The sequence below is a fragment of the Arsenicicoccus dermatophilus genome (genome assembly GCF_022568795.1).
Taxonomy (GTDB): domain Bacteria; phylum Actinomycetota; class Actinomycetes; order Actinomycetales; family Dermatophilaceae; genus Arsenicicoccus; species Arsenicicoccus dermatophilus.
The window spans coordinates 2,789,223-2,844,986 of sequence record NZ_JAKZHU010000001.1 but is presented as its reverse complement, the minus strand read 5'-3'; the positions used below and the strand labels follow the sequence as shown (position 1 = coordinate 2,844,986).

The 55,764-nt window shown below is 74.4% G+C and carries 49 protein-coding genes, 1 tRNA gene and 3 pseudogenes (2 of these 53 running past the window's edge); 29 read left to right on the top strand and 24 right to left on the bottom strand.

Translation table 11 applies throughout. The features are described from left to right. Positions 1-979, top strand: partial view of a CobW family GTP-binding protein gene (locus MM438_RS13215; protein ID WP_241453146.1) — the 3' portion only. It extends 122 nt beyond the left edge of the window; 979 of the gene's 1,101 nt are visible here — the last part of the coding sequence; its start codon lies off the left edge, out of view; its stop codon occupies positions 977-979. Positions 980-1,078: 99 nt separating this feature from the next. Here MM438_RS13215 and MM438_RS13210 read toward each other — a convergent pair whose 3' ends face one another. The 8 genes and pseudogenes from MM438_RS13210 to MM438_RS13175 form a co-directional block, all read right to left on the bottom strand. Next, positions 1,079-1,468, bottom strand: coding sequence for a Fur family transcriptional regulator (locus MM438_RS13210; RefSeq protein WP_241453144.1), 390 nt, complete (start codon positions 1,466-1,468; stop codon positions 1,079-1,081). Positions 1,469-1,525: 57 nt separating this feature from the next. Beyond that, positions 1,526-2,515 (bottom strand): metal ABC transporter permease, encoded by a 990-nt coding sequence (locus tag MM438_RS13205; RefSeq protein ID WP_241453141.1) that lies wholly within the window; start codon positions 2,513-2,515, stop codon positions 1,526-1,528. Beyond that, positions 2,508-3,368, bottom strand: coding sequence for a metal ABC transporter ATP-binding protein (locus MM438_RS13200; RefSeq protein WP_241453140.1), 861 nt, complete (start codon positions 3,366-3,368; stop codon positions 2,508-2,510). Before MM438_RS13200 ends, MM438_RS13205 begins: the two co-directional genes overlap by 8 nt. Then, entirely contained in the window at positions 3,365-4,369 is a 1,005-nt protein-coding gene (locus MM438_RS13195; protein ID WP_241453138.1) for a metal ABC transporter substrate-binding protein, read from the bottom strand. Before MM438_RS13195 ends, MM438_RS13200 begins: the two co-directional genes overlap by 4 nt. Before the next feature lie 83 nt (positions 4,370-4,452). Then, positions 4,453-4,818 carry an MFS transporter gene (locus MM438_RS13190; protein WP_241453136.1) on the bottom strand — a complete coding sequence of 122 codons (366 nt, stop codon included), beginning with the start codon at positions 4,816-4,818 and terminating at the stop codon, positions 4,453-4,455. Between the two features lie 92 nt (positions 4,819-4,910). Next, a pseudogene (locus tag MM438_RS13185) lies at positions 4,911-5,525 on the bottom strand (MFS transporter); the annotation flags it as partial. Positions 5,526-5,613: 88 nt separating this feature from the next. Next, positions 5,614-5,968 (bottom strand): annotated as a pseudogene (locus MM438_RS13180) (sodium:solute symporter family transporter); the annotation flags it as partial. 154 nt (positions 5,969-6,122) lie between these two features. After that, positions 6,123-7,001 carry a glycosyltransferase family 2 protein gene (locus tag MM438_RS13175; protein WP_241453134.1) on the bottom strand — a complete coding sequence of 293 codons (879 nt, stop codon included), beginning with the start codon at positions 6,999-7,001 and terminating at the stop codon, positions 6,123-6,125. 946 nt (positions 7,002-7,947) lie between these two features. Between MM438_RS13175 and MM438_RS13170 the strand changes: the two genes are divergently transcribed. The 5 genes from MM438_RS13170 (at position 7,948) to MM438_RS13150 (ending at position 12,050) form a co-directional block, all read left to right on the top strand. Continuing rightward, positions 7,948-8,274, top strand: a complete 327-nt coding sequence (locus MM438_RS13170; protein WP_241453132.1) for a hypothetical protein — start codon at positions 7,948-7,950, stop codon at positions 8,272-8,274. 458 nt (positions 8,275-8,732) lie between these two features. Continuing rightward, positions 8,733-9,455, top strand: a complete 723-nt coding sequence (locus MM438_RS13165; RefSeq protein WP_241453131.1) for a CpaE-like family protein — start codon at positions 8,733-8,735, stop codon at positions 9,453-9,455. Beyond that, positions 9,452-10,756 (top strand): TadA family conjugal transfer-associated ATPase, encoded by a 1,305-nt coding sequence (locus MM438_RS13160; RefSeq protein ID WP_241453127.1) that lies wholly within the window; start codon positions 9,452-9,454, stop codon positions 10,754-10,756. The genes MM438_RS13165 and MM438_RS13160 overlap by 4 nt, the downstream gene beginning before the upstream one ends. Further along, complete coding sequence (locus MM438_RS13155) at positions 10,753-11,481, top strand: hypothetical protein (RefSeq protein WP_241453125.1); 729 nt, start codon at positions 10,753-10,755, stop codon at positions 11,479-11,481. The genes MM438_RS13160 and MM438_RS13155 overlap by 4 nt, the downstream gene beginning before the upstream one ends. Further along, the gene (locus MM438_RS13150; protein WP_241453123.1) at positions 11,478-12,050 is read left to right on the top strand and encodes a type II secretion system F family protein; all 573 of its coding nucleotides are present in this window, start codon (positions 11,478-11,480) and stop codon (positions 12,048-12,050) included. Before MM438_RS13155 ends, MM438_RS13150 begins: the two co-directional genes overlap by 4 nt. 113 nt (positions 12,051-12,163) lie before the next feature. On the opposite strand, the gene MM438_RS13145 is transcribed toward MM438_RS13150, so the two are convergent. The 4 genes from MM438_RS13145 to MM438_RS13130 form a co-directional block, all read right to left on the bottom strand. Then, positions 12,164-13,294 carry a GGDEF domain-containing protein gene (locus tag MM438_RS13145; protein ID WP_241453120.1) on the bottom strand — a complete coding sequence of 377 codons (1,131 nt, stop codon included), beginning with the start codon at positions 13,292-13,294 and terminating at the stop codon, positions 12,164-12,166. A gap of 153 nt (positions 13,295-13,447) precedes the next feature. Continuing rightward, on the bottom strand, positions 13,448-15,244 hold the full coding sequence (locus MM438_RS13140; protein ID WP_241453119.1) for a GGDEF domain-containing protein: 1,797 nt from the start codon (positions 15,242-15,244) through the stop codon (positions 13,448-13,450). Next, complete coding sequence (locus MM438_RS13135; protein WP_241453117.1) at positions 15,241-15,633, bottom strand: hypothetical protein; 393 nt, start codon at positions 15,631-15,633, stop codon at positions 15,241-15,243. The genes MM438_RS13140 and MM438_RS13135 overlap by 4 nt, the downstream gene beginning before the upstream one ends. Further along, complete coding sequence (locus MM438_RS13130) at positions 15,612-16,229, bottom strand: hypothetical protein (protein WP_241453116.1); 618 nt, start codon at positions 16,227-16,229, stop codon at positions 15,612-15,614. The genes MM438_RS13135 and MM438_RS13130 overlap by 22 nt, the downstream gene beginning before the upstream one ends. A 263-nt stretch (positions 16,230-16,492) precedes the next feature. On the opposite strand from MM438_RS13130, the gene MM438_RS13125 reads away from it, so the two are divergent. The 4 genes and pseudogenes from MM438_RS13125 to MM438_RS16970 all read left to right on the top strand — a co-directional run. Then, entirely contained in the window at positions 16,493-16,792 is a 300-nt protein-coding gene (locus tag MM438_RS13125; protein ID WP_241453114.1) for a hypothetical protein, read from the top strand. A gap of 125 nt (positions 16,793-16,917) precedes the next feature. Beyond that, complete coding sequence (locus MM438_RS13120; protein ID WP_241453111.1) at positions 16,918-17,151, top strand: DUF4244 domain-containing protein; 234 nt, start codon at positions 16,918-16,920, stop codon at positions 17,149-17,151. A 4-nt stretch (positions 17,152-17,155) separates the two neighbouring features. Next, the gene (locus MM438_RS13115; RefSeq protein ID WP_241453523.1) at positions 17,156-17,488 is read left to right on the top strand and encodes a TadE family type IV pilus minor pilin; all 333 of its coding nucleotides are present in this window, start codon (positions 17,156-17,158) and stop codon (positions 17,486-17,488) included. Next, positions 17,481-17,819 (top strand): annotated as a pseudogene (locus MM438_RS16970) (Rv3654c family TadE-like protein); the annotation flags it as partial. The gene MM438_RS13115 and the pseudogene MM438_RS16970, both read left to right, overlap by 8 nt. A gap of 234 nt (positions 17,820-18,053) precedes the next feature. On the opposite strand, the gene MM438_RS13110 reads toward MM438_RS16970, so the two are convergent. Next, positions 18,054-18,398 carry a hypothetical protein gene (locus tag MM438_RS13110; protein ID WP_241453109.1) on the bottom strand — a complete coding sequence of 115 codons (345 nt, stop codon included), beginning with the start codon at positions 18,396-18,398 and terminating at the stop codon, positions 18,054-18,056. An 85-nt stretch (positions 18,399-18,483) separates the two neighbouring features. Then, positions 18,484-20,886, bottom strand: coding sequence for a DEAD/DEAH box helicase (locus tag MM438_RS13105; protein WP_241453108.1), 2,403 nt, complete (start codon positions 20,884-20,886; stop codon positions 18,484-18,486). Positions 20,887-21,075: 189 nt separating this feature from the next. On the opposite strand from MM438_RS13105, the gene MM438_RS13100 reads away from it, so the two are divergent. The 4 genes from MM438_RS13100 (at position 21,076) to MM438_RS13085 (ending at position 26,947) form a co-directional block, all read left to right on the top strand. Next, entirely contained in the window at positions 21,076-21,477 is a 402-nt protein-coding gene (locus MM438_RS13100; protein ID WP_241453107.1) for an anti-sigma factor antagonist, read from the top strand. A gap of 64 nt (positions 21,478-21,541) precedes the next feature. Next, on the top strand, positions 21,542-23,143 hold the full coding sequence (locus MM438_RS13095) for a N5-glutamine methyltransferase family protein (protein ID WP_241453106.1): 1,602 nt from the start codon (positions 21,542-21,544) through the stop codon (positions 23,141-23,143). A 173-nt stretch (positions 23,144-23,316) separates the two neighbouring features. Then, the gene (gene topA / locus MM438_RS13090) at positions 23,317-26,190 is read left to right on the top strand and encodes a type I DNA topoisomerase (protein WP_338155553.1); all 2,874 of its coding nucleotides are present in this window, start codon (positions 23,317-23,319) and stop codon (positions 26,188-26,190) included. A 157-nt stretch (positions 26,191-26,347) separates the two neighbouring features. Then, a complete protein-coding gene (locus MM438_RS13085) occupies positions 26,348-26,947 on the top strand; it encodes a hypothetical protein (RefSeq protein ID WP_241453100.1) in 600 nt (199 codons plus the stop codon). Between the two features lie 278 nt (positions 26,948-27,225). Here the strand turns inward: MM438_RS13085 and MM438_RS13080 are convergent, their stop codons facing one another. The 4 genes from MM438_RS13080 to MM438_RS13065 are packed head-to-tail and all read right to left on the bottom strand — an operon-like array spanning position 27,226 to position 30,664. Next, positions 27,226-28,407, bottom strand: a complete 1,182-nt coding sequence (locus MM438_RS13080) for a trans-sulfuration enzyme family protein (protein ID WP_241453098.1) — start codon at positions 28,405-28,407, stop codon at positions 27,226-27,228. A gap of 58 nt (positions 28,408-28,465) precedes the next feature. Next, a complete protein-coding gene (locus tag MM438_RS13075; protein WP_241453506.1) occupies positions 28,466-29,260 on the bottom strand; it encodes a DUF6297 family protein in 795 nt (264 codons plus the stop codon). Beyond that, positions 29,167-30,042, bottom strand: a complete 876-nt coding sequence (locus MM438_RS16820) for a DUF6297 family protein (RefSeq protein ID WP_241453097.1) — start codon at positions 30,040-30,042, stop codon at positions 29,167-29,169. The genes MM438_RS13075 and MM438_RS16820 overlap by 94 nt, the downstream gene beginning before the upstream one ends. Next, the gene (locus MM438_RS13065) at positions 30,032-30,664 is read right to left on the bottom strand and encodes an ABC transporter ATP-binding protein (protein ID WP_241453096.1); all 633 of its coding nucleotides are present in this window, start codon (positions 30,662-30,664) and stop codon (positions 30,032-30,034) included. The genes MM438_RS16820 and MM438_RS13065 overlap by 11 nt, the downstream gene beginning before the upstream one ends. 105 nt (positions 30,665-30,769) lie before the next feature. On the opposite strand from MM438_RS13065, the gene MM438_RS16815 reads away from it, so the two are divergent. From MM438_RS16815 to MM438_RS13050, 3 genes are all read left to right on the top strand, one after another. After that, on the top strand, positions 30,770-31,540 hold the full coding sequence (locus MM438_RS16815; protein ID WP_241453095.1) for a MerR family transcriptional regulator: 771 nt from the start codon (positions 30,770-30,772) through the stop codon (positions 31,538-31,540). A 140-nt stretch (positions 31,541-31,680) separates the two neighbouring features. Continuing rightward, positions 31,681-32,523 carry a hypothetical protein gene (locus MM438_RS13055; protein ID WP_241453094.1) on the top strand — a complete coding sequence of 281 codons (843 nt, stop codon included), beginning with the start codon at positions 31,681-31,683 and terminating at the stop codon, positions 32,521-32,523. A gap of 81 nt (positions 32,524-32,604) precedes the next feature. Beyond that, a complete protein-coding gene (locus MM438_RS13050; protein WP_241453519.1) occupies positions 32,605-33,459 on the top strand; it encodes a hypothetical protein in 855 nt (284 codons plus the stop codon). Positions 33,460-33,589: 130 nt separating this feature from the next. Here the strand turns inward: MM438_RS13050 and MM438_RS13045 are convergent, their stop codons facing one another. Both MM438_RS13045 and MM438_RS13040 read right to left on the bottom strand, forming a co-directional pair. After that, a complete protein-coding gene (locus MM438_RS13045; protein WP_241453093.1) occupies positions 33,590-34,705 on the bottom strand; it encodes a YihY/virulence factor BrkB family protein in 1,116 nt (371 codons plus the stop codon). Between the two features lie 164 nt (positions 34,706-34,869). Further along, on the bottom strand, positions 34,870-36,735 hold the full coding sequence (locus tag MM438_RS13040; protein WP_241453092.1) for a putative bifunctional diguanylate cyclase/phosphodiesterase: 1,866 nt from the start codon (positions 36,733-36,735) through the stop codon (positions 34,870-34,872). 168 nt (positions 36,736-36,903) lie between these two features. Here MM438_RS13040 and tmk point away from each other — a divergent pair, with 168 nt between their 5' ends. The 4 genes from tmk to MM438_RS13020 all read left to right on the top strand — a co-directional run bounded on the left by tmk (position 36,904) and on the right by MM438_RS13020 (position 40,594). Further along, positions 36,904-37,599, top strand: coding sequence for a dTMP kinase (tmk, locus tag MM438_RS13035; protein WP_407568189.1), 696 nt, complete (start codon positions 36,904-36,906; stop codon positions 37,597-37,599). Positions 37,600-37,676: 77 nt separating this feature from the next. Then, a complete protein-coding gene (locus MM438_RS13030; protein ID WP_241453503.1) occupies positions 37,677-38,810 on the top strand; it encodes a DNA polymerase III subunit delta' in 1,134 nt (377 codons plus the stop codon). Between the two features lie 114 nt (positions 38,811-38,924). Continuing rightward, positions 38,925-40,460 carry an alpha/beta hydrolase gene (locus MM438_RS13025; protein ID WP_241453091.1) on the top strand — a complete coding sequence of 512 codons (1,536 nt, stop codon included), beginning with the start codon at positions 38,925-38,927 and terminating at the stop codon, positions 40,458-40,460. A gap of 60 nt (positions 40,461-40,520) precedes the next feature. Beyond that, positions 40,521-40,594 (top strand) — tRNA-Thr (locus MM438_RS13020). 998 nt (positions 40,595-41,592) lie between these two features. Here MM438_RS13020 and MM438_RS13015 read toward each other — a convergent pair. The 3 genes from MM438_RS13015 to MM438_RS13005 form a co-directional block, all read right to left on the bottom strand. Next, complete coding sequence (locus MM438_RS13015) at positions 41,593-42,975, bottom strand: thioredoxin family protein (protein WP_241453089.1); 1,383 nt, start codon at positions 42,973-42,975, stop codon at positions 41,593-41,595. A gap of 329 nt (positions 42,976-43,304) precedes the next feature. Then, the gene (locus MM438_RS13010) at positions 43,305-43,943 is read right to left on the bottom strand and encodes a response regulator (protein ID WP_241453087.1); all 639 of its coding nucleotides are present in this window, start codon (positions 43,941-43,943) and stop codon (positions 43,305-43,307) included. Beyond that, entirely contained in the window at positions 43,940-45,265 is a 1,326-nt protein-coding gene (locus tag MM438_RS13005) for a sensor histidine kinase (protein WP_241453086.1), read from the bottom strand. The genes MM438_RS13010 and MM438_RS13005 overlap by 4 nt, the downstream gene beginning before the upstream one ends. 129 nt (positions 45,266-45,394) lie before the next feature. Between MM438_RS13005 and MM438_RS13000 the strand changes: the two genes are divergently transcribed. The 6 genes from MM438_RS13000 (at position 45,395) to MM438_RS12970 (ending at position 53,323) form a co-directional block, all read left to right on the top strand. Further along, entirely contained in the window at positions 45,395-46,501 is a 1,107-nt protein-coding gene (locus MM438_RS13000; RefSeq protein WP_241453085.1) for an ABC transporter permease, read from the top strand. Between the two features lies 1 nt (position 46,502). Continuing rightward, positions 46,503-47,264, top strand: a complete 762-nt coding sequence (locus MM438_RS12995; RefSeq protein WP_241453084.1) for an ABC transporter ATP-binding protein — start codon at positions 46,503-46,505, stop codon at positions 47,262-47,264. Between the two features lie 73 nt (positions 47,265-47,337). Further along, complete coding sequence (locus MM438_RS16810) at positions 47,338-48,819, top strand: GGDEF domain-containing protein (RefSeq protein WP_241453083.1); 1,482 nt, start codon at positions 47,338-47,340, stop codon at positions 48,817-48,819. Then, the gene (locus tag MM438_RS12985) at positions 48,816-50,195 is read left to right on the top strand and encodes a GGDEF domain-containing protein (RefSeq protein WP_241453082.1); all 1,380 of its coding nucleotides are present in this window, start codon (positions 48,816-48,818) and stop codon (positions 50,193-50,195) included. The genes MM438_RS16810 and MM438_RS12985 overlap by 4 nt, the downstream gene beginning before the upstream one ends. A gap of 115 nt (positions 50,196-50,310) precedes the next feature. Further along, on the top strand, positions 50,311-51,516 hold the full coding sequence (locus MM438_RS12980; protein ID WP_241453081.1) for an alpha/beta hydrolase: 1,206 nt from the start codon (positions 50,311-50,313) through the stop codon (positions 51,514-51,516). 700 nt (positions 51,517-52,216) lie between these two features. Continuing rightward, entirely contained in the window at positions 52,217-53,323 is a 1,107-nt protein-coding gene (locus MM438_RS12970) for a C40 family peptidase (RefSeq protein ID WP_241453080.1), read from the top strand. 120 nt (positions 53,324-53,443) lie between these two features. Here MM438_RS12970 and MM438_RS12965 read toward each other — a convergent pair whose 3' ends face one another. Next, complete coding sequence (locus MM438_RS12965; RefSeq protein WP_241453078.1) at positions 53,444-53,965, bottom strand: inorganic diphosphatase; 522 nt, start codon at positions 53,963-53,965, stop codon at positions 53,444-53,446. Positions 53,966-54,116: 151 nt separating this feature from the next. Here MM438_RS12965 and MM438_RS12960 point away from each other — a divergent pair, with 151 nt between their 5' ends. Together MM438_RS12960 and MM438_RS12955 are read left to right on the top strand one after the other, a co-directional pair. Further along, the gene (locus MM438_RS12960; protein WP_241453075.1) at positions 54,117-55,526 is read left to right on the top strand and encodes a D-alanyl-D-alanine carboxypeptidase/D-alanyl-D-alanine-endopeptidase; all 1,410 of its coding nucleotides are present in this window, start codon (positions 54,117-54,119) and stop codon (positions 55,524-55,526) included. Between the two features lie 103 nt (positions 55,527-55,629). Beyond that, positions 55,630-55,764, top strand: the beginning of a protein-coding gene (locus MM438_RS12955) for a zinc-dependent metalloprotease (RefSeq protein ID WP_241453074.1). Its footprint extends 963 nt past the window's final position; 135 of the gene's 1,098 nt are visible here — the first part of the coding sequence; the start codon lies at positions 55,630-55,632; its stop codon lies off the right edge, out of view.

Here is a 55,764-nt window from a genome sequence, read left to right as displayed (position 1 = left end):
CGGACAGGTGCGGTGGTCCGTCAGCGACCTCACCGGCGTGGTCGAGGAGGACGGCCAGGACGTCGCCCACCCCTGCCTGTCCTGCTCGATGCGGGAGGCGATCCTGCCGACCCTGGTGCGCCTGGCCGAGACCGGACGCTGGACCACGCTCGTGGTCGCGCTGCCCGTCGCCGCCGAGCCGCTGCCCATGGCGCTCGGCATCGCCGAGGCCCACCTCGACGACGGCGGCCGCGTCGCCGACCACCTCGACCTGCGCGGCGTCGTCACGGTCGTCAGCTGCCCGGAGCTGTGCGCCGGGGTCTTCGACGACCCGCTGCTCGCCGAGCTCGGCCTCGCGATGACCGAGGACGACCGGCGGGCCTACGGCGAGACCCTCGTCCAGCAGCTCGAGCTCGCCGACGCGATCGTCGTGGCTCAGGAGTCCTTCGACGACTCCGACACCGCGCTGCTCGACCACCTGCGTCGCCCGGACAGCAGCGTGACCTTCGGGCTGTCCGCGCTGTCCGGGGCCGCCGTGGTCGAGCGCGGCTGGTCGGTCACGCGGGCCCGGGAGTTCGTGGACCCGCGGCGGCGCCGGGCCACCGGGGCCGCGCCGGCGGGTGGGCTGCGCACGCTCGAGCTGTCGACCTGGCGGCCCTTCCACCCGGGTCGGCTGCTGGACCGGCTCGAGCAGCTCGGCGGGGGAGAGGTGCGCGGTCGGGGAGCCTTCTGGCTGCCCGGGCGGCCGGGCACCGCGATCGCGTGGGAGGCCAGCGGCGGCCAGCTCTCGATCGGCTCGATCGGCGGCTGGGAGGGGTGCGAGCGGGCGACCCGCCTGGTCGTGACCACCGACGACGAGACCGCCGTCGAGGTGACCCGCGCCTTCGAGGAGAGCGTGATGACCGACGCCGAGATGGTGACGGCGCGCGAGCGCTGGCTCGGGCGGCGGGACGGCTTCGAGGAGTGGCTCGGCGAGGAGGGCACCGCCGAGGTCGCCTGACGCCCCGCAGCTCCCGCCACTGGTGGCACGTGGCCGCGACACGCCGCGCGGATCCCACCACGTGCCCCCAGCGGTGCGACGGAGGGGGGCGGGGGCGGCTCAGTGGCGGTCGCAGGTGCCGAAGACCTCGAGGGTGTGCGACACGTCGCGGAAGCCGTGCTCGCGGGCGACCGCGTCGGCCCACGACTCCACCGCCGGGCCCTCGACCTCGACGGTGCGCCCGCACTCGCGGCAGACCAGGTGGTGGTGGTGCTCGTCGGACGTGCACAGGCGGTAGCGCGCCTCGCCGTCGTCGATGCGCAGCATGTCCACGCGCTCGTCTTCGACCATGGCGTTCAGCGCGCGATAGACCGTGGCGAGCCCGACCGTGCTCCCGTCGGCGCGCATCCGGGCGTGCAGCGCCTGGGCGGAGACGAAGTCGTCGGTCTCGCGCAGCACCTGCTCGACGGCGGCGCGCTGCTTGGTGGAGCGTCGTTCGGTCTCGGTCATGGGCGTGGGCTCCTCAAGGCTGTCACGGGGCCGGCGGCCTCGGCGCCGCCCTCCTCGTCATACGTGCTGCTCGTGCTGGTGGTCCGGGTGGTGCTCGTCGTAGTGGTCCCCGTGGGGGGAGTGCAGGTGCCCATCATGCAGGTAGTCCGTGTGATCGCCGTGCGGGACCGCCTCGTGACCGCATCCGGGGCCGTGCTCGTGCTCGTGGGTCTCGGCCCACCGGTGGCCGCGGGCCCGGACCCAGCGGGCGACGGCCGACCCGACCGCGAGCAGCACGAAGGCCGCCAGCACCATCAGCACGATGGTCCCGCCCGAGGGGGTGTTGAGCTGGTATGACGCGACGACGCCGCCGGTGGCGCACAGCACCCCGAGCGCCACGGCGACCACCCGCGTGGTGCGGAACGAGCGGGCGACCTGCTGGGCGGCGGCGTTGGGCAGGATCATCAGCGCCGAGATGAGGAGCAGCCCGACGACCCGCATCGCCACGACGACGGTGACGGCCGTGAGGATCCCGAGGACGAGGTTGAGCGCGAGGACGGGCAGGCCGGCGGCGCGGGACCACTCCTCGTCGGCGGCGACGGCGAACAGGCGCGGCCGCAGCAGCCAGGTCAGCAGCACGACGACGACGGCGAGCACGGCGAAGACGACCAGGTCCTCCTCGCTCGTCGTGGTGATCGCGCCGAACAGATAGCTGGTGAGGCTGGCCCCGCCCTTGCCGGCCGCGCCGGGCATGAGGACGACGCCGAGCGCGATCCCGCCGTAGAACATCACCGCGAGCGCCACGTCCCCGCTGGCCCGGCCGTAGCGCTGGATCAGCTCGATGACGACGGCGCACGCCACGGCGGCGACCAGGGCGGTGGCGACCGGTTGCTGCCCGGTGATCAGGCCGACGGAGACCCCCGCCAGTGCGACGTGGCCCATCCCGTCGCCGACCAGCGACAGCCGGCGCTGCACCAGGAAGGTCCCCACCATGGGGGCGGCGGCCCCCACGAGCAGCGCGGCGAGCAGGGCCCGCCGCATGAAGTCGAAGCTCCACAGCTCAAGCACGGGGGTCCTCCTCGAGGCGGGTGGTGCCGGGGCGCCGGGTGGCGGCCGGTCGCACCTGGACCCAGCCTGCCGCCGGTCGCGCGTCGGGGTCGGGGTCGTGGTGGTGATGGTCCCCGAGGGTCCAGGGGTCGGCCCCCGCGCTGGCGAGGAACTGCGGCAGCGTCCCGTCGAAGGCGATCTGCCCGCCGCGCAGGTAGACGACCCGGTCGAGCAGATCCTCCAGGGCGTCGACCTCGTGCGTGACGATGAGCAGGCCGACGCCGCGGTCACGCAGCCGGTGCAGGACGGTGGCGAGCAGCCGCTGGTTGGCGGTGTCCACGCCTGCGGTCGGCTCGTCCATGACCAGGGCGTCCGGCTCGCCGGCCAGCGCCCGGGCGATGAGGACCCGGCGCTGCTGGCCGCCGGACAGCGTGGCGACGTCGTGCCGGGCGAACTCGGTCAGCCCCACGAGCTCGAGCGACTCGGCGATCACCTGGCGGTCGCGTCGCCCGAGCCGGGCCAGCAGGCCCTGGTGGGGCAGGCGTCCGGCGGCGACGACCTCGGTGACCGTCGCCGAGACGGTGGTGGAGAGGGTATGCCGTTGCGGCACGTAGCCCAGGCGGTGGCGCTGGCGGAAGCGGGCGAGGGGTGCGCCGAAGAGCTCGACCTCGCCGCCGAGGTGGTCGTTGAGGCCGAGGAGCCCCTTGACCAGCGTGGACTTGCCGCAGCCGTTGGGGCCGAGCAGGGCGAGCGCCTCGCCGGGCCGCACGACCAGGTCGGCGTCGACGACGACCGCGCGGTCGGCATACCCGAAGGTTGCCGACCGCAGCGTGATGAGGGGGGCGTCGGACGCGCCGACGCGGGGAGAGGTCACTGGCAGGACTGGCCCTTCTGGAGGGTGGCGAGGTTGGCCGCCATCACCTCAAGGTAGTCCTTGCCGGCGGAGGTGTCGGTGATTCCCTCGATCGGGTCGAGGACGGCGACCGTGGCGCCGGTCTCCTTGGCGACGGTCTCGGCGGTGGCCTTGGAGACCAGGGTCTCGGCATAGATCGTGGAGATCTTGTTGGCCTTGGCGAAGGCCGCGACCTTGGCGAGCTTGGCGGGGTCGGGCTCCTCCTCGGGGGAGATGCCGGAGATCGGGACCTGGGTGAGACCGTAGCGCTCGGCGAGGTAGCCGAAGGCGGCGTGGCTGGTGACGAGCTGCTTGGTGGTGCAGGTCTTCAGGTGGGTGGCGAAGTCCTTGTCAAGGGCGGTGAGGCGCTCCTTGAACGACGCGAGGTTCTTGTCGTAGTCCGCCTTGTGGGCGGGGTCGGCCGTGGCGAGGCGGGCGGCGATGGCGTCGGCGACCGCGGCGTAGCGCTGCGGGTCGAGCCAAAAGTGCGGGTCCTGGGCGCCGTGGTCGTGCTCGTGCTCGTGCTCCTCCGGGGTCGCGCCGGCCGAGGATGCCCCGTGCTCCTCGTGCTCCTCGCCCTCGTCGGGGGCCTTGAGGGTGAGGTTCGCAGCGGTGGCGACGTCGAAGGCCTTGTCGCCCAGCGGCTTGACCGCGTCGTCGACGGCGGGCTGCAGGCCCTTCTCGTAGACCGCGAGCTGGGCCTTGCTGACCGTGGCGACGTCCTGCGGCTTGAGCTCGAGCTCGTGCGGCTCCTCGCCGGGCTTGGTCAGGTTGGTGACGTCGACGTGGTCGCCGCCGATCTGCCGGACGGCGAACTCGAGCGGGTAGAAGCTCGCGACCACGCCGACCTTGCCGCCTGCACCCGCCCCAGCGCTGCTCGGACCCCCTCCGGCAGTGCTGGTGCTCGTCGCGGACCCTCCGCCACCGCAGGCGGTGAGCGCAAGGGTGGACAGGGTGCAGGCGACAAGGAGGCGATGGTTCATGTACCAAGCGTGACCCGAAATGACAATCATTGTCAATCTCTCGCGAGATGTCCGGCAAATCGCCGCGGTTCGCCGTGGCGAGGTCAGGGGCCGGTGGTCGCGGCCAGGACCGGCACCCGCCGCAACCACAGCGCGAGCGCCAGCGCCACGAGCACCAGACCACCCGTCCACGCCACCACCAGGGGCCAGCCGCCCGCGCTCCACGCCACCCCGGCGACCGTCCCGCACACCGACGACCCCAGGTAGTACGCGAACAGGTAGAGCGAGGTGGCCTGCGCCGTCCCACGGCCCACCCGCACCGCCCGCTCGGCCACCCACCCCGACGCCACCCCGTGCGCGGCGAAGAAGCCCACCGACACCACCGACAGCCCGACGACCACCAACCACAGCGGTGTCGCCAGGGTGATCGCGAGCCCGGCCCCGAAGACCACCAGCGCGACCAGGACCACGAGCCGGGCGCCAGCCGAAAGCCCATGGCGTTGAACGCCGACATGAACGCACCCATCGAGCAGAAACCCATCGAGCAGAAGGCGATGCCGTAGAGCGCGAGCAGCGCCGGGTCGGTCGCCATCCGGCGGGTCATCGCGAGCAGCTCGCCGAGCGGCAGCGGGGCCGGCGTGAACCGGCGAGACGGCGGCAGCAGCACCCGCACCGCCACCGCGCACCCGAGCGACATCAGCCCCACCGCCGCGATCGCCCGGCGCCAGCCGGCGAGGTCCGCGATGCCGCCGGTGACGAAGCGACCGGCCATCCCGCCGAGGGCCGTCCCGCCGATGTAGAGCCCGGCCGCCCGGGACGCGGCCGACGGGTCGACCTCCTCGCGCAGGTAGGCCACGGCGACGCCGGGCAGTCCCGCCACCGCGACCCCGAGGAGCACCCGCAGGGCCAGCAGCAGGTGCCAGCCGGGCGCGAGCGCGGTCGCTACCGTGACCAGGGAGGACGCCAGCAGCGAGGCGTGCATGACGCGGGTGCGCCCGAGGGTCTCCGACGAGGGACCCACGGCGAGCATCGAGGCGCCGAGGGAGAGCGTCGTGGCGGACACGGACAGCGCCGACCGGGCGGGGCTCAGCCCGAAGGCGCGGGCCAGCTCGGGCAGGAGCGGCTGCGTGGTGTAGATCGTGGCGAAGGTCGCCAGACCCCCGAGGAACAGCGCCACCGTGATGCGGCGGTAGCCCGCGCTGCCCGGCCGGTGCCCCTGCGGTCGCTCCACCGCCTCACCCTAGTGCGACAGATCAGTGCTGGACGGCCCCGGCGGTGATCGTCAGGCCGGCGACCACGGCCAGGATCGTGGCGAGCGCGATGGCCGCGATGACGCCCAGCAGCACCGAGCCGCCGAGGTGATGGGCGATCAGGGGTGCCGCGAAGCTCTCCTTGCCGGGAGCCGCCTTGATCGCGTCGGGGCCCACGAGCGCCGCCGCGCCGAGGTCGATGACCAGGGTGAACAGGTAGAACAGCCCGATCGCCCACTCCACCGACGTGCGCCTCCTGGGAGGAGGGGACGGTGTGGAAGCGCATCAGCACGTGCGGCAGGCCGGCGGCGCCGAGGGCCAGCGCCGTCGACAGCGAGATGAAGTCGATCTTGGGGGTGGTCGTCCTGCCTACTTCCCAGCACTGTGCGGCGCGCGGGACGGGCACGGCGAGGGCTGCTCGCCGGTGAGGGGCCGAGCGGTCCGCCGGTCGCGGTGAGTGGTCCCGACCTGTCCGTATGCCGGGAAGAGGCCCCTGATCACCCGGCGGGGACGTCGAGACCCGCTCAGAGGTCGACGATCCGCTCCGGAGTGATCCGCCCGCGAGCGGCGTCGAAGGCCGCCAGGCCCATCCCCCGCAAGCGTTCGCGTCGGTCCACCCGCTCAGGACCGACGATGCTGCCGACGAGCGTCCTGAGGAGGGGGCGACCGACCAGGTGGGTGGCCTCCCGGGTCGTGAGGCTGCCCTTCTGCCGCAGGTAGAGGAAGTTGGCGACCTGGCTGTAGCCGACCCGCCGATGCTGCGTGCGACCACCGTTGTCGTTGCCCTGGTGGACGATCACGGCCTCCATGGTCTGCACGAGCCGTCCGCGGCGCAGGAGCCGCCGGGAGAAGTCGAGATCTTCGAGCCAGGAGTACAGCGGAAGGCGCTCGTCGAAGGGGACGGCCCGGACCGCGGCGGCCCGCACCACCATGTTGGTCCCGTAGAGCCGGTCGATGTCGGTCAGCGTGGTGCCGGGGTCGGCCCAGCTGCTCTCCAGGGCGGCGGAGATCTCCTCGCCGGTGAGCGAGCGTCGTTCGACCACTCCGTCGCGGGCGACCCGCCCGGTCAGGCCGATCACGTCGGGATTGGTCTCCAGGACGGCCACGGCTCGCTCGAGGTAGTCGCTGCGGGGAACGCTGTCGTCGTCGAGGAAGACCACGACGTCCACGTCGTCCGGCAAGGCGCGGACGGCGGCATTGCGCTGGGCCGAGGCCCCGCGGGCGCCGTCGGCCACGACGATCGGTCGGCCTGCGAGGTGGTCGAGGTCGGGGGGGAGCATGTCGGCCAGCGGAGGTGCCACCACGATGGCTGCGGCGGGGCGGCTCTGGCCCCCGAGGGCGTGCAGGACCCGGCGGAGGGCATCGGGGCGATTCACGGTGGGGACGACGACACCGATGGTCATGTCTGCAACCTGTTCCGTGGGGGCCGTGCAGGCCGAGGTGTGAGGCTCCGGGGTTTCGGCATCAGTGCCTGGTGGGGGGCTCGTTCCAGGACCGGAAGGAACACTACGGGCGTCCTGGGACGGTTCCCAGTCGTGCGGGCACGAAACGTTTCTCCGCCGTCAGCCCGTGGAACGGTCGACGGCGACGTTCTCGGGGGTGTGCAGCCGCACCATGGTCCACGCGGCGGGGGCAGCCAGCAGAGAGCACCCTCCCAGACGAGCAGGGCGCGCAGGTGCTGGGCGGCGCGGGCGGCACCCGCAGCGCGGACCAGGCGACGGCGGCCGGCAGGGCAGCGGCGAGCGCGATCAGCACCGTGGTGCGGTCGGGCCCCGCCGGCATGACCAGATCGTATGGCGATGGACTGCGGCTCTCTAGGCTGTCGCGGGTGAGCAACGATGTCGCCCGGTCGGTCCTGCCCCTCCTCGCCCTGGACGGGGTGCGTGAGGCGGTCGACGCCGCCCGCGAGGCGTGCACGCAGCTGCGTTGGCACCAGGCGTTGCGCCGCCGCATCCCGGAGGCGGCGACGGAGTCGCGGGTGCGCGGGGCGCGGGACACGGCCTTCCTCGACGGGATCCAGCTGCCGGTGGAGACGGTGCGCGACCTGTCCCGCGGCGCGGTGACCTGGCACGAGGACCCGCTGCCGGACGAGCTGGTGATGCGGGGGGCGATCCAGGCGACGGCGGAGGCGGAGCACCTGAGGTCGGTGCTGGCGGCGGCGCCGCGGCAGGCGGTGGCCCGGCTGCACACGGCCGCCGCGTCGCCCCTGGTGGCCGCCGAGGCCCTGGGCCGGCCCCGGCGGACGGGGAGGAGTGCCTCGAGCTGGTCGAGGTCGGTCCCGCCGCGGACCCGGCCGCCCTGCCGGCCCGGCTGGACGGGGTCGTCGCGCTGCTGGCCGCCCTGGGGGAGGTGCCCGCCGGCGTGGTGGCGGCGCTGGTGCACGCGGAGGTCGCGGCGGCCCGCCCGTTCACCTATGGCAACGCCATGGTCGCGCGCGCCCTGGAGAGGGTCGTGGTGCAGGCGGCCGGGCTCGACCCGACCGGGGTGGCCGTCCCCGAGAGCGGCCACCGGTCGCTGGGGCAGACGGCGTATGTCGGGGCGCTGGCGGCCTATGCCACCGGGACGCCGGACGGGGTGCGGCTGTGGCTGCTGCACTGCTGCGACGCCATGGTCCGCGCCGCCGCCGCGGGCGGTCGCATCGCTGACGCTGTGCTCGCTGGCCGCACCGGTGAGTGACCGATGGCCAGCCCGTCTGGCCTAGACCGAGGTGTCACGTGGCAGATTGGATCGATCGCCTTGTTCAATCTTCAAGTTGTTGATCCAAATGGGTGACATTTCGGGGGGTTATGACCCCTATGACTAGTCATCGTCCCGGAGGAGGCCCATGATGGTCGTACGCGCTCCCTGCGGGTCGAGCGCAGTGCCTGGGCTCTTCCCCCCAGAGCCTAGGCACGGCGGCCCCAGTCACCCCCCCCCCCGGCTGGGGTCGCCCTGTATCCGCAGCCGGACGGCCCCGCGAGGTAGCCACCTCGCGGGGCCGTCCGGCTGTCCGCCCGCAGGTGGCGCGGGGGTGAGCCTGACCGGAACCCGCGGCGGGCAGCTGCTGTCCACAGGCTGCCGCGGTCCGGGCCCGGCCGTCCACAGGACCTCGCCGGCCCCTGGCTCCGGCGCCCGAGCCCCGGGAGGGTGGCCCCATGATCTCGATCGCGGTGCAGGGAGCGAGCGGTGGCCTGGGCGCCAGCTCGCTGGTGGCGGCCGTCGCCGTGCGCGGAGCGCAGAGCGGCCGGCAGGTCGTGTGCGTCGACCATGTCAGCAGCGGCGGCGGGCTCGACGTCGTCATGGGCATCGAGCAGCGTCCCGGGCTGCGGTGGCCGGACTTGCGCCGGGCCCGGGGGCACATCGACGGCGCGGAGCTGGTCGAGGCCCTGCCCTCCCGGCGCGGGGTGCACGTCCTGGCCGCCGATCGGGCGCACCCGCATCCCGTGGCCGGCGCAGCCGTGCGCGCGGTGCGGGACGCCCTGGCCGACGCCGCCGACCTGGTGCTCCACGACCTGCCCGACCCCGCCGCCGCGTCGTGGCCCGGAGCTGTCACGGGGCACGACCTGGTGGTGCTGCTCGCCGGCAGCCTGCCGCACCAGGTGTCGGCCGCAGCGGCCCGTCACGCCCTGCTGCGCGAGGTCGGATCGCCTGGCGGCGCCGACGGCCGGACGGTGCTGGTGGTGCGCGGTCGCTCCACGGACGACGCGTGGGCGCTCGCCGGCCTGCTGGACCTGCCTCTCCTCGCGGTCCTGAGGGAGGACCGGGCGCTGCCGGGAGCGCTGGCCCGAGGCGCCGTCCCGGGTGCCGCGCGGGGACCGCTGCGCGACGCCGCCGACCTCGTGCTCCTCGCCGCGCTGCAGCCGGCGGTGGCCGCATGAGCCTGCCACCGGGGGTCTGGCGGGAGATCAGCGAGGGACGTGGCCCCGACGAGGGCCGGGTCCGGTCGGTGGTCGCCGAGCAGCGCGTGGTCCTCGGCGACGGCGGCGCCAGGGCCGAGCTGGCCCGGGTCCGCCGGGACACCCTCGGGGCGGGTGAGCTGGACGACCTGCTCCGCACGCCCGGGGTCACCGATGTGCTGGTCAACGGCCCACGCTCGGTGTGGGTGGATCGCGGTCGTGGCCTGGAGCGCGCGGCGGTGGACCTCGGTGACGAGGCGCGGGTCCGGTCCCTGGCCTCCAGGCTGGCCGCCCGGGCCGGGCGCCGCCTCGACGACGCCTCGCCGTGGGTGGACGCGGTGCTGCCGTCCGGGGTGCGGCTGCACGCCGTCGTCGGAGCCATCACCCCAGAAGGGACCCTCATCTCCCTGCGCGTTCCTCGCCAGGCGCCGTGGTCGATCGCGGAGCTCGCCCGCCGGGGAGCGCTCGCCGGGCCGGTGGAGGAGGCTCTGACCGCCCTCGTCCGCCGGCGGGTGGCCTATCTCGTCACCGGGGGCACCGGCACGGGCAAGACGACCCTGCTGTCGGCGCTGCTGTCCTGCGCGCCCGTCGGCGAGCGCATCGTCCTGGTCGAGGACGCGTGCGAGCTGGCGCCGACCCACCCGCACGTGGTCCGGCTGCAGGCCCGGCACCCCAACGTCGAGGGGGTCGGCGGCGTCGACCTCACCGCCCTGGTGCGGCAGGCGCTGCGCATGCGACCCGACCGCCTCGTCGTCGGCGAGGTGCGTGGCGGGGAGGTGCGCGAGCTCCTGACGGCCCTCAACACCGGGCACGAGGGCGGGTGCGGCACGGTGCACGCCAACTCCGCCGCAGATCTGGTGGCCCGCCTGGAGGCGCTGGGAGCGTTGGCCGGGATGAGCCCGGCAGCTGTGTGGGCGCAGACCCGCAGCGGGCTGCGTGTGGTCGTCCACCTGGACCGATCGGGCGGCCTGCGCAGGGTCGCCGAGATCGGGGTGCTCGACCCCACCGGCGAGGGTCGTCCCCAGGTGCTGACCGCCCTGTCCGTCTCGCCGGAGGGTGTGTGCGAGGAGGGCCCTGGGCTGCCCCTCCTGCGCGACCTGCTGGGCGGCAAGGCGCCCCCAGCCGTGGGCTCCGCAGACGTGGACTCCGCCGTCGCGGGTGCAGCGGACGGGGGTGCAGCGGGTGTGGGCTTGGCAGGTGTGGGCCCCGACGGCGCGACGGGCCCGGGGCAGGGTGTCGCCGTCAGGAGCGCCCAGGGCCCCCGGCCGGGAGCCGTCCGATGACCCTCCTGGTGGCCGCCCTGACCGGGGTGTCCCTGGTCCTGCTCATCTGGCCCACCCGCAGCATCGGACCGGTGGTCCGGGCGACCCGGAGGCGGGGCGTCGGGCGGTCGGGCCCGTGGTCCCCCGCCGCCGTCGGCGCGGTGGCGCGGGGCTGGCTCCGGCGACCCGTCCTGCTGCGCCGAGCCCCGGACCCAGGTGTGCGCGACCGGGAGCTGCTCGCCGTGGCCGAGGCGCTCGCCTCGGCGCTGGGGGCGGGGCTCGACCTCACCGCTGCCCACGAGGTCGCCGTGGCCGCGGCCCCGACCGCGGTCCGCGACCTGTTCGTCCGGGCCGGCGCCCGGGGACCGGCCGACGCCTGGGCCGAGGTCGGGCACGACTCGGAGGTCGCCCGCGCGGTGGCGCGCGCCCTGGCCGTCTCCGGCGCGATCGGGAGCCCGGCGCGGGAGGCGGTGCGCCGCGCCGTGGCCGCGGGCCGGGACCGCCGCAGCCAGGCGGGCTCCGTCGACGCCGCCGTGGCAGGCGCCCGGGCGACGGCCCGGCTGCTCGCCGCGCTGCCGCTCGCGGGCCCGCTCGTGGTGCTGGCCCTCGGGCTGGACCCGGTCGCCACCTATGCGCATCCGCTCACCCTGCTGTCCTGCGCGCTGGGGGCGGGGTTGTGCGGGGTCGGTCAGCTGTGGGTGGCCCGCCAGGTGGACGTCGCCCGTCGCGAGCCGGTGGCGGAATGACCTGGTGGATCGCGGCACTCGCCGGTCTCGCTGTGCTGGTGCTGCCCGGTCGGCCGGGGCGTCCCCCAGCCGGTGCGGCGACCGAGGCGCCGGGCGACGGCGACCCCGCTGCCGCAGGCACCGCGGAGCCGCTGACCCTCGCCGCGGTCGCGGAGGCGGCCGACCTCCTCGCGGTGGCCCTGTCCGGGGGCGCGGCCCTCCTGGGTGCCCTGGACGTGGTGGCCGAGGCGCTGGGCGGCCGAGCCGGCGAGCAGCTGCGGGTGGTCTCGGCGGCGATGCGCTGGGGGCTGCCCGTGGGCGAGGCGTGGGGTCTGGCCCCGGCCGCCTGGGGCCCGGTCGCCTCGGCGTTCCGGGTCGCCGAGCGGGCGGGGGTCCCGCCGTCGGGGGTCCTCGTGCAGGCCGCCGCCGCGCTGCGCGAGGAGCAGGCTCAGGGAGCGGCCCTGCGGGCTGCGGAGCTGTCCGCGCGCATCGCCCTGCCCCTGGGGCTGACCTTCCTGCCAGGCTTCGTGCTCACCACCGTGCTGCCGGTCGTTCTCGCTCTGGCTCGCGCCCTCACCGCCGCCGGATGAGCGCGCGTCGGGGCGACGTCTCGGGCGTGGCGGCGTGAGCGAGGAGGGGGCGGCCTCGAGGCTGCGGTGCGCCTACGGGACGCGCCTACGGGACGCGGGTGAGAGCCGCGCGGTCAGGAGACGCGGGCGACGCGCCGGCGGTGCTTGTCGAGGCCGGCGGCCTGATCCGCCCGACGGATGCCCTCCTCGACGGAGCCCCCCGGCGGGCACACGGCCACCCCCAGGGACGCGGAGACCTGGTGGCCCAGGCGCCCGGACGCCTCGACCATCGCTCGCCGGGCCAGTCCCATGAAGTCCGGCATCGGATAACCCTGGGACACCGTGAACAGGACCCCGAACTCGTCGCCGCCCAGTCGGGCCACGACGGCGTCCTCCGGGCCGAGGGAGCGCATGACCTGGGCGACCTCTTGCAGCAGCAGGTCGCCGGCCTCGTGGCCGTAGGTGTCGTTGGTGGGCTTGAGATGGTCGACGTCGGCGACGAGGACCACCGCGGACCGGCGGTCGGGACGAGAGATCTCCACCGCTGTGCGGGCGACGGCCTCGTCCCACGCCCGACGGTTGTGCAGCCCCGTGAGCGGGTCGAAGTGCACCTGCTCGCGCACCTCGGTGTACGCCGTCTTGATCTCCTCGGCCTCCTTGCGGTGCGACTCCCGGTCCGACTTCATCAGTCGGACGAGGACGATGGGTGTCGCGAGCAGCAGGTAGGCCGCCGGCCGGGTCTGGGCGGTCGCGACGATGCAGAAGCCGATGGGGGCCAGCAGCGCGTCGACCGAGAAGGTCCACAGCAGCGGCCGGGCCATCTGGCGAGGGGTCACCCCCTGCACGGCGCCCCGCAGCAGCGCCGCCACCCCGTCGAACGCGAACTGGGCGGTGAGCGCCAGCAGCAGCGTCTCGGTCGTGACGGCGTCAGGGCCCGGCCACCCCGCCGACGCGAGCACCAGGGCCGGGCCCAGGCAGTGGAAAGCCTGCCCGACACGTTGGAACAGCCCATGGAGGACGTGGGAGATCGGCCATTCGTCGAAGCCACCGAGCGTGACGGCGACGGCCACTGCCGCCGGGGCCCAGCCGGGTGGCGACGTCAGCATCAGGGCGACGAGAACCGGCTCGGTGGCCACGAAGGCCCCCGACACGGAGGGGAAGACCGTGCGGTACCCCACCACGTAGAGCGCGACGAGGCCGATGGTCAGGGCGGCCTGGGGTGGTGACACCGTGACCGGCCGGGCGCACAGCACCACCCCGGTCATGACTGCCAGGGTGTAGGCGATGACTGTTCCGCGGTCCAACAGGCTCGGAGGTGCCGACTTCAGCTCTTCCCTGAGCGCGTCGGCGGGAGGGACCTCCAGCACGCCTACCGGCTGGAGGTCAGCCCGTCTGTGTCTTCCGGTACCGAACACCGGCTAGTTGGTGTTGTACCGCCAGGGGTCGACCATGACGTCGTCGACCTGGAAGAACCCGTCGACCGCGTCGAAGGCCACGGTGGTCTGCTGCTTCCCGGTCTGGTCGGTCCAGTCGGGGACGACCATCGTGGGCGACAGCTTCCACCGGGTGCTCGCACCGTCGAGCAGGTAGCTCGTGGTGTAGCTCGAGGCGTAGAGGACGGTGCTGGTGGACGTCACCCGGATCCGCAGGGTGGACCCGGGGCGGCCGGTGCCGCGGTAGAAGAACCGGGCCCGGTCGTGGGTGCTGTCGGTGCAGAAGGAGTCGCTCGTGGCGGTCGCGCCGGCCGGCAGGGACAGGGAGCCGCCGCCGGCGCCCATGACGTCCTGCGGGGCCGAGTCGGCAGCTGCCATGGCGCCACCGGTGGTGTTCCAGGAGGTGACTCCGTCGACGAACGACCCGTTGCCGACGAGGTAGTACCAGCCGTCGTCGCCATAGGACGCCAGGGCCTGGGAGGTGGGCGGGACGGGGCAGCCGCCCTGGGCGAGGGAGCCGGGCGGGGTGGGGTCGGGTGCGGCGTGCGCCGCCCCGACGGGCAGGGTCAGGCCGAGGGACAGGGCAGCGACTGCGAGCCGGCGGCGCATGTGGCACTCCAGACACGAGGGGCGACGAGTGATAGCCCGAGTGCAAGAAGCATGGCACCCTTTGCGGGGCTTTGCCCAGGTTCGATACCCCCGTACAGGTGTTTTTTCCGGGGTTATATACCTCTGAGTAGGCGATAGTCGCTCTTCGAATCGATTCTGCCTAGGGCAGATAGATCCCCCGAACGGGCGAACCAGGGCCGCGTGCTCCTGGAGCCCCGGGGTGAAGTCCGGTGCGGCGTGCTCGCGGCTCGCCCGCCGCGCGGCCTTGTCCGCGCGGGCCCGCTCGTCCGCGACGAGCACTGCGCGCTCGAGGTCGCCGTCGGCCTCCAGGTGTGCCTGCCCGAGCGAGGCGGACACTCGCACCGGGAGCCCGCCCTCGTGGCGGCGCAACGCCTGGCGCACCGAGGTCACCAGGTCCACCTCGCCCCGTCGGGCGGGGGCCACCGAGAGGACGGCGAACTCGTCCCCGCCCAGCCGGGCGACGGTGGCGTCGGCGGGGGCGCAGTCGCGCAGCAGCGCGGCGAACTCGGTGATCAGCCGGTCCCCGACCTCGTGGCCATAGGTGTCGTTGGCGACCTTGAGCTTGTCCAGGTCCGCGACCAGCACCGTGCCGACGAGGTGGGAGTCGGCGTGCAGCCGGTCCTTGGCGGCCCGGACCGAGCGATCCCACCCGAGGCGGTTGGCGCAGCCGGTCATCGGATCGGTCTGGGCGGCGGCGTCGGCGGCAGAGAACTTCGTCTGCATCTCGAGCGCCTGGCGCAGATAGGCCTCCCGGTCGGCGCCGAGGAAGCGCACCAGGAGGATCGGGGCGAGGACGAGCAGCAGGAGCAGCGGAGTCCGGCCGTGGGCCGACTGCGCCAGGCCCCAGCCGATGACCGCCATCAGGGCATCGATCGTCCAGGTCCAGACGAGCGGACGCACCAGGGCGCGGGCCGGAGTCTTGGACGGCCGGTCCAGCAGGTAGGCCGCCACGGCATCGGTCAGGAACTGCGCCAGGATCGCCGCCGCCAGGAGGGGGAGGGAGGGATGGGCCACCCCGGCGGGACCACGGGTGTGCCACAGGGCCGCCACCGGCGCGAAGACGTGCAGGACGTTGCCGACCTCGAACGCCAACGACCGCGGCGTCCGTTTGCCGTCGACCACGCTGGCCAGCACCACCGCGGTGAGGATCATGGCGGGGACCAGGTGCAGGGGGAGGTCAGGAGCGCGGCCACGAGGACCGGCATGGTGGGCACGGAACCGCCCACGGACGACTGGAAGGGCGACAGGTACGCGAAGAGGTAGAGCAGGGTGAGGCCGACCCCCGCCAGCGAGGCGACCCAGGACAGCTCGCCCGGTCCGAGGAGGAGGACCGCCGGCGCCGCGAGGACGCTGATGAGGCCGGGTGCCATCCCGGCTCCCCGTCGGGCCCAGGAGGACTCCTGCCAGTGCCGGTCCGGCCTGCGGGCCTGCGGTTCGTGGGACTCCTGGTCCGCCGACCCGGCATACGGCTGGACCCCCGGCGCCGCGGGGCGTCGGGGGCGGAGCAGCCCGCGGTCGATCAGTACCCCCAGGCGCGCCACGGGTCGACGAGGACGTCGTCGACCTGGATCGGGCGGGCGGTCTGGTAGGTCGACGCGTTGCCGAACTGGAGGGACACCAGCTGGACGCCGTCGTAGGAGTAGTTCGGGATCGACAGGACGGGCGAGAGACGCCAGCCGGTGAAGGACGCGTCCAGGCGGTAGTTGTAGGTGTAGACGCCGGTGTCCGACGTGATGATCGCCTTGACGGACAGGACCGAGCCGCTCTGACCGGTGCCCTTGTAGAAGAAGCGGGTGGTCTCCTCGCCGGCCGACAGGCACAGGTCGGGGCTCTTGGCCCAGGCGCCGGTGGAGAGCGACAGCGAGTTCTGGGAGGAGGCGGGGTTGACGTACCAGGGCTCGTTCTCGGGGGAGATTCCGTAGGAGCCGTCCCAGCCGGCGGTGGGCGAGGCGAAGGAGCCGTTGTCGACCTCGAAGTACTCGTTGGTGTCGCCGAACCTGGACAGCATCGGGGAGGTGGTGCGGGTCGGGCAGCTCGTGGGGAGCGGGTACGTCGCGGCCTGGGCGGGAGCGGCTGCGGCGATCCCGCCGGCCAGGGCGGCGACGGCGGTGGCAACGGCAGCGAGGGCCTTGCGCATGGGAACTCCTGGGTAGTGACGAGAACGGACCATCTCATTACGCTCCGTGTGGACTGAGTCCATCTCATCAGGGCGACCGGTCCCGCGAAGGCTCCGGAGGTGTCCTGGCACCCCAATGGCGAGCGCAAATACCTCGCCGGGCCCAAGCCCGATCAGCGGACGTCAGCGATCCGTGACGAAGGGCAACTCTCGTCATGGCTCTTCGTGACTATCCGCTACTTGCTGGTAGGGAGGGTCGCGCAGATGCCCCCGAAAGGGGCACGATGAGCGAGTCGCCGACCAAGGAGAACCCTGTGACCGACTTCCTGTCCCAGCCCGCTCACCTCATCCTGCTCCCCACCGAGGGGGTGGCCTCCCACGTCGCCGAGCAGCTCCGGGCCGAGGGCTTCGACTCGGTCGCCGTGGTCCGCGATGCCCAGTCCTGGGGCGTGCGCATCACCGACGACCGGCTGCCGGTGGACGAGGGCGGCGCGGCCGCCGGGCTGCGCACCCGCTTCGAGGCCCTCGCGGCCGAGCACGAGGGGCGCTACGTCGCGGACGAAGCCTGCGGAACCCGTCCCTGAGCGTCGCTGTCCACAGCTCTTCGCGGTCCCTGCACGCCCCTCCACAGGGCGCGGCGCGGCCCGGTGCGTGACCCCTGCCCCTGTCCACGATGGTGCTCGTCAACCCCCGAGGTGAGGAGCAGGAGATGGGTCAGGTCATGAGGGCGTCCGGGCTGCACGGACGGTGCCACCGGTGGTGGAGCGAGGTCGTGTCCCGGGCCCGACGTGGGGCCGAGGCCGGGATGACCACCGCGGAGTATGCCGTGGGAACGATCGCAGCCGTCGCCTTCGCGGCGACCCTGATCGCCATCGTCCGCTCGGACGCCGTGCGGTCCGCGCTGACGGGTATCATCACCGCGGCGCTGGCGACCCGAGGCTGAGCCGGTGGTCACGGCCGAGCTGGCCCTCGGGACCGGCGCCGTGGTCCTGACCCTTGCGACCGGCCTGCAGGCGGTGGCCCTGGGGATCGACCAGGTGCGCTGCGTGGATGCCGCCCACGTCGCCGCACGCGCGGCCGCCCGGGGTAATCCGGTGGACCAGGTGCGGGCGCTCGCCGCAGGCCGCGCCCCGCGGGGCAGCACCGTCACGGTCACGACGGGCGAGTGGGCGGTCGTGCAGGTGACGGCGCCCCGGGACGGTCCGGTCCGGTGGCTGGCCGAGGCGGTCGGGGCGCACGCCGAGGCGGCCGTCCCGGTCGAGGGCGGCGGGCATGCCTGAGCTGCGGCCGGCCCTGCGCGGGCGTGCCGGACCAGGCGCCGACGAGCGAGGCTCGGGGTCGGTGCTCGGCCTCGCGACGTGCGCGGTGCTGCTCGTGCTGGTGGTGGCCGCCCTGACCCTCGTCCCGGCGGTGCTGGCCGCGCACCGGGCGCGGGGTGCAGCAGACCTCGCCGCCGTGGCAGGCGCGACGGCGGCCGCTCGTGGCGGCGATCCCTGCATGGTCGCGCGGGCCGTGGGGGCCCGCGCGGACGCCCAGCTCGCGGGGTGCCGCGCGGTCGGCCCGGACGTCACGGTCGAGATGTCCGTCGCGGGTCCCCGTGGTCTTCCCCGGCCAGGGCGCAGGCCCGCGCGGGACCCCGCACCTCCAGGAGATCGGCGCCCGCTGGCTGAGCCTTCGCGGAGCGACGAGCCGGGGGTCTCCCAGGTCCACCGGCCGCCCGGACCCCGGGTGCGCCCGACGGGCCGGCTGGGCGGTGAACGCCGAGGGGGACCGCCGGCGACCTCGGTCGCGGGTGGTCCCCCTCGGGGATGTCGGAGCAGGTGCGCCCTGCCCTCGACCGTCGGTTCAGCGGTGGTTCTCCTCGACGCCGGTGGCGCCGTCGCGCGGGAGGTCGGCCGTGGAGCGCTCACGGTCGAGGCGGTCCTTCTCCTTCTGCTCGCGGCGCAGCTCCTTGAGCTCGCGACGTTTGCGGGCGGAGTGGCGGGCGCCGAGCGACATCAGCCACAGGCCCAGGGCGAGGGCCAGCGTGGATGCGACACCGAGGAAGAAGACGGCGGTGGGGGAGATCGACAGGGTGTTGCCGAGGAAGTTCCAGCTGATCTGGTTGACGTCGGCCGACGGCAGACCGTAGACCGCGAGGACGCCGGCGAGGAGTGCGGCGAGGACGAGGAGGAGGCCGAGAACGACCATAGGGGGGCTCCTGAGGTGAGGAAGGTGACGCTGCGGATAAGGATGCCCCGGAACGGGTGACAACCGGGACGACTCGGGCAGCAGGTTACGGGAGCCGAAAGGGCGGAGGGGCCACATCGGGCGAACCCGTGATCATCTCGTGCACGAGCCCGTCGAGGAGTCGCAGCGCCCCGGCCTTGTCCAGCGGCTCGTTGCCGTTGCCGCACTTCGGCGACTGCACGCAGGACGGGCATCCCGCCTGGCACCCGCAGGCCCGGATGGCGTCCGCGGTCGACCGCAGCCAGGTGGTCGCCCGCTCGTAGCCGCGCTCGGCGAAGCCCGCTCCGCCCTGGTGGCCGTCATACACCAGGATCGTGGGCAGGCCGGTGTCCGGGTGCAGCGGGGTGGAGACGCCGCCGACGTCCCAGCGGTCGGCGGTGGCCACCAGCGGGAGCATGCCGATGGCGGCGTGCTCGGCCGCGTGGGTGGCCCCAGGCACCACCGTCGCGTCGATCCCGTGCCGGTCGAGCCAGTCCTCGGTCATGGTCCACCAGACCCCACGGGTGTGCAGCCGGGACTCGGGCAGCTCCAGCGGGTGCTCGCCCAGCACCTCTCCGGACGGCAGCCGGCGCAGGAAGGACGTCACCCGGGACCGCACCGCGACGCTGCCGAAGGCCAGCCGCAGGTCGGCCCCCAGCTGCTCGTGGCGCTCCTCGGCCAGCAGGTCGAAGGCCGACTCGGTGCGGGCCGTGGTGGTCCACCCCGGGTCCCCGGCGACCACCAGGGCGCAGGCGTCGTCCAGGTCCAGCTCGGTGACGACGTACGACCGTCCCTGGTGGACGTAGACCGCCCCGGCGTGGACCTGGCGCTGGGCCGCGGTGTGGTCGACCGTGCCCAGCACGGCTCCGGTGCGCCGCTCGACGATGCGGACCACGGCCTCCCCGGAGCCCCGCAACGAGACGTGGTCGTGGGCCCGGTCCGAGCGCGCCCAGTACCACCCGCCGTTCGGCCGACGGCGCAGGATCCCCCGCTGGGTGAGCGTCTGCAGCAGGGGACCCGTCGAGGGACCGAAGACCGCCTCGTCGGCCTGGGTCAGCGGCAGCTCCGCCGCGGCCGCAGCCAGGTGCGGGGCGAGGACGTAGGGGTTGTCCGGGTCCACGACGGTGGCCTCGACCGGCCGGGAGAAGATCGCCTCCGGGTGGGTGACCAGGTAGGTGTCGAGCGGGTCGTCGTCCGCCACGAGCACCGCCAGCGCCTCGCGCCCGGACCGGCCCGCCCGTCCGGCCTGCTGCCACAGCGAGGCGAAGGTGCCCGGCCACCCGCACAGCAGCACGGCGTCCAGACCCGACACGTCGATGCCGAGCTCGAGCGCGTTGGTGGCCGCGAGTCCCACCACCGACCGGCTGCGCAGGGCCCGCTCCAGGTCGCGGCGCTCCTCGGGCAGGTAGCCGCCGCGATAGGCCGCCACCCGCCCGCCGTCGCCGTGCCGTATCCCGCGTGCGGTCTCGGCGAGCACCTCGACCCCCTTGCGGGACCGGGCGAAGGCGACGGTCTGCACCCCCTCGTCGACCAGACGGGCGAGCAGGTCGGCGCCCTCGGTGAGCGTCGACCGACGGCTCGCCGCGATCGAGCCGTCGGCCAGGTCCTCGGGCGAGACCACGTCCCCGTGCTCGTCGAGCAGCGGCGGCTCCCACAGCGCGAACGACATCGCCGCCCGCGGCGACCCGTCGTCGGTCACCGCCTCGCAGGGCAGGCCGGTGAGCCGCTGCGCGTGGGCGGCCGGCTCGGCGACCGTGGCGGAGGCGAGGACGAAGGTCGGGGTCGCGCAATACCGCGCACACACCCGTCGTAGCCGCCGCAGCAGGGCAGCCAGGTGGGCGCCGAAGACGCCCCGGTAGACGTGGCACTCGTCGACCACCACGTAGCGCAGCGACCGCAGGAAGGACGCCCATCGCTCGTGCTGCGGGAGCAAGGAGTGGTGCACCAGGTCCGGGTTGGTCAGCACGTAGTGCGCGTGCTGACGGATCCAGCGGCGCTCGTCGGCCGGGGTGTCGCCGTCGTACGTCGTCGCGCGCAGACCGGGCAGCTGCAGGGCCGAGAGGCGGGCGAGCTGGTCGGCGGCCAGGGCCTTGGTGGGGGACAGGTAGAGCACCGTCGCGCCGCGCCCCGACCGCGCCCCCAGCCCGTCGAGCACCGCCGTGAGGGCGGGCATCAGATAGCCGTAGGACTTGCCGGAGGCCGTGCCCGTCGCCAGCACCGTATGACGTCCCGCCCACGCGAGCTCCGCGGCGCTCACCTGGTGCGTCCACGGCTCGGTCACGCCGGCGCCCTCCCACGCCGCCCGCAGCCTCGGGTGCACCCAGGTCGGCCACGGCGCGGTCCGGGCCGCCCGATCGGGGAGCGTCTCGACGTGGCGCAGCCGCTCCAGCCGCGACCCGCGGGTGAGCTCGGCGAGGGCGCGGCCGGGCTCGAAGGGTCGCCCGGTGGCGGGGTCAGGGGTGGCGGGCATCGGCTCCACGGTACGCGGCGGAGTCCGTGACCTGAATGTGTCACCGCCCGCGTATGCGCCATCGCTCCCCGGGTATGGAACGAGACAACGAAGCGCCACGCCGCGTGGCGAGCGGTCAAGCCACGGCCGGTTCCGAGCCCCTCGTGACGAGGGAGTGCACCTCGGGTATCACCCGAGCCGGGAGGACCGATGACTGCCCAGCTGACCCCGACCGCCATCCGCGACGGCCAGGTCGTCCTGCGGGCGACAGGCGAGCTCGACATCGTCGAGGCCCCGCGCCTGGCCCGCGCCCTGGACGCCCTGGCCGCGGCGGGCGCCTGCCGCCTCGTCCTGGACCTGACCGACCTGGACCTGGTGGACGCGGCCGTGATCGACGTGCTGGTGTCGCGACTGCGGGCGCTGCGTGCGCGCGGCGGTGACCTGGTGGTGGCGGCGCGGGCCGAGCGGATCGTCCGCCCCTTCACGGTCACCCGCACCGACGCGATCCTCGCGATCGTGTCGACCGTCGCGGACGCCCAGGGCGTGGCCGAGCTGCGGGCCCGCCGCGTCGCGCACGGCGAGCCCCGCGCTGCCCGCCGCCGCGCCTCCTGACCGGCTCGTCGCCGCGCCCCCTGACCGACCCGGTCCGCGCCCGTCGTCGCCCTACCCTGGGCGCATGACCGACCTTCCCGTCCCGGACCCCGCCCTCGTCGCCGCCCTGCGGGCAGACCTGGGGGAGGTGGGCTACACGGTGGACGCGGTCACCGCTGCTCTCGGGCCGGTCGCGTCGGCAGCCCTGCACCGGGAGCAGTCCCTGCCCGCTCGCCGGGTCACCGAGGACGCCGACCGGCCCGGCCAGGTGCGCCCCGTGGAGCTGGTGGTGCGGGCCTTCACCCTCGGGGTGCCGGTGCGGGCGGCGGCTCTCGACGAGGCCCTGCCCCGCACGGGGACGGCCGGGCTGGTCGCGCTCGGCCTCGTCGAACCGGTCGAGCCCGCCACGTCGACCGAGCCGAACGAGCTGGACGCGTCGGCCGAGTCCCCCCAGCCGGTCGAGCGGGCAGACGAGCTGGTCCGGGCGCGGCTGGACCTGCGGCCCTACGGCGACGAGTCGCACACCTGGTGGGTGGCCTCCGACCTGGGCGAGCTCGCCCTCGGCCACGCGCTGCCCACCGACCACGTCCTCGGCATCGGAGGGGCCTCGGCGACCCTCGCCTCGTGGACGCCCCGTCGCCCGGTGCGCCGGGCGCTCGACCTCGGCACCGGCTGCGGCATACAGGCCCTGCACCTGGCCGATCACGCCGACACGATCGTCGCGACCGACCTGTCCGCCCGGGCGCTGGACGTCGCCCGCCTCAACGCCGCCCTCGCCGGGCAGACCTGGGACCTGCGCCGGGGCGACCTGCTCGAGCCGGTGGCGGGGGAGCGCTTCGACCTGGTGGTGAGCAACCCGCCGTTCGTGATCACGCCGCGCGGCGCCGGCGTCCCGACCTACGAGTACCGCGACGGGGGCGCTCGCGGCGACGACCTCGTCCGGCGCCTGGTCCGCGGCGTCGGCGAGCACCTGGAGCCGGGTGGGATCGCCCACTTCCTCGCCAACTGGGAGATCACCGCCGACCGCACCTGGCGCGACCGCTGGCAGGGGTGGCTCGAGGGCACCGGCCTGGACGCCTGGGTGGTGCAGCGGGAGGTCCAGGACCCGGCGGAGTACGCCGAGCTGTGGGTCCGCGACGGCGGCACCTCCTCCGGGCCGGACTTCGAGCGGCTGTATGCCGCCTGGCTCGACGACCTCGCGTCGCGCGGGGTCACCGGGATCGGCTTCGGCGTGGTCACCCTGCAGCGGCCGGCGTCGGCGCGCGCCCCCTGGATGGACCTGGTCGAGGTGACCGGGCCTGTCGGGTCGCCGATGGGCCCGACGATCGACGCGGGTCTGCGGGTGCGCACCTGGCTCGCCGAGCAGCCGGACCGGCGGGCCGCGCTGCTGGACACTGCCTGGCGGCTGGCGGACGACGTCACCGAGGAGCGCTTCGGGCGGCCGGGGGCCGAGGACCCGGCGATCATCCGGGTGCGACAGGGCGGCGGGCTCGGGCGCACCGTGACGGCGGGGACGGCGCTCGCGGCATACCTCTCGGTCGCCGACGGCAGCCTCACGCCGCACCAGGCGCTGGTGGCGATCGCCGCGCTGCTGGAGCGGGACCCCGACGAGGTCGTCGCGGAGGTGCTGGCGCCGCTGGAGGCCCTGGTGACCGACGGCCTCCTGACGCAGACCTGCCGGGGGTAGGTCTGCGGGGTCGGCCCGGCGGCGGGGGTGCGCTGCCAGGGATGTGCCGTGCGGGCGCGCCGCCGGGTCTCTGTGCGCGCACCGTGCTCCCTCCGCTACGGTGACCACCGAGCGCCCCGCCGCAGGCGACGACGAATCCGTCGCGGGGGCGTCAAGTGAGGCAGGTGTCATCCGTGGCTGGTCACAAGCTCGTCATCGTGGAGTCCCCCGGCAAGGTCAGGTCCATCCAGGGCTACCTCGGGGACGACTACGTCGTGGAGGCCTCCATCGGCCACATCCGCGACCTGCCCAACCCGCGCGAGCTGCCCGCGGACATGAAGAAGGGCCCCTTCGGCAAGTTCGCCGTGGACGTGGACCATGGCTTCGAGGCCTACTACGTCGTCGACCAGGACAAGAAGAAGAAGGTCACCGAGCTCAAGCGCCTCCTCAAGGACGCGTCCGAGGTCTACCTCGCCACCGACGAGGACCGCGAGGGCGAGGCCATCGCCTGGCACCTGCGCGAGGTGCTCAAGCCCAAGGTCCCGACCCGACGGATGGTCTTCAACGAGATCACCAAGGAGGCGATCCAGCGCGCGGTGCACGCCACCCGTGAGATCGACCAGGACCTCGTCGACGCCCAGGAGACCCGCCGGATCCTGGACCGGCTCTACGGCTACGAGGTCAGCCCGGTGCTGTGGCGCAAGGTCCGCCAGGGCCTGTCGGCCGGCCGCGTGCAGTCCGTGGCGACCCGCATGGTGGTCGAGCGCGAGCGGGAGCGGATGGCCTTCCGCAAGGCGTCCTTCTGGGACGTCGAGGGCGAGTTCGTGCCCGAGGGTGGGGGCCAGGCCTTCGCCGCGCGCCTGTCGGAGGTCGCCGGGCAGCGGGTGGCGCAGGGGCGCGACTTCGCCGACGACGGGACCCTGACGGCCCGCAACGTCGTCCAGCTCGACGAGGCCGCGGCCCAGGGCATCGCCACCGCCGTGACGGCCGCGGACGTCATGGTCACCGACGTCTCCGAGAAGCCCTACACCCGCCGCCCGTCCGCGCCGTTCATCACCTCCACCCTGCAGCAGGAGGCCTCCCGCAAGCTGCGGATGAGCAGCAAGAACGCCATGCGCGTCGCCCAGCGGCTCTACGAGGGCGGCTACATCACCTACATGCGCACCGACTCGACGACGCTGTCCGAGCAGGCGCTGACGGCGGCGCGGCAGCAGGCCCGGGACCTGTACGGCGCGGAGTACGTCCCCGACGCCCCGCGGCGCTACGAGAAGAAGTCCAAGAACGCCCAGGAGGCGCACGAGGCGATCCGTCCTGCGGGTGACCGCTTCCGCACCCCCGCCCAGGTCGCCGGGGAGCTGCGCGGCGAGGAGTTCGCGCTCTACGAGCTGATCTGGAAGCGCACCGTCGCCTCCCAGATGGCCGACGCCCGCGGGTCCACGGCCACCGTGCAGCTGGGCGGCGAGCTCGCCGACGGCCGCCGGGTGACCTTCGCCGCGAGCGGGACCGTGATCACCTTCCGTGGCTTCCTCGCGGCCTACGAGGAGGGGCGGGACGAGGACGAGCGCGCGGCCAAGGCCCAGGCCGACGAGGAGCGTCGCCTGCCCAAGCTGTCCGTCGGCGTCGCGCTGGACACGCTGCGTGCGCAGGCGGAGGGCCACGAGACCAAGCCGCCCGCCCGCTACACCGAGGCGACGCTGGTCAAGGCGCTGGAGGAGAAGGGCATCGGTCGCCCGTCCACCTACGCCGCGACGGTCGGCACGATCCAGGACCGCGGCTACGTCCGCACCCGTGGGTCCGCGCTGATCCCGACCTGGCTGGCGTTCGCGGTGACCCGTCTGCTCGAGGAGCACTTCACCGAGCTCGTCGACTACGACTTCACCGCCGGCATGGAGGAGTCGCTCGACCGGATCGCGTCCGGCGACCTGGGCCGGGTGCAGTGGCTGCAACGGTTCTACTTCGGCGACCCGACCCGCGACGCGGAGGGGCTGCAGGAGCTCGTCGCCGACCTCGGGGAGATCGACGCCAAGGGCATCTCCACCATCGAGCTCGGCGACGGCATGGTCGTGCGGGTGGGGCGTTACGGCCCGTATGTCGAGGAGGTGCTGCCGGCGGGCGTGGACCCGGCCACGGGCGAGGTGGCCGAGGGCGTGGAGCTGCCCGCGGACGGGGCGGCGCCGCGGCGGGCCACCATCGGCGACGACATCGCGCCGGACGAGATGACCCCGGCCAAGGCCCGCGAGCTGCTGGAGCTGGCCTCCGACGACGGCCGCGAGCTGGGGCAGGACCCGGCGTCCGGGCGCACCGTCGTGGCGCGCTCGGGTCGATACGGCCCCTACGTCACCGAGGCGCTGTCGGAGGAGGAGGCCGAGCTCAAGGGCAAGGCCAAGATCAAGCCGCGGACGGCCTCGCTCTTCAAGGACATGGACCTGGCGACGATCGACCTGGAGACGGCGCTGCAGCTGCTGTCGCTGCCCCGGGTCGTCGGCGTCGATGCCGAGGGCGTGGAGATCACGGCGCAGAACGGCCGGTACGGCCCTTACCTCAAGAAGGGCACCGACTCGCGCTCCCTGGAGACCGAGGCGCAGCTGTTCACGATCACCCTGGACGAGGCACTCGCCATCTATGCCCAGCCCAAGCAGCGTGGCCGGGGCGCGGCCAAGCCGCCGCTGAAGGAGCTCGGCGAGGACCCGGTGTCGGGCAGGCCCACCGTCGTCAAGGACGGTCGCTTCGGGCCCTACGTCACCGACGGCGAGACCAACGCGACCCTGCGCAAGGACGACGACCCGGAGACGATCACGCCGGAGCGCGGTTTCGAGCTGCTGGCCGAGAAGCGCGCCAAGGGGCCGACCACGCGCAAGCGGGCGGCCAAGAAGGCGCCGGCGAAGAAGGCTCCTGCCAAGAAGGCCGCCACCACGGCCACGAAGAAGGCGACGGCGAAGAAGGCGACGAGCGCGACCACGAAGAAGGCCACCACGAAGGCCACGACCAAGGCGGCCGCGAAGTCCGCCCCGAGCGCGGCGACCGCCACCACGACGGCCGAGCCGGGCGAGGTCCCTGACGCCGGCTGACAGCTACCTGGGAGCAGGTGAACACTCGTCACGCTGAGGTGATGAATGCCGCTGGTGGAAGCCAATTTTCGCGGCATAACGTCAACATCTCGATGCTCTCGGTAATCGAATGGCCCATGGTCTTGGCAGGCCGGGGAGCGGGATCTATCGTCGCCTCATGACCATCCGCTCTCTCGCCCTCGCCGGCGTCCTCGTCACCGCTGCGGTCTCCCTGTCCGCGTGCGGCGGTGGCGACTCGGCCGCCTCCCAGACCACCGTCGCCACGACCGCCGCGGCCGCCCCCGCCCAGGGGTCCGCCGCCGAGGCGACCACCCCCGCGGCCGGGTCCGCCACGACGAGCAACGGCGTCGCCGTCGGCGAGCCGCACCCCAGCAACATGGCTCCCTCCACGCTGACCAAGCAGGACGCGGGCGTCCCGGGGGCCTCGGGCGCCAAGGGTGCGACCATGCAGGAGTTCTGCGGCGACCTCAAGGTCGCGCAGTGGAGCCCGAAGGACATGGGCGACCTGCCCACCGGCGCTGACATCAAGGTGACCACCGAGGCCGTCGTGGACCGTCTGCAGCGCCTCGGCCCGGTGCGTCCCCCGGCCGAGCTGGCCCAGGACTGGCGCACGGCCCTGGAGTCCTTCGACACCGTCGCCAGCAAGGTCCAGGGGGCCAACAAGCCGGCCGCCGTCCCGGGCATCGTCAAGGCCGGTCTCGCCGAGAGCAAGGCGGCGCGCGACCACGTCCTCGAGGTCGCCAAGCCCTGCCGCTGACGCGCGGGACACGACACGTGGCGGACTGGCCCGTCGGGGGCCGGGACCGCCGCGCTCGTGTCCCCGGGCGGCGTCGACCCGGGGCATGAGGACCAAGAGCCTCGGGATCCGAGTCGGACGTGGGGGCGCCGGCACGGATCCTCAGGCTCTGCTGCATCTGCACCTGACCCGGTCGCCTGTGCGTCGCACCGGCGATCGGTCTCCCGCCCGAGCCGGGGGCTCGGGCGGGAGACCGATCGGGCGGGTGGTCGGCGTGAGCGCCGGCCGGTGGGGAGTCGTCAGTCGCCCAGCGCGGCGTCCAGGTCGGCGATGAGGTCCGCGGCGTCCTCGAGCCCGATGGACAGGCGCAGCACGTCGGCGTGTGGCTTCGCGGCGTCGGCGACCGGGCGGTGGGTCAGCGAGGCCGGGTGCTGGATGAGCGAGTCCACCCCGCCCAGCGACACGGCATGGATGACCAGCGAGGTCCGGTCGACCGCCCGCGCAGCGGCGTCATACCCGCCCTTGACGGCGAAGGCCACCATGGCGCCGGGTCCGGCCAGCTGCCGACCGATGATCCCCTGCGGGTCCTGACCGGGCAGCCCGGGGTAGTACACCCGCTCGACGGCGGGGTGCTGGGCGAGGTGCTCGGCGACCTGCTGCGCGGTGGCCTGCTGGGCGCGCACCCGGATCGGGAGGGTCTGCAGCCCGCGGTGGATGAGGTAGGCCGACAGCGGGTGCACCAGCGCGCCGGTGAGCGCGCGGACCGAGCGCAGACGCCGGGCCCAGTCGGCGTTCGTGGCGACGACGCCGGCGATGACGTCGCCGTGGCCGGCGAGGTACTTCGTCGCCGAGTGCAGGACCAGGGTGACCCCGTGGCGGGCCGGCTGCTGCAGCACGGGGGTCGCGAAGGTGTTGTCGACCAGGACGGGCACGTCGCCCGCCTGCCGGACCACGTCGTCCAGGTCGAGCAGCTCCAGCGTGGGGTTGGCCGGGGTCTCCACGATGACGACGCCGGTCTGCGGGGTGATGGCGTCGGCGATCCCGTCGGCGCTCACCCAGCTCACCGTGGTGCCGAGCAGGCCGTGGTCGAGGACGTGGTCGGTGCCGCCGTAGAGCGGACGGACGGCCACCACGTGCGGGGTCCCCGCGGACGCGCAGGCCACGAGCACGGCCGACAGGGCCGCCATGCCGGAGGCATAGAGGACGGCCTCGTCGCAGCCCTCGAGGGCGGCGACGGCCTCCTCGGCCCGGGCGACGGTGGGATTCCACAGCCGCTGGTAGATGTGCGTGTCGCCGGGAGCCGGGCGGCCGCCGGTGGCGAGGTTGTCATAGCTCGCGCCCCCCGCGAGGACGTCGCTCACCGGGTTGGTGGTGGACAGGTCGATCGGCGGCACGTGCACGCCGAGGGCCGTCAGGTCGGCGCGTCCGGCATGGACGGCGAGGGTGTCGGGGCGCATGTCGCCCTCGGGGGAAGCGGCCATGGGTGGGCTCTCCTTCTGCGTCTTTGCAGCAGCGCCGCGGTGGCGGTGCGTCGTCAGACTAGCGAGCGCCCACCTGCCTCGGCGCGGGGAGGTCGGCCCGGGTGCAGCGCGACCACTGCCACGCGACCGCGAGCGCCGCGACCGCGACGTCGACGGGCCAGGGCGCGACCACCGCGCCGGAGACGGCCACGAGCGCGACCTCGTAGCCCTGGGCCGCTGTCAGGGCGCCCGCCGGCATCATCCCGAAGGCCGTCGGGATCATCACGCCCATGAGGGCGAGGTTGCGTGGGCGGGCACCTGCCAGCAGCGACGCGACCGCCGCGAGGGTGAGCGTGGCGGCGGTCGCGAGCGGGAGTCCCACCAGGGCGGAGGCGGCCAGGCTCCAGGGCGCCGCGGCGAGCACGGGGCCGACGAGCAGCGCCGATCGCACCTGGTGGTCGGGCAGCGGCAGGTCCCGGCGCAGCCCGGTCGAGCGGGTCCACAGGACGAGCCCGTCCCCGGCGTCGCGGGCGACGCGGGCCGCGGCCAGACCCAGCGCGGGCAGGGTGACCAGGGGCGGCGCCATGGTGGCGAGCAGCGCGCACCCCACCAGCAGGGGTATGCCGAGAAGCAGCCGGTCGTGCCGGCGGGCGACGCTCGCCAGGTCGCGGTGCACCAGGGCGAGCACGCCGGTGCCCGCGCCCCGCCGGGAGCCGAACCGGCCTCGGCGTCCGAGGCGGGCATGCTCGGCGCGCTGGGCCACCGCGCTCGCGTCGAGCATCAGCGCCGCCTCGTGGGCCGTCGAGAAGGACTCGCCCGCCCGCTGCAGCTCGGCGCCGTCCACCGCGTCGCACCGTCGGTCGGCGAGGGCCAGCAGGGCGAGGGCGGCAGCCAGGGCGAAGGCTCCGGCGGCGAGCAGCAGCACGGGCGCCGGCAGCCCCGGCACGGGCAGTCCCGGCACCGACAGCCCGGCCGGGAGGCCAGGCCATCCGCCTGAGCCCGCCGGGCCTGCGCCCGCTCCGCCCAGGCCGGACCAGGCCCCGGCCGTGAGGCGGGCGAGCCCCGCGACGAGCACCCCGCCAGCAGGAGGAGGGGCGGGAGCCGGGTCATCCGGGTGCGCCATACCGGGTCGTGCTGGGCCGCGGCGACGCCCCCGGTGACCAGGGCCCCCAGGACGGCGCCGAGCGGTGTGCCCCACGCCAGGGCGTCCGGGGTGACCGGCAGCCCGGCGGTGGCCGCCACCGTGGGGCCTGCCAGCCCGCAGACGAGCGCCGCGCCGAGGGCGACGAGCCACACCCGCCCGCGCAGGTCGGGCCGTCGGGGCGCGGGCCCGGAGAGCAGCCAGGTCGTCCGGGTCGCGTCCGCGCCGACCGGTCCCCAGTCGCGGACGGCCGCGGCGGTCGCGCCCAGCACGAGCAGACCCAGGGCGACGGCTGCGACGGGGCCGCCCCCGTGACCGCAGCCGGCCCCGGTGCACGCGGCCCGGGCGATCAGGTGGCTCCACCCGCTCGCGGTCATCGCGGCGAGCAGCAGCAGGCCGAGCACCCACGTGTAGACCTCGGTGACGGCGCCGCCCGGCTCGCCGTGCTCGCGCCGGGCCCGCCCGAGGTAGGCACGGGCGTCCGCCAGGTCCGCGGCGCCCGCCTCAGACGGCACCGTGCAGCTCCACCACGCGCGCCCCCGAGGCGGCGACCAGGTCCGGGTCGTGCGAGGCCATGAGCACCGACCTCCCCGCGGCGGCCCGGTCGGCCAGCCAGGTCCCGAGCCAGGCCCGTCCGGCCTGGTCCAGCCGTTGCTCGGGCTCGTCGAGGACCAGCAGGGACCACGGTCGCACCAGCGTGGCCGCGAGCGAGACCCGGCGTCGCTGGCCGGAGGAGAGGGTCCACGGCACCTGGTCGGCGACATGGGCGATCCGCAGGGTGTCCAGCGCCGCGTCCACCCGCTCGTCGGGGTCCGCGACGCCGTGGGCGCGGGCCAGCACGTCCAGGTGCTCGAGCACGGTCACGTCCGGCCAGAAGCCCGCGTCGTCGAGCACCGCGCACACCGCCCGCCGCACCTCGGGGTCGGTGTCGCGCAGCGCCCGGCCGTCGAGCGTCGCCTCGCCCGCATCCGGTCGCTCCAGGCCCAGGACGCACCGCAGCAGCGTGGTCTTGCCCACGCCGTTGGGTCCGACGAGGGCGACCACCTCCCCCGGCCGCACGTGGACCGTGACGTCGCGGACCACCGGGCGTCCGGCATACGTCTTGCTCAGACCGACGATCGCCAGGCCCTGGTCCATGGCTTTCCCCCCCGATCGCTTGACCCTCACGCGACGTGAGCCGTCACCGTGACAGACATGACCACGACGACAATGGTTCCCGTGCAGCTGCTGACGGTCGGTTAGGTGTCCGAGACGTATGGCGTGACGGTGCGCACCCTGCACCACTACGACCAGGTCGGGATCCTGTGCCCGAGCGAGCGCAGCGCCGCGGGCTATCGCCTCTACACCGAGGACGACCTGGGGCGGCTGCAGCACGTGGTCGTCTACCGGCGGCTGGGCTTCTCCCTGGAGGAGGTCGCCCAGCTGCTCGCGGACGTCGACGCGCAGGGGAGCCAGGCGGCGGTGGCGCACCTGCGCCGCCAGCGCGAGGTGGTCAGGACCAGGCTCGCCGAGATGCGTGACCTCGTGCGGGCCATCGACCGAGCGATGGAGAGAGCCATGAACGACACCCCCGCCACCCCCCAGGACCTGCAGGAGATCTTCGGCCAGGCCTGGGACGAGCACGAGGGCTACCAGGCCGAGGCCGAGCAGCGCTGGGGCGACACCCCGCAGTGGGAGCAGGCCCAGGCTCGTCAGGCCGGTATGACGAAGGCCGACTGGGCCGACGTGAAGGCCGAGTCCGACGCGCTGGAGCGGGATCTCGCGGCGGCCCTGGCCGCGGGGGAGGACCCGGGCTCCGACGTGGCCGCGGTGCTTGCGGAGCGTCACCGGGCCGCGATCGGGCGGCACTACGACTGCCCGCACACGTTCCACGTCAGGCTCGCCGAGATGTCTGTCGCGGACGAGCGCTTCCGCTCCCACTACGAGGAGCGCCACCCGGGCCTCGCGCAGTGGCTGCACGAGGCCATCGTGTCCAACGCCGCACGTCACGGGGCTGTCGGCGAAGGCATGTGACGCCTGGGGCAGATGGGACGGGAGGGGCTGCCGAGGTCTGCGGGACCTGTGGACGAAGTGTGGCAACGGGTGACCATCGCCGCTTTCGTTACGTATTCTGGCCAGAGGGTCGTCCCTCTGCGGCCCGGAAGAAGGTCCCGATGCGTCACCATCCGTTCCGTCCTGCCCCTGGCCGCGGGCTCGTGGCTCTGTCGGCCGTCGGTCTGGGTGCCGTCGTCGCAGCCGGGACCGTGCTGCCCGCGGCGGCCTCGACCGGCGCGGCCACGAGCCGCCAGCCCCGGGCCGGGTCGGTGCCCGTGGCCCTGGTGATCAAGCCGCAGCCGACGATCACCATCCCCCCGGGCGAGACCCCGACGCCGACCCCCACCCGGACGCGGCCCACCAAGACGCCCAAGCCGCCCAAGCCCACGAGCACGCCGACCCAGTCACCCCCGGCGCCGCCCACCTCATCCCCGCGGCCGACCACGCCCCGCCCACGGCCCACCGTGCCGCCGGCGCCGGGGCCCACGACGTCCCCGTCGTCGCCGGCGCCGCCGCGACCGCGGCCCACGGCCACCGTCACGACCGCGCCTCCTCGCCCGACGTCGCGTCCTGAGCCGACGCGCTCCAGGCGCTCCCCGACGTCGCACCGGGGGACCCCCGACGGCACCGCGCCGTCCTCGTCGTCCTCCTCGCCGACGCCGGACGACGCGATGCCCACCACGCAGCACCCCACCACGACGATCCCGCTCGAGGCACCCGCCACCGAGACCGATCCCCTCGGCACCGAGGCGGCGCCCGGCGTGGCGCCCGACCCGACCAGCACGGACCCGGCCCCCTCACCCACGAGCAGCGAGGCCGAGCCGCTGGCGTCGTCGGTCATCCGGGACCCCGGCGATGACGTGGGGCGCACCGGAGCGTTCTTCGCCGCGCTGACGGCTGCCCTCTCCGGTGGCATCATCTATGTGCGCCGTCGCAACCGTGGGGACGAAGAGTTCGCCTGAGCCCCAAGAGATCTCACGACCTGCGGGGGTGACGGCAGTGCCTGTCCGACGTCGACCCCGATCCGGAGGAACCCTCCCGCCATGGTCCTAGCTCGGCTCGGACGCGCCCTGCTGTCGTCGATGGGACTCGACGGCAGCGAGGAGTCCTCCGGGGTCCCCTCGGACCACCCGGGCCGCGCCCCCCTGATCCTGCTCGGCGCCGCCGGGCTGCTGGGGCTGGGGGCCACGGGCCTGGGCCAGGCCGGTCCCTCGAGCCCGCGCTCCAGCACCCCGCGGGTGACCGACGGGCATGTCCGCTCGGTCGATCTCGCGGCCAGGCTCCCACCCCTGGAGGGGGCGCCCGCCACCACGACGGCGGTGGTCGGGGCGAGCCCGACGCCAGGCGTGGCCGCCCGGTCCGCCGTGCCGCCCACGCCCCGCACCGCCGCCTCCCCGGCCCTGCCCGCACCCGCCGGCCACGCCGTGACCGCCTCGCCTCGACCCACCGTCACCGTGGTGGTCCCGCCCCCACCCGTCACCGTCACCGTCGTGGCGCCGGCTCCCGGTCGGGCCGCCGCCGCTGCCCGGTCGGCGGTGCCGCCCTCGCCGAGCACCGCGCCCACCCCGGCGACCACGTCGGCCTCCGTGCCGGCCCCCGCCTCGAGGGCTCCGGCGCAGCCGGGCCGGACAGCAGCCGCGGTGCCGACCGATGCTGTCGCGGGCGTCGCCGAGGCCACCCCCGAGCCCGTCTCTGCACCCGGCGCCCCCGCCCCGCCCGGCACCCGGCCGTCCGTGGGCCCCGGTCACGCGGCTGCAGCGGCCGCCTGGAGGGACCCGGGCGACTCCGTGGAGCGCGCCACCGGGCTCTTCCTCGCGCTCACCTCGCTGGTGCTGGGGGGCTGCCTGTGGCTGCGCCGCCAGTTCCCCGGGCGACGCCGCACCTCTGCCGAGGGGTGACCCCGGCTCGGTTGCTGCGGCATACCCCTGGTCCGCACCGGGGCCCGCACGCCGAGACCGTCCGTGGCCCGCACGGGCCGAGGGCGTCCCCACCCGTGGTGGGGACGCCCTCGACGAGATGGCTCCAGGATCAGCCGCGGTCGTCCTGCCGCTCCTTGCGGGCCTGCTCCCTGATGCCCTCGCGGCGCAGGTCCGTGGCCTCGGCCTTGAGCTCCTCGACGGTCCGCTCCTGCTTCTTGATCCCCTTGTCGTCGCGGGGCGGCAGGAGCACCTGGTCCTCGGCGGGCATGCCCGCGGCCAGCTGGCGGGAACGCTCGATCTCCGAGTCGAGCTCGGCGCCGAAGAGCAGCGCCAGGTTGGTGATCCACAGCCACAGCAGGAAGACGACGGTGCCGGCGACCGAGCCGTAGGTCTTGTTGTAGGACCCGAAGTTCGAGACGTAGAACCCGAACGCCGCCGACGCGAGCACCCACACCCCGAAGGCCACGGCCGCGCCCGGCGAGAACCACTTGAACGTCGGCTGCTTGACGTTGGGCGTGGCGTAGTAGAGCAGGGCGATGACCAGGCACACGACCACGGCGATGAGGGGCCACTTGATCAGGGTGTAGGCCGTCTTGACGGGTCCGTCGAGCCCGACCAGGCCGCTCACCCAGTCCGTCATCGGGCCGGAGATGATCAGCAGCAGGCCGGCCAGGGTGATCAGCAGCAGGGTCACCGCGGTGATGCCGAGCTGCAGGGGACGCAGCTTGAGGAAGGGGCGACCCTCGCGCACGTCGTAGATGCGGTTCATCGCCCGGCCGAAGGCGCCGATGTAGCCCGACGCCGACCACAGGGCGGTCAGCAGACCGACGACGAGCGCGAAGCCGGACGCCTTGGACGCCGCGATCTCCGTGATGATCGGGCCGAGCAGGTCCACCGCCTGGGGACTCAGCTGCTTGACGCCGTCGAGCATCTTGGTGAGCGTGTCACCGTCCTGGCCGAAGATGCCGAGCAGCGAGATCAGGGCCAGGATCGCCGGGAAGACCGACAGCACCGAGTAGTACGTCAGCGCGGCCGCCAGGTCGGTGCACCCGTCGCGGGTGAACTCCTTGAGGGTGCGCTTGAAGGCGTACTTCCAGTGCGGGCTGGGCAGCTCGGACATCTCCTCCGGCTTGCCGTGGTCGTCGGGGTCGTCCTCGGGTCGAGCGCCGGCGGGACGGTCCAGGTCGTCGACGTCCTCGTCGGCGCGTGGGGGAGGGGGCGTCATCGGGTCATCTCCTCGGGGGGGCAGGGGTGCGTTCAGGCAACCACATGCCCCGGGGAGCACCGGGACATTCCGCGCGAACCGTGTCCGGACCGTTGTCCTGCCCGTGGGCCCGAGGGCAGGTATGGCGCAGGTGAGTCGTGACGGGCAGGAGGTGGGCGAGCCGCTCAGCGCGAGTCGTCGGGCCAGGGGACCGGCTGGCCGAAGTAGTAACCCTGCACCGCGTCGGCGCCGAGCTCGACGACCCGGGCGAGCTGCTCGCGGGTCTCGACTCCCTCGCAGACGGCGCGGATCCCGAGGGCCCGGGCCACGTCGAGCGTGGACCGGAGCATCGCCAGGTCGACCGCGCTGGTCAGACAGCCGCGCACGAGCACGCCGTCGACCTTGAGGACGTCGACGGGCAGGTCGCGCAGGTTGCCGTAGCTCGTGGTGCCGGCCCCGAAGTCGTCCAGGGCGAAGGCCACCCCCGTCGCGGCGAGGTGGTCCATACCGGCGCGGACGGCCGACGTGGAGCCGATGGGCAGCCGCTCGGTGAGCTCGACGACCAGCCGCCCGGCCTGGCCGGAGCGGCGGACGAGGTCCTCGGCCCAGTCGACGAAGGCGCCGTCGACCATCGAGTGGGGGCTGACGTTGCAGGACACCCGGGCATGGGTGCCCTCGCGGTCGAGGGTCTCCACGACCCGGGTGAGGACGGCCCGGTCCAGGGCGTTGACCACGTCGTACTGCTCGGCCAGGACCACGAAGTCGTCGGGGAGCAGGAGTCGGCCGTCCTCGTCGACGAGGCGCACGAGGACCTCGGCGTCCATCGGGGCATCGAGGTCGCTGACCACGCTGGTGATGGGCTGGGCAACCATCGTGAGCCGTCCGCCGAGCACGGCGGAGCGGACGGCGTCCATCCGGCGCAGCTCGCCGTGGGTGTCGGACTGTCCGTCCGCGCTGGGCACGTGCACGAGCACCCGCCCGCGGCCGGACCGCTTGGCCAGGTAGGCCGCCGACTCGGCGCGGGAGACGATCTCCTCGATGCCGTGGCCGTGACCGGTGATGGTGTAGACCCCGGCCGAGAAGGTCGCGGGGACGTCGCGGCCGCCGACCTGCACGGGGTGGTGGGCGAGGTCCTCGGCGACGGCCTCCAGGGCGTCGCGCAGCTCCTCGGCCGGTCCCTCGGACAGAGCGCCGAACTCGTCGCCGCCGACCCGGAAGACCGTCGTCGGTGCGCTGGAGTCGATGGCGCGCAGCCGCTCGGCGACCGCCCGCAGCACCCGGTCGCCGGAACTGTGGCCGAGGCGGTCGTTGGTCATCTTGAGGTGGTCCAGGTCGATGAACGCGAAGGACGCCTCGCCCCGGCCCGCGGCCCGGGCCTCGCCGATGGCCTCGAAGGCCGCGGCGCGGTTGGGCAGCTGGGTGAGGGCATCGGTCCGCTCCAGGGCGCGCGTCGTGCTGAGCAGCGCGGTGAGCTGGGCCTGCAGGGCGTGCGGGTCCTCGGCCGGCGGGGCGTCCACGAGGCGATGGGCCCGGCTGGAGACGATGGCACCGACGAGGGCCGCGAGGTCGACCAGGCGGGTGGGGATGACCTCGCGGGCGGTGACGGCCAGGCCACCGACCAGGGACCGGCCGAGGGTGATCGGGACGGTCACCCGCTCGACATACCCCTGGTCCAGCAGCGTCACCAGGAAGGGATGCGTCTGTCCCGCCAGGGTGAGCACGTGCGGCGGCGCCCCGGGCTCGAGCCCGGCCAGGCATCCTGGCACGAAGGTGAAGGTGGTGACCGGGAGCTCGCCGGGCTCGCCGCCGTGGAGCAGGTGCGCGGTGACGTTCTGGCCCCGGTCGTCGAGCAGCCCGAGCTCGATCCGGTGGTGGCCCAGCACCCTGGGGAGGTGGGTGGCGAGGGCGTCCACGAGGTCCTGACGGCTGCCGGACAGGGGCAGGCGATCGGCCAGCGCGCTCAGGTGGGTGAAGGCGTTTCGGGGGAACCGCGCAGAGGGCAGCGCAGCGAGCCGTCGGCCGCTGCGCTCGTCCTCCCCAGGCGTCGTCACGTGCTCCAGGGTAGAGCCGATCCCGTACTGCGGCGGCGTCGGCGCCGTCAAGGGCCTCCGCACGGGGAAGATCGTCGCGGGATGCACCGACAGCGTGACCGAGCGTGAGTCGTCCGAGGGTCGTCGTGGCCCCGAGGTATGTCGGCAGGCTGTCCTAGGCTCGGTTCCGTGATCTCAGGAGCGCAGACCTCGGCGGCGACGTCCCCGGCCGGGACCCCAGGAGCCCGGACCCGTCCGGAGCCCGGCCGCCGGACGTCGGGCGGGATCTTCGTGGCGCTCGAGGGCGGCGACGGGGGCGGCAAGTCCACGCAGGCCGCCCTGCTGCGGGACTGGCTGGGCGGGCTCGGCCACACCGTCGTGCTCACCCGCGAGCCCGGCGGGTCGCCGCTCGGGGTCCAGGTGCGCGAGCTGCTGCTGCACGGCGACCACGTCGCCCCCCGCGCCGAGGCGCTGCTGTATGCCGCGGACCGGGCGCACCACGTCGCCACCGTCGTCCGCCCGGCGCTGGAGCGAGGCGAGGTCGTCGTGACCGATCGCTACCTCGACTCCTCCGTGGCCTACCAGGGGGCGGGGCGCGCCCTGGCCGCGCAGGAGATCCGCGACCTGTCGCTGTGGGCGGTCGAGGGGCTGCTGCCCGACCTCACCGTCCTGCTGGACGTCAGCGCCGCCACCGGCCGGGAGCGCCGCGGGGACGTGCACGACCGGCTGGAGTCCGAGCCGGACGACTTCCACGAGAGGGTGCGGGCGGGCTTCCTGGCCCTGGCGGCCGCCGAGCCGCAGCGCTATCTCGTCGTGGACGCGTCGCTGCCGCCCGAGCAGGTGCACGCCGCGGTGCGCGAGCGGCTCGCGGAGCTGCTGCCGTGACCAGCCCGACGACGCAGCCAGGACCGGCCTCGTCGGTCACCTCGCCCGTCGGCGCCACCGCGGCGGCCGGGCCCGGGGTGTGGGAGCAGCTGGTCGGCCAGCAGCCCACGATCGAGACCCTGTCGGCCGCGGTGGCCGACCCGACGGCGATGACGCACGCCTGGCTGCTGACCGGGCCGCCCGGGTCCGGGCGGTCGGTGGCGGCCCGCTGCTTCGCCGCCGCGCTGCAGTGCCCGCAGGGCGGGTGCGGCACCTGTCTGGAGTGCCGGACCGCGCTGGACGGCACCCACGCCGACGTCGACGTGGTCGCCACCTCCGGGCTGTCCATCGGCGTCGACCTCGCCCGGCAGCTGGTGCAGACCGGCGCCCTGCGGCCCTCGGTCGGCCGCTACCGGGTGATCGTGGTCGAGGACGCGGACCGGCTCACCGAGCAGGCTGCCAACGCGCTGCTCAAGGCCGTCGAGGAGCCGGTGTCGCGCACGGTGTGGCTGCTGTGCGCACCCTCGCTCCACGACGTCATCGTGACGATCCGCTCGCGGTCGCGGCACGTGCGGCTGCGGACGCCTCCGGTCGCCGCGGTCGCCGAGCTGCTCGTGCGCCGCGACGGGGTGGACCCCGCGATGGCGGCCTACGCCGCGCGCGCTGCCCAGAGCCACATCGGTATCGCCAGGCGGCTCGCCACCGACGCGGCCGCCCGTGAGCGCCGGCACACGATCGTGTCGCTGCCGGCCAAGATCCAGGGGGTGGGCGACGCCGTCGACGCCGCGGCCGACCTGGCCGCCATCGCCGACGAGGAGTCCGGAGCCTCCGGCGCGGAGCGCGACGCCGTCGAGCGCCGCCAGCTGCTGGAGCGCCTCGGGGCCGACCCCGCCGCGCGCGCCCAGCCGCCGCACGTCCGGTCCGCGGTCGCCGCCCTCGAACGCGAGCAGAAGCAGCGGGCCACCCGCCACGCCCGCGACGTCATCGATCGCTCCCTCGTGGACCTGACCAGCGTCTATCGCGACGCCCTCGTCCGCCGGCTCGGCACACCCGTCGACCTGGTCAACGTGGACATCGAGCCCGTGGTCGCCCGCGTCGCGCAGGTCAACACCTCCGAGCAGCTGCTGCACGCCATCGACGCCATCGGCATCGCCCGCGAGCGCATCGACCGCAACGTCGCGCCCCTGCTGGCGCTCGAGGCGATGTGCCTGGCGCTGCGTCTGCCGCGGTGAGCCGGGGCGCGTCTGGGAGGAGTTGGTGCCGGAGACCCAGTCTCTCGCCATACCATCAGCCAGAGCGACGATCCACCGCCCGCTCCCGCCCCTGCTGACCTGGAGATCTCCCGCATGCTGCCGCGCCCGTCCCGTCCTGCCCGTGTGCTCGCCGTCCTCACCGGCCTCTCCCTGGCCGTCGGTGGTTGCTCCTTGCCCGGTTCGCAGAAGACCGCCACCAGCACCACCTCGGCGGCGGGCATGCCCTCCCACTCGCCCGACCTCGCGAAGTTCTACTCCCAGACCATCGACTGGCAGAAGTGCGGGCGCTTCCAGTGCGGCGAGCTGCTGGTCCCCGTGGACTACGACAAGCCGACGGGCGAGACGATCAAACTCGCCCTCAAGCGCCAGCGGTCCACGTCCCGCTCCCGTGCGGGCTCCCTGGTGATCAACCCCGGCGGCCCGGGTGCCTCCGGGGTGGACTTCGTGGAGGACTTCGCACCCACGGTGGCGGGGAACGTGCAGCGGCACTACGACATCGTCAGCTTCGACCCGCGCGGCGTCGCCCGCTCCCACCCGGTCACCTGCCTGGACGCCAAGGAGATGGACACCTTCCTCGGGCAGGACCCGACGCCCGACGACCAGTCCGAGCGCGAGCAGATGATGGCGCAGAACAAGAAGTTCGCCGACGCCTGCAAGCAGCGCACCGGTGACCTGATCGCGCACGTCTCCACCGTCGAGGCCGCCAAGGACATGGACGTGCTGCGGGCGGCGATCGGCGACCCCAAGCTCAACTACTACGGCGCGTCCTACGGCACCTTCCTGGGGGCGACCTACGCCGGCCTGTTCCCCAAGCACGTCGGGCGCGTGGTCCTCGACGGCGTCATCGACCCCGCCCAGGACGGCAAGCAGTCGGCGCTCGGGCAGGCCACGGGCTTCGAGCGGGCCACGCGGGCGTACATGGAGCACTGCGTCGGCACCGGCCAGTGCCCCCTCGGCAAGACCGTCGACGAGGCGATGCAGGGTCTCAGCGACTTCCTCAAGCAGGTCGACGCCAAGCCGATCGACGCCCGCGGCATCGGCACCGGCACCCTCACCGAGGGGTGGGCCTCGCTGGGCCTGGCGCTGCCGATGTACTCCTCCGAGCTGTGGCCCGACCTGGACCAGGCGCTCATCGCCGCCAAGCAGGACAACGGGCAGCCGCTCATGCGCCTGGCGATGCAGTATGCCGACCGCAACGACGACGGCACCTACAAGGGCAACATGCTCCAGGCGATCAACGCGGTGAACTGCCTGGACCGCCCGACGCCCGGAGGTGCGGACACCTTCGCCCAGGAGGAGAAGGACTTCACCGCCGCCGCCCCGGTGTGGGGCCGGTTCATGGCCTGGGGCGAGTCGGTGTGCGGGCCCTGGCCGGTCACGGGCAAGGGCAAGGCCGAGCCGATCAAGGCGACCGGCTCCGGACCCATCGTCGTGCTGGGCACGACCCGCGACCCGGCGACCCCCTACGAGAACTCCGTGGCCCTGGCCAAGGCGCTCGACGAGGGCGTCCTGGTCACCCGCGAGGGGGACGGCCACACGGCCTACCAGCAGGGCAACAACTGCATCGACCGGCTGGTCGACGACTACCTCGTCAAGGACAAGGTGCCCTCCGACGGCGCCCGCTGCTGAGTTGGCTCGCGAGCCTGGCCGACCTGTATAGTGAGCGACCGGTCGTCCTCGACGGCTGATGCCGCTTTAGCTCAGTCGGCCAGAGCGATTCACTCGTAATGAATAGGTCGTCGGTTCGATTCCGACAAGCGGCTCGGACAAGGCCCTCCACCACCGTGGGGGGCCTTTCCGCTGCTTCCGGGGAGGGGTGGCGCGGCGGCCCCGGCGATACCTCGACCGACCCGAGTGGCACCACGTTCCCGAGATCCCTCTCCCGACCCGGCCTTCCCCTGGTGCTGCGCTCCCCGGAGCTTCTTCCGTCTGAGGTTCTGACCTGCGGTGTCGCAGCATCCGGATGGCGGTGGCGGTGGATGGCGCGGACGTCGTGCCGTACGCCGGGCCTGCTGGGGACGACCACATGACATCACCTCGGGAACCCGCGATGACCGGCACGTTCATGCCGTGCCGGTGTGCTCTGTCGCCGTGGTGGGCCGGTCCGCGCCGCGGGGTCTGCTCCTGACGCGGTCGGTCCCCGGTGACGGTGCCGCCCCGGCACGAGGTGGGCTGTGGAGCGTGCCTGCTCCACGGTGTTGAAGGACGGGTTGCCGGTCGTGCTGAGCGACGTGTGGAGAGACTCGCGGCCGACGCCGGCGGCCTCTGCCACGCCCGTGGCCGTGTCGATGTCCGTGGTCTGGGTCGACGTGTCTCCTCGGACCAGCAGCAGGACGACGGTCTGCTCGTGCTGCAGGTAGCAGACCCGGCAGCCGGGACCGACGTGGAAGCGCATCTCGTAGACCTGCTCCCCGACCGGTTCGAGGTCACCGACGAGCCGCCCCTTCGAGCTGGCAGCGCCGTGGTGCCAGGTGGATCCGCGCGCGACCCCGAGTGGCCGTGAGCTGGCGGATCCACCTGTCGTCGGTGTCTGTGGTGAGGAGACTGCACCGTGGGCTGCCCCAACAGCGCAGGGGAGGGCGCCAGGGGACGGATGGGGGCGGGCAGCATGGGGGCGGGGCGGGCGAGCCTCCGTGGGGCGTCGGAGAAGCCCGCAGGATCCTGCGGGGGTGCGCCGGAAGAAGGAATCACCCACCCCGGCGGGGACCCGGGCTGCGTGCAGCCCCGGTGCCGGGGTGGGTGACCTCAGGCGATCAGCGGATCAGGCCTTGGGGTAGTGCGTGCTCAGCATGGTGTCGATCCACTGACGCATCTGCGGCTCCTGGACGAAGCCCACCAGCGGCTTGAGCTGCATCTTGCCGTTGTAGAAGACGTACATGATCGGCATGCCCTGGGGGCGGACGCCACGGCCGTGGAGCAGGCAGGCCACCGTCGGCAGGTCGGCGTTGACGAGGCTCCACTTGCCCCCGTCGGCCTTGACCATCTTCTCGGCCATCTCGCCGTGCTTGCGGAAGGGGCGGCCCATGTGGACGCGCAGGGCGACCGGGTGACGCTTGGACATGGCGATCATCTGGTTCCAGGTCGCGGTGTCCTTGAGCTCCATGACGAGCGGGTCGTTCGCGGGGGCCTGGCCCTTGGCGACGCCGTCGAGCCACGCGGTGATGGCAGCCTTGTCGCCCTCGTAGCCGGTGTGACGGGCGATCTCCTTGCCGTCACGGAAGGCGATGAGGGTCGGGAACCACGGGTTGTCGAACTTCTTCCACAGCTCCGGGAAGGCCGTGCCGTCGAGACGCGTGTACTGCCAGGAGCCCTTGTCGGCCTTGTACTTCTCGTCCATGATCGGCGCGAGCGCCAGGCAGGGCTCGCACTGGTCCTTGGAGAAGTCGATGACGACGGTGCGCTTGGCGGACTCCTGGATGACCTCCTTCTGGAAGTTCTTGTCGGTCAGCTGCACGGCGCCCGCGGGGAGGGTGGGCAGCTTGCCGTCACCGGGCACGGGGGCCGGGGCTGGGGTGCTGGTGGGTACCGGGGCGGGCTTCGGGCCCGGCTTGGTGGGGGCCGGCTTGGGGCCGGGCTTGGTGGGGGCCGGCTTGGGGCCGGGCTTCGGGCCGGGCTTGGTGGGGGCCGGCTTGGGGGCGGGCTTCGGGCCCGGCTTGGTGGGGCCGTAGGCCTTGACCACGCTGTCGATCCAGCTGCTCGTCTTGCCCTGGCCGCCCCAGCCGACCATGCGGGCGGGCGACTTCATCTCGCCGCTCTTGCCCCAGGGGATCATCGTGGGGAGCCCGCGGACGCCGAACTCCTGGGCTGCGTCCTTGGCCTTGTCGGTGTCGATGACCGCGAGGGTCCAGGTGCCGCCGGCCTTGGCGTTGAGGTCGTGGATGACCGGGTCGAGCTGGCGGCAGGCGCCGCACCACGACGGCGCGGTGACCAGGAAGACGACCGGCTTGGACTTGGCCATCTCCTTGACCTGGGCCTTGTTGGCGGAGGTGACCTCGACCACGGAGCCCTGGGCGGCGACGTCGACGGCCGGGACGGAGCGTGCGGGGGTGGCCTGGGCGGCGAGAGCGGGGGTGAAACCGGCCCCGAGGCCGGCGACCATGAGGCCGGCGGCCAGCGCGCCGGCGGTCTTGGACGAGCTGTGCATGTGAGTTCCTGTCTGGAGCGGGCCGGGGCCCGGGGACGGAGGGGTTCCTGGGCGAGCGCTCGACCGGAGCGGGCCGCGCTGCGCGACAGGGACACCTCGGACCCTAGCGGCGGGCCAAACAGGTGAAAACTCGTCTACCCACCGACAGACCTCAAGGGTGACCTTGCGTAGCCGGCAGGCTGCCTCGGTCACATGTCCCGGCAAAAAGGTGGCGATAGGTCACAAAACAACCACGACCAGTGATCTTGGTCCCGCATGTCGAGCCGGGCAGCACCACGGGTCCCCAGCCAGCCTTCAGCCAGCCGTCCGGTCGACGGGTGGGCGGGCGCTCAGCGGATCAGCCGGCGCTCCCGGGCCACCCGCGCCGCGGCCGTGCGGTTGTCCACGCCGAGCTTGTCGTACACGTGCACCAGGTGCCCCTTGACCGTGGACTCGGAGATGAACAGGCGTCGCGCGATGTCCCGGTTGCCGGCCCCGGTGGCGAGCAGCTGCAGGATCTCGGCCTCGCGCGGGCTCAGCCCGGCGTCCGGGGCGGCGACGCGACCGACCATGCGCAGCGCCACCTCCGGGGACAGGGCTGGGCGGCCGGCCGCGGCGTCGAGCACCGCCTGGACCAGGGTGGCGGTGGGGGTGTCCTTGAGGACATAGCCGACGGCACCGGCCTCGAGCGCCCCGAAGATGTCCGTGTCGGCATCGAAGGTCGTCAGCACCATCACCCGCACCTGCGGGTGGGTCGCGCGCAGCTGCCGGGTGGCCTCGATGCCGGTGATCCCCGTGCCGAGCTGCAGGTCCATGAGCACCAGGTCCGGGCCCTGCCCGGCGCGGGCGAGCGCGTCGACCACCACGAGCGCCTCCTCGCCGGAGGCGGCCTCGCCGACCACGTCGATGCGCGGGTCGGCGGCGAGCAGGGTGTGCAGCCCGGCCCGGACGATGGGGTGGTCGTCGACCAGGACGATCCGGGAGGTCATGGCTGCTCCTGCGGCTGCGCGGGCGGGTGGGGGTCGGGCGTGCGGCCCGCGGCCGTATGCCGGACGGGGGCGGTCAGCGCCACGGTGGTGCCCTCGCCGGGGACGCTGTCGACGGTCACGGCGCCGCCCACCTCGGCGAGTCGTGCCCGCAGCCCTCGCAGCCCGAAGTGCGCCGTCCCGTCGGACGGCCCGGGCGCGGCGGGGTCGAAGCCCACCCCGTCGTCGACCACGTCCACGACCACCTCGTCCCCGAACCAGCCCAGCCCGACGGCGCAGCGGGACGCCCGCGCGTGACGCAGGACGTTGGCCAGGGTCGCCTGGGTGCCGCGGTGCAGGGCGGTCATCGTGGCCGGAGCCACCTGGGAGGGAGGGTTTCCCGTGACCGAGACGGTGACGTCGAGCGGGTGGCCGGCCGCCTGGGAGCGGCGGGCGGCGTCGGCGACGAGGCCCCGCAGGGCTGCCTCGAGCCCGGCCGCGCTCGCGGGCCCGCCGTCCAGGTCGCGGGTGAATCGCCTTGCCTCCGCGAGGTTCTCACGCGCCGTGGTCTCGATCAGAGCCAGCGCCTGGGGGTCGTCGGGGCGGGCGGTGCGGGCGAGCACGACGATCGAGGCGAGCCCCTGGCCGATGGTGTCGTGGATCTCGCGGGCGAGCCGCTCGCGCTCGGCGAGGACGCCGTTGGTGTGCTCGGTGGCCGCGAGATCCTCGTGGGTGCGCCGCAGCTCGTCGAGCAGGGCGCGATGTCGCAGGGCGTCCCGGCGCAGCTGCACGTAGATCGCCTGGCCGAGCAGGGCCACCAGGGCGCCGAGCAGCGGACCCAGCCAGGCGCCGACCGCGGGTGGAGCGATCGGCCCGCCCCACAGGTGGTCTCGCGCCGACCCACCCGCCACGGCCCAGCCCACCAGGGCGAGCACCACGAGCGGCCCGCCCGGCCCGGGCAGCGCCAGCAGGGCGAGGAAGAACATCGGGAAGGCCACCCACGCGAAGCCGTCCGTGGCCAGGACGCCGAGGCCCCACAGGAGCAGCAGCCCGGCCAGCCACCACCGCGTCGCCGGCCCGAGGGGGAGAGGAGACAGCGGGTCGTGGTGGCCGAAGCGGTCGGACAGGGGATGAGGACGAGCGCTCCCGGCGGCATACAGCAGGAGCAGGAGCCCGGCCGCACCCAGGGCGAGGCAGACGCGAGTCTCCCCGGCGGGCACGGTCGTTCGCTGCAGCCAGGACCGCAGCACCGCCACCAGCGTCAGCAGCCCGACGGCGGTGTGCATGGCGTGCCGCATCGTCACGACCAGGCGACGGTCGCTCACGGGTCCGGCGGGCGCGCTCACCCGCGCACGATAACCCCGCGTGGCGGCTCGTCACCGGTCCGGACGGACCGTCCTGACCCGTCCGGTCGTCGCGGGACCCCGACCACCGGACCCCGCCGGACCGGTCCGGCGGGGAGGGAGGCTGGAGCCATGTTCGTCGCCCTGCGTGAGATCCGCACCGCGCGAGGACGGTTCGCCCTGATGGTGACCGTCGTCGCGCTCATCACCCTGCTGCTCGCCGTGCTCACCGCCCTCACCCAGGGCCTCGGCCGACAGTCCACCTCGGCCCTCGACACGCTCGACGGGCGCGTCGACCGGATCGTGCTCACCCCCACCTCGGGGACGACCGCGACGTATGGCGACTCGGTGGTCACCGCCGCGCAGGCCCGCACCTGGTCGGCTGCGGCCGGGGTCGAGGGCGTGGAGCCGCTGGCCATCGGGCACGCCCGGGTCGCACGCCCGGGCACCGGGTCCGCCGCGTCGGTGGCGCTGTGGGGAGCGCCACCGACCGGTGTGGCGGCCCGGACCCTCACCGACCAGGCCCCCGCGACCCCACCGCTCGACGAGAGGGCGATCGTGCTGCCGCAGGACACGGCCGACGCGCTCGGCGTCCGCGTCGGCGACCCGGTCGACGTCGAGGGGCACGGGCTGCGGGTCGCCGCGGTGCGGCCCACCCGGTGGTACTCGCACTCCCCGGTCGCCCTCGTCACCAGCTCGACCTTCGCCCAGGTGGGGCACCTGGCGCGCGGGCAGGTCGGCTCGGCGCTGCTGGTTCGCACCACCGGGTCCGACGAGGCGCTCGCGGCCCTGGACGCCCGGGCCGGGACCGTCGCCCTGAGCCCGGGCGACTCGCTCGGCGCCCTGCCCGGCTACCGCAGCGAGCGCTCCTCGCTGCTGCTGGTCCAGGGCTTCCTCTACGCGATCTCCGCGCTGGTCGTGCTGGCCTTCGTCAGCGTCTGGACGATCCAGCGCACCCGTGACCTGGCGGTGCTGCGGGCCCTGGGGGCCTCCCGCCGCTATGTCCTCGGCGACGCCCTCGGCCAGGCGGCGAGCCTGCTCGTCGTGGGCACCCTGCTCGGCGGCGCGCTCGGGGCGTCGACGGTGCTCGCCCTGCGCGACACCGCCCCCGTGCTCGCCGGGCCGACGACCTTCGCCGTACCCGTCCTCGGCATCGCCGTCCTGGGCCTGCTCGGCTCGGCGGCCGCCACCCGGCGCGTCTCCCGCGTCGACCCCCTGCTCGCTCTCGGAGGCAGCTGAGATGACCCTCACCACCAGCCGTACGACCCCTCTGGGCGCCGTCCTCGACCGCCCGGCGGCGGCCCTGACCCTCGACCGGGTCACCGTCCGCCACCCCGACGGGGTCGCCGAGGACGGCACGCCCCGGCACCTGCTCGCCCTGGACCAGGTGTCGCTGGCCGCCGACCCCGGCACGGTCACCGCCGTCGTCGGACCGTCGGGGTCCGGCAAGTCCACGCTGCTGGGCGTGGTCGCGGGCCTGGTCGTGCCCGACGAGGGCACGGTCACCGTCGGCGGCACCCGCCTGGACGGTCTGGGCGAGGACGGACGCACCCGGCTGCGCCGCGACCGGGTCGGCATCGTCTTCCAGCAGCCCAACCTGCTGGCCTCCCTGACCGCGGTGGAGCAGCTGACCGTCGCCGCCCACCTCGCGGGGGACCGCGGGGCCGAGCTGCGGGGGGCACGCGAGCGCGCCCGGCTGCTGCTCGACCGGGTGGGCCTGGGCGGCCAAGGGGACCGTCGCCCGCACCAGCTGTCCGGCGGGCAGCGGCAGCGGGTCAACATCGCCCGCGCCCTGATGCGGACCCCGGCCGTGCTGCTCGTCGACGAGCCGACCAGCGCCCTGGACCACGAGCGCTCCCGGGCGATCGTCGACCTGCTCGCCGAGGTCACACGGGAGACGGGCGTCGCGACCCTGCTCGTCACCCACGACCTGGAGACCACGGACGTGGCCGACCGGGTGGTGACGCTCAGGGACGGACGCCTCGTCCCGCCGAACGGCTGAGCCCGGCCCGGCATACCCCTGAACAGGGGTCGCTGACGCTCCGCCGCACGGCCTAACTACGTAGAGTGAAAGGGTGAGCACGTCAGTCGGCCTCCGCCCCCAGCGCGCTGCGGCCCGCTGGCCCCAGGTCACGCCTCCGCACCGGCTGCTCGCGGTGCTCGTGGCCTTCGTCGCCGCCACCCTCGTGCTCATCGGCGCCTACTGGCTGCTGCCCGACCTGCCCTCCAGCAGCATCGCCTTCGCCGCCTCGCGGATCCTGTCCACGGTGGCCTTCGCCGCCGGTGCGCTCACCTCGCGGCGGGGCTTCCGACAGGACTGGCTGCTCATGACCGGGGCGATCGCCGTGTGGGCGGGCGGCGACCTGACCGCGGCGATCCGGGTCTACACCCACGGGATGGTGGGGGACTGGCGCCTGGAGGGGATGGGCTCCCTCGTGGCCTTCGCGCTCATGGGCGTAGGGGTCCTCCGGCTCGCCCACCGGGACGGCTTCGTCGCCGGGGCCGCAGTCACCCTGGACGCCGCCGTCTACGTCGTCGCGGTCGCGCTGCTGTGGTGGGTGATGGTCGGCCAGCAGGTGCTCGCCCACCACCAGGCCCACCCCTCCGAGGTGCTCCTCGCGAGCATCGGCCCGTTCGGCGACGCGCTGCTGCTCGCCGCGGCCACGGCGATCATCAGCTCCCGCAACGCGCACGCCCTCTCCTCGCGGGCCCTGGTCCTCATGGCGGCGGCCGCCCTCGTCGGCGACCTCGGCTTCGGCCGCTCCGTGAGCGGCCCGGAGCAGGTGCTGCCCCACTGGGTGCCGGCGGTGTGGATGGCGCAGTTCGCGCTCGCCGCCGTCGCGGCGCTCAGCTCGGGCCTGGTCGCCGAGGACTCCCGCTCCCGGCTGTCCGCGCTGGGGGTCACCCTCACGACCTTCGCGATGGGCGGCCCCCTCGTCGCGACCGTCCTGAGGTCCTACCGCGGCGACGAGCCCCTGCACCCCGCCACGCTGCCCGTCGTCCTCACGGGCACCCTGGCGATGATCCTGCTGGTGTCCTACCGCGTGCTGCTGGTCGTGCGCCAGCTCGAGTCGCAGGCCGAGGAGCTGGTGACCACCGCTCGCACCGACGAGCTCACCAGCCTGCCCAACCGGCGCGCCGGACGCCACCTGCTCGAGGACGCCATCGACGAGGCCCGCGCCCAGGGGCGCCCGCTCGCCGTGGCACTGCTCGACCTGGACCACTTCAAGGCCTACAACGACGCCCACGGCCACCAGGGCGGTGACCGGCTGCTGCAGGAGGCCGGGCGGTCCTGGACCGCCGCGCTCGGCGACCGCGGCCTGGTCTACCGGTACGGCGGGGAGGAGTTCGTCGTCGTCCTGCCCGGCCACACCCTCGCCGACGCCGAGCCGCTGCTCGACGCCATGCGCCTGGCCACGCCGCTCGGCGAGACCTTCTCCGCCGGGCTGGCCGAGCTGCGTGCCGGGGACGACGCCCAGCGCCTCGTGGGTCGCGCCGACGCCGCGCTGTATGCCGCCAAGGCCGCCGGACGCGACCGCACCACGGCCAGCGCATGATCCGACTCGTCGTCGTGCTGGCGATCGTCGCCCAGGCCGGCCTGTGGCTCGTCCCCGGTCGGTGGGGCGTGACGGTCGTCGCAGCCTGCGCCGCCGCCTGCCTGGTCGTCCTCGCCCGCGCCGGTCTGGCCCGACCCACGCACCGTCACCAGGGGAAGCGCCTCGTCGAGGGCGGCGTGCTGCTCGGCCTGGGGACCATGGGCGGGGCGCTCGCCGAGCCGTGGACCGGCAGCCCCCGCTGGGGGCCGGCCGCCGTCGTGATGGTGGTCGGGTCCGGCCTGCTCGCCTGGGGCATGATCGGGGTGGCCCGACGGGAGGGCCTGCTCCCCGACGCCGCCGTGGGCCTGGAGTCGGTCGCCACGGGCGTCAGCCTCCTCGTCGGGTGGTGGGCGCTGACCGGCTGGCAGGCCGTCGCCGCAGCCCCCCGCTGGACCTCCCTGGCGGCCCAGGTCTATCCCCTCGGCGCCGCCGCCCTGCTGACCGGGCTGATCGTGCTGCTCGGGTCCCGCCGCGGCAGCGACGGGATCTGCCTCGCGCTCGTCGCGGCGGCCGCACTGATGATCCTGGGCGACCTCGCTCACGGCCTGGCCAGCATCGGGGTGCTGGCCGAGACCCCTGCCGTGGCCCTGTGGTCGTGCGGGCTGGCGGCGCTCGCGGTGGCACCGCTGCTCGAGCGTCCGGACCGGGAGCCTCGCCTGTCCGCGGTGTCCGGGGCCGGCGTCGTCCTGCTCCTGCTCTCGGTGGTGCTGCCCGGCGCCATCCTCGTCGTGCGCCGGGCGACCCTGGGCGAGGCGGTCACCCCCACCACCGCAGCCGTCGTCATCGGCGGCTTCCTGGTCGCGGCCCTGCTGGTGGCCGCCCGGCTCCTGCACCTCGTCCGCCTCGTCGAGGCCCAGCACGAGCAGCTCCACCAGACCGCCCGCACCGACGAGCTCACCGGCCTGCCCAACCGCCGGGCCGGCGACCGCATCCTCGCCCGGGCGGTGCGGGAGGCCCGTCGCCACGGCACCTGCGTCACCGTCGCGATGATCGACCTCGACCGCTTCAAGGAGTACAACGACAGCCGAGGCCACCAGGCCGGTGACCAGCTCCTGCGCCGGGCCGGACGCGCCTGGGACGCCGAGCTCGCCGACCGCGGCACCCTCGCCCGGTACGGCGGCGAGGAGTTCCTCGTCGTGCTGCCCGGCACCGAGCCGGACCAGGCCGTCACGATCCTCGCCGCCATGCGCAACGCCACCCCCCGGCACCAGAGCTTCTCGGCCGGCCTCGCCGCGTGGCAGCCCGGCGAGGACGTCCCGACCCTGCTGCGGCGGGTCGACCAGGCACTGTATGCCGCGAAGAAGGCCGGACGGGCCCGCACGATCGCCGCCGCGTGACGGCATACGGACTGCTCCGGCGTGGTGCTGCACACCCGATGCCCAGCAGGTCTGGTTAGCATCCCCGGCAGGACGCGAAGGGGCGCGTCGTCGCACGGTTCGAGAGGTGGCCCGAATGCAGCCGACATCACGCATGTTCATCCTGCTGGTCCTGGCGCTGGGTCTGGCCGTGCCGGTGCTGGTCGGGGTGCTGTGGTGGCGGCGGGGCGGCGCGTCCCGGCGCCGTCGGGCCGCGGTCGCCGGAGGCCTGGCGGCGGCCGTCGTGCTGTCGCAGGCGCTCGCCGTCGTCGGCGTCGCCGCCGTCCTCAACCGCCAGCTCGGCTTCTATCCCACGTGGGCCGCGCTGTCGGGGGCGCTGACGGACCAGGACCCGCTCGCCGGCATGGCGGGCCCGGTCGGCCAGCAGGAGGTCCTGAGCAACGGGGAGCTCAGCACCATCGCCACCCGCGGCTGGGGTGACCACCGGGTCCAGCCGGCCGCGGGCAACGGCAGCTATCGCGACTACCTCGTCACCGGGATCAAGGCGCGCACCACCCAGAAGGTCGTCGTGTGGATGCCCCCGGGCTACGAGAAGGCCGCGGACGCCAAGGGGTTGCCGGTCCTGCTCGTGCTGGGCGGGGCCTACGTCACGACGGACTTCGCCGCCAACGGCCTCCGCTTCGGGGACGTCGCGGGCCCGATGGTGCGGTCCGGGCAGCTCAAGCCCTTCGTGGCGCTGCTGCCGGAGGTCAACATCAAGATGCCCCACGACACCGAGTGCGTGGACTTCCCCGGCGGGCCGCAGGCCTACTCCTGGCTCGCCTCGGACGTGCCGTCGTGGGCGGTGAGCACCCTGCACGTCGACCACGCGCGCGACAGCTGGGCGGTGATGGGCTGGTCGCTCGGCGGCTACTGCGCGGCGAAGCTGACGGTCGGCAGCCCGCAGCTGTTCCGCGCGGGCGCGGCCATCCAGGGTTTCTACGTCCCGTGGCCGGACGGCACGACGGGGGCGCTGTCGGTCGACCTCGCGCACAGCGAGGAGCTCCGGCACCAGAGCGACGTCGCGTGGATGGTGCGCAACCGACCGGTCCAGGACCTGCGCCTCCTGGTCATGTCCTCGCCCACCGACCCGCAGAGCTGGCCGGCCACCGAGGCCTTCCTCAAGGCCACCCAGGGGGTCCCGGGGATCACCCCGCTCGTGGTGCCCGACCAGGGGCACACGCTGAACGCCTGGCGGGCCACGCTGCCGACGGTGCTGCCGTTCCTGCTGCAGGGCCAGGGGGCCGCGGCGCCGTCCGCGGGCGGCGGTCCGGACGCCGGTGGGAGCACCGTCCGTCCCTGATCGCGGGGCCGGGGCCCTCGGACCGATGCGGCACCACCATCCGGGGGACCCCGTTATGGATTCGTTATCTCTACTGGTCCACCCGAGCGTAACCGCTCCGTATCTCTCCGTGACCTGCGGGAATGCCGCGATGCACCGCTCAGGTGACATCCAGTGTTCACAACCTCACCACTCGTGAGGAAGCTGAGGGGCCGACGGATGTCTCCGAGCCGCCGCGCGCCCGCCGCAGATCTGCCTACTCTCGATGACGTCACCGCCCTGACCAGGGCGTCTGCGGGGTCGCGCCAGCCAGTGGCGCCCGGATCATCACATGAGGGGGCAGGTCCGTGCAGTCATTCGCGTGTGCGCGTCGTCGCGCCGGGCGCGCCGCTCGGGTCGTCCTGTGCGGAAGCGCCGCACTGTCCATCGCACTCGGGATGGCGGACCCCGTCGCGGCCGCGCCGGCCCCCGTGAAGCCGACCACCAGCCCGGCTCCCACGCCCCGACCGAGCCCCAGCCCGGCTCCCACGCCCGCTCCGAGGTCGACCCCGACAGCTGCGTCCAAGCCTGCTCCGGCGCCCGTGCCCAAGCAGGCCTCCGCGTCTGCGCCCAGGCCCGCTCCGGTGCCTTCCCCCGGCCGGCTCCTGGTCCCGCACCGGCGCCGCCCGTGGCCGTAGCCGCCCCGGCACCCGCGCCGGTCGCCCTCCCCGTTGCACCACCGATGCCGAGCGCCGCCGAGCTCCAGGCCGCGGCCGCCGACCTCGCGACCCGCCAGGCGCGCGCCGCCCAGGCCGCCGCCGACTACGCCACGGCGACCCGCCAGCTCGAGGCCCTGCGGGAGGCTGCCGCCCTGGCCGCCGAGCAGTACAACGGCACCAAGGTCCGTCTGGACACCTCCACCCGCACCTTCCGCCAGGCCGACGCGCGGGCCCGGGCGGCCGAGACCACCCTCGCCGCCGCGCAGGTCAACCTGGGGCGCATCGCCTCGCAGACCTACGAGGCCGGCAGCCAGTCGCTGGCGGGTCTCGAGGCCTTCCTCACGCCCGGTGGCCCGGGGTCCGCCCTCGACCAGCAGGCCGGCCTGGCCACCCTCGGGCAGCTGCAGAGCGACGCCGTCCGCAAGGCCACCACCGACGCCGGGGTCGCTCGGGAGCTGCGCCGCGCCGCCCGTCGCGCCAACGACCAGCGGGTCGAGGACGAGCGCGCCGCCGCGGCGGCCCGGGACCGGGCCGCGGACGCCGTCCGCCAGGCCGAGCTCGCCGCCGTCGCGCTGCGCGCCGCCCAGGACGCCGCCCTGCTCGAGCTCGCCCGCGCCAACCAGACCACCGTCGCCCTGGAGCGCCGGCGCCAGGACGCCGTCATCGCCCGGGCGGAGCGGGACGTCGCGGTCCAGCGCCAGCTCGCCGCGTACGCCGGGGCGGGCGGGGGGACGGGCCGGGCGTCGCTGACGGTCGCGGCCCCCGACCCACGGGCCCAGCAGGCGATCGACTTCGCGATGGCCCAGCTGGGCAAGTGGTACCTGTGGGGCGGTTCCGGCCCGGACCGGTGGGACTGCTCGGGCCTGACCCAGGCCGCCTGGGGACGGGTGGGCGTGCGCATCGACCACTACACCGGCTCCCAGTGGAACCAGACCGACCACCTGCCCCTGGACCAGCTGCAGCCCGGCGACCTGGTGTTCTTCGGCACGAGCGTGTCCTCGATCCACCACGTCGGCATGTATCTCGGCAACGGGATGATGATCAACGCGCCGCACACCGGCGCCCGGGTCCGGATCGAGTCGATGTACTGGAAGGACCTGCTGCCGTACGGCGGTCGCGTGCGTGGCTGAGGACCGGCATACGGCCTGACCTCTCGTCGGGAGCGCGGAGCCGCGCACCGGCCCGGACCGCGGCAGAGCCCGGCACCTCCGTGACGGAGGTGCCGGGCTCTGCCGTCCGCGCGGGGTGACTCAGTGGCCGTGCGGGGCGGGCCAGCGCAGCGTCGAGATGTTGTTGTCCTTGGCGCGCTGGATCGCCTCACGGACGATCTCCTCGGCGCGCTCGCGGCCGGCCCAGAAGGCCCCCTCGACGGACTTGCCCGGCTCGAGGTCCTTGTAGGTCTCGAAGAAGTGCTGGATCTCCAGGCGGTCGAAGTCGCTGATGTGCTCCAGCTCGGTGATGTGCTCCTTGCGGGGGTCACCGGCGGGGATGCACAGCAGCTTGTCGTCGCCGCCGGCCTCGTCGCGCATGTGGAAGACGCCGATGGGGCGGGCGGAGACCACGCAGCCGGGGAAGGTCGGCTCGTCGAGCAGCACCAGGGCGTCCAGCGGGTCGCCGTCCTCACCGAGCGAGTCGTCGACGTAGCCGTAGTCCGCCGGGTAGCGCGTGGAGGTGAAGAGCATCCGGTCCAGGCGGATGCGGCCCGACTCGTGGTCCACCTCGTACTTGTTGCGGTTGCCCGACGGGATCTCGATGGTGACGTCCAGCTCCACTGGTGGCCCCTTTGCGTGGCTCTCGTGCAGCGGCGGGGGAGAACTCCTACGCTGCAGATCGGTCGACGTGATCGTTGCAGCACAACCTACCGAAGCAAGAGGGGTGACCGTGCGTCGGATGACGCTATTGACCGGCCTGGCAACGGTCGGTGTGGCCCTTGCCACATATGGCGTCGCGGATGCCCACGACGTCGTCCCGGGCATCCTCACCATCGACCCGGACCCCAGCGCCCTGGCCAGGGCCCGCCCCACGCCGCAGGCGCAGGACGGCGACCCCGCGACCCCGCGCGTGCCGCTGCCCACCCCGATCGCGGCCGGCCCGGCGGCCGGACCCGGCCGGGTCCCCACCACCGCGGGCCTCGCCGCGACCCTGGCGCCCCTCGTCCGGGACCCGCGGCTCGGCACGGTGTCGCTGACGGTCCGCGACGGCGTGACCGGGGCCCACCTGCTGGACGTCGCCGCGGACACCCCGCGCACGCCCGCGTCCACCACCAAGCTGCTCACCGCCGCCGCGGTCGTCCACGAGCTCGGGCCGGACACCCGCCTCACCACCGCCACGGTCCTCGCCCCGGACGGTGCCCTCGTGCTGCGGGCGGGCGGCGACATGCTGCTCGGTCGCGGCGAGTCCCGGCCCGGCGCCGTCGAGGGCCAGGCCGGGCTGGCCACCCTCGCCCGGCAGACCGCGGCGGCGCTGCGCGCCAAGGGGATCACCTCGGTGGCGCTGCGCTACGACCCCGGGGTGGGCGGCCCGGACTTCGCGCCGACCTGGGACCCGAGCTATCTGGGGGAAGGGATCGCCGGGCGCGTCACGTCGGTGGGTCTCGCCGACGCGCTCGTCGAGTCGGGCACGGCAGCCGCGGCCGACCCCGTCGCCGATGTCACGGACGTCCTGCGGGAGGGCCTCGCCGACGCGGGGATCACGGTCACGGGGCCGCTGGTCCGGGTGGCCGCCGGGGCGACGCCGGCGGCCTCGACGCCCCTGGCCGCCATATGGTCCGCGACGGTCGCCGACCAGATGGCCGTCGCGCTGGACCGCAGCGACAACGCGCTCACCGAGGCCCTGGCCCGCCGGGCCGCGGTGCACGCCGGCGCCGTCGCGGCCGCCAAGGCCGACTTCGCCCCCGTCGCCGCGTGGGTGCAGGCGTCGCTGTCCCGGCAGGGGCACGACGTGCGGGGGCTGAGGCTCGCAGACTCCTGCGGTCTCTCTCCCGGCACGCTGGTGCCCGCCCGCCTCGTCGGCGACCTGCTGACCGCCGGCAGCACCGGGCGCGATGCCGGCCTGGCCCGCGTCGTGGCGGACCTGCCCGTCGCGGGGCTGAGCGGGACCCTGTCCGGGCGGTATGTCGAGGGGCCGGCACGCGCCGGAGCCGGGCTGGTCCGCGCCAAGACCGGCACGCTGACGGGCACGAGCTCGCTGGCGGGGACCGTGGTGGACATGGAGGGGCGGACCCTGGCCTTCGCCGTGCTCGCCAACGACGTCCCCGCCGCCACCGGGACGTTCGGGGCCCGGGACGCGCTCGATGCCCTCGCGTCCCGGCTCGCCGCCTGCGGCTGCCGCTGAGCCTGCCGACCACGGCCACCGACGACCCGGCCCGTCGGGCCGCCTGCCACCGGACCGGGGCTCGCCCGGGAACGGATCGGCCCCCCGCGGGGTTGTGATGGACATGAGCCCGAACGAGCCTGTCCAGGACGCCCCGGCCGTCCACGCCCCGGGGACCACGCCGGAGCTGGTCGACTGGGACTTCGCCGCCGCCACCGGTCGCCGCCTCGTGCCCCGCGGCCCCCAGGTCACCCCGGCG

Excerpts from the sequence above, each read along its gene's own strand:
- MM438_RS13160 (WP_241453127.1), top strand. The coding sequence starts at position 9,452 with ATGAGCCTGCCACCGGGGGTCTGGCGGGAGATCAGCGAGGGACGTGGC.
- MM438_RS13150 (WP_241453123.1), top strand. The coding sequence starts at position 11,478 with ATGACCTGGTGGATCGCGGCACTCGCCGGTCTCGCTGTGCTGGTGCTG.
- MM438_RS13145 (WP_241453120.1), bottom strand. The coding sequence starts at position 13,294 with ATGACCGGGGTGGTGCTGTGCGCCCGGCCGGTCACGGTGTCACCACCC.
- MM438_RS13010 (WP_241453087.1), bottom strand. The coding sequence starts at position 43,943 with ATGACCTCCCGGATCGTCCTGGTCGACGACCACCCCATCGTCCGGGCC.
- MM438_RS13000 (WP_241453085.1), top strand. The coding sequence starts at position 45,395 with ATGTTCGTCGCCCTGCGTGAGATCCGCACCGCGCGAGGACGGTTCGCC.
- MM438_RS13095 (WP_241453106.1), top strand. The coding sequence starts at position 21,542 with ATGACCGACCTTCCCGTCCCGGACCCCGCCCTCGTCGCCGCCCTGCGG.
- MM438_RS12985 (WP_241453082.1), top strand. The coding sequence starts at position 48,816 with ATGATCCGACTCGTCGTCGTGCTGGCGATCGTCGCCCAGGCCGGCCTG.
- MM438_RS13140 (WP_241453119.1), bottom strand. The coding sequence starts at position 15,244 with ATGATCCTCACCGCGGTGGTGCTGGCCAGCGTGGTCGACGGCAAACGG.
- MM438_RS13015 (WP_241453089.1), bottom strand. The coding sequence starts at position 42,975 with ATGCACAGCTCGTCCAAGACCGCCGGCGCGCTGGCCGCCGGCCTCATG.
- MM438_RS13055 (WP_241453094.1), top strand. The coding sequence starts at position 31,681 with ATGCGTCACCATCCGTTCCGTCCTGCCCCTGGCCGCGGGCTCGTGGCT.
- MM438_RS13175 (WP_241453134.1), bottom strand. The coding sequence starts at position 7,001 with ATGACCATCGGTGTCGTCGTCCCCACCGTGAATCGCCCCGATGCCCTC.
- MM438_RS13050 (WP_241453519.1), top strand. The coding sequence starts at position 32,605 with ATGGTCCTAGCTCGGCTCGGACGCGCCCTGCTGTCGTCGATGGGACTC.
- MM438_RS13105 (WP_241453108.1), bottom strand. The coding sequence starts at position 20,886 with ATGCCCGCCACCCCTGACCCCGCCACCGGGCGACCCTTCGAGCCCGGC.
- MM438_RS13025 (WP_241453091.1), top strand. The coding sequence starts at position 38,925 with ATGCTGCCGCGCCCGTCCCGTCCTGCCCGTGTGCTCGCCGTCCTCACC.
- MM438_RS13045 (WP_241453093.1), bottom strand. The coding sequence starts at position 34,705 with ATGACGCCCCCTCCCCCACGCGCCGACGAGGACGTCGACGACCTGGAC.
- MM438_RS13110 (WP_241453109.1), bottom strand. The coding sequence starts at position 18,398 with ATGGTCGTTCTCGGCCTCCTCCTCGTCCTCGCCGCACTCCTCGCCGGC.
- MM438_RS12995 (WP_241453084.1), top strand. The coding sequence starts at position 46,503 with ATGACCCTCACCACCAGCCGTACGACCCCTCTGGGCGCCGTCCTCGAC.
- MM438_RS13100 (WP_241453107.1), top strand. The coding sequence starts at position 21,076 with ATGACTGCCCAGCTGACCCCGACCGCCATCCGCGACGGCCAGGTCGTC.
- MM438_RS13125 (WP_241453114.1), top strand. The coding sequence starts at position 16,493 with ATGAGCGAGTCGCCGACCAAGGAGAACCCTGTGACCGACTTCCTGTCC.
- MM438_RS13065 (WP_241453096.1), bottom strand. The coding sequence starts at position 30,664 with ATGGACCAGGGCCTGGCGATCGTCGGTCTGAGCAAGACGTATGCCGGA.
- MM438_RS13165 (WP_241453131.1), top strand. The coding sequence starts at position 8,733 with ATGATCTCGATCGCGGTGCAGGGAGCGAGCGGTGGCCTGGGCGCCAGC.
- MM438_RS13155 (WP_241453125.1), top strand. The coding sequence starts at position 10,753 with ATGACCCTCCTGGTGGCCGCCCTGACCGGGGTGTCCCTGGTCCTGCTC.
- MM438_RS13195 (WP_241453138.1), bottom strand. The coding sequence starts at position 4,369 with ATGAACCATCGCCTCCTTGTCGCCTGCACCCTGTCCACCCTTGCGCTC.
- MM438_RS13130 (WP_241453116.1), bottom strand. The coding sequence starts at position 16,229 with ATGCGCAAGGCCCTCGCTGCCGTTGCCACCGCCGTCGCCGCCCTGGCC.
- MM438_RS13085 (WP_241453100.1), top strand. The coding sequence starts at position 26,348 with ATGACCATCCGCTCTCTCGCCCTCGCCGGCGTCCTCGTCACCGCTGCG.
- MM438_RS13210 (WP_241453144.1), bottom strand. The coding sequence starts at position 1,468 with ATGACCGAGACCGAACGACGCTCCACCAAGCAGCGCGCCGCCGTCGAG.
- MM438_RS13120 (WP_241453111.1), top strand. The coding sequence starts at position 16,918 with ATGGGTCAGGTCATGAGGGCGTCCGGGCTGCACGGACGGTGCCACCGG.
- MM438_RS13080 (WP_241453098.1), bottom strand. The coding sequence starts at position 28,407 with ATGGCCGCTTCCCCCGAGGGCGACATGCGCCCCGACACCCTCGCCGTC.
- MM438_RS12970 (WP_241453080.1), top strand. The coding sequence starts at position 52,217 with ATGCCGAGCGCCGCCGAGCTCCAGGCCGCGGCCGCCGACCTCGCGACC.
- MM438_RS12980 (WP_241453081.1), top strand. The coding sequence starts at position 50,311 with ATGCAGCCGACATCACGCATGTTCATCCTGCTGGTCCTGGCGCTGGGT.